The sequence below is a fragment of the Acidovorax sp. Root217 genome (genome assembly GCF_001428645.1).
In the GTDB taxonomy this organism is placed as follows: Bacteria; Pseudomonadota; Gammaproteobacteria; order Burkholderiales; family Burkholderiaceae_C; genus Acidovorax.
The window spans coordinates 259,760-312,346 of the sequence record NZ_LMIH01000041.1 but is presented as its reverse complement, the minus strand read 5'-3'; the positions used below and the strand labels follow the sequence as shown (position 1 = coordinate 312,346).

Genomic DNA, 52,587 nt, shown 5'->3' with positions numbered 1-52,587 from the left:
AGGGCCGCCCCGCCGCGCTGGGGGCGTCCCCCTCCCGCATTGCGCAGCAATGCGAGAGAGGGGGAAGGCGCGAAGCGACTCAGGGGGTGCTTCATTTCAGATGAGTTTGACCAGTTGCTTGCCGAAGTTCTTGCCTTTGAGCAATCCCAGGAAGGCTTCGGGGGCGGCAGCAATGCCCTCCGCCACAGTCTCGCGCGGGCGCAGCTTGCCGGTGCCCACCAGCGTGCCCAACTCCTTCAGGGCCTCGGGCCAGACTTCCATGTGCTCGCTGACGATGAAGCCTTCGATCTTCATGCGGTTGATCAGCATCAGTGCCGGGTTGGCCATGGGCAGGGGCTGGCCATCGTAGCCGGCGATCATGCCGCACAGGGCCACGCGGCTGAAGGCGTTCATGCGCAGCATCACGGCGTCCATGATCCAGCCGCCCACGTTCTCAAAGTAGCCGTCGATGCCCTTGGGGCAGGCTTCCTTGAGCGCCTTGGACATCGCCTTCACGTCGCTGTGTTCCTTGTAGTCGATGCAGGCATCGAAGCCCAGCTCTTCGACCGCGTAGCGGCACTTGTCGGCCCCGCCCGCAATGCCCACGGCGCGGCAACCGCGGGCCTTGGCCAGCGCGGCAAAGGCGCTGCCCACGGCGCCGGTGGCGGCGCTCACCACCACGGTGTCACCTTCCTTGGGCGCGATGATCTTCACCAGGCCATACCAAGCCGTCACGCCGGGCATGCCCACGGCGCCCAGGTAGTGCGACAGGGGTACATGCGTGGTGTCCACCTTGCGCAGGGCACCGGGCGTGTTGGCATCGACCACGCTGTATTCCTGCCAGCCGCCCATGCCCACGACCTTGTCACCCACGGCGTACTTGGGGTTCAGGCTCTCGGCCACCTCGCCCACGGTGCCGCCGATCATGACCTCGCCCAGGCCTTGCGAGGCCGCGTAGCTCTTGCTCTCGTTCATGCGGCCGCGCATGTAGGGGTCCAGGCTCAGGAAATGGTGGCGCACCAGCACCTGGCCGTCCTGCAGCGCGGGCGTGTCGGTGGCCACGAGCTTGAAGTTGCCGGCCACGGCTTCGCCCTGCGGGCGGTTGTCGAGAACGATCTGTTGGTTGCGGGCCATGGGGAACTCCTGGGAAAAATGGGGCTTGTGGTGAAAGGCCTGGGCCTTCGGATGCGAAAACTCCGCGCGCTCAGTCGCTGGAGATGTTTTTGAGGGGTTGACCAGTAGCGGGGTCTACCGCCGGCCGGCGCACGTACTTGAAGGTACCCGTCGCATGGCTGCACAGGCGCCCCTCGCCGTCATAGACCGAGGCCTCGGTAAAGGCCATCGAGGCCGTGCGGTGCAGCAGGCGCCCCTTGGCCACCAGCGGGCCGCGGGCAGCCTGCATGAAGCTGGTCTTCATCTCGATGGTGACCACGCCGTGGTCCGGCGTCTCGCTGCGCGCGGCCGTGGCCATGGTCACGTCGAGCAAGGTCATGGTGGCGCCGCCATGCGTGACCTCGAAGGAATTGAGGTGCTCGGGCGCCGCCTCGTAGTGCAGCTCCGACTCGCCCTGCTGCATGCGGTGCAGCGTGAAGCCCAGGTGGCTGACGAAAGGAATGGGAACACCGAAATTCAGCACAGGCAACTCCAGAATACAAAGGGGAAAGCTGCAAGCATAGCCCCGCTGGAGCCGCTCCGCAGCCGGCCCGCGCGCAGCCGGCGCGCAGGCGCGGGCCTCAGCCTCCCGTGACGATGCTCACGCCGCCATCCACCGCCAGCCATTGGCCGGTAATGTGCTTGCCGGCGTCCGAGGCATACAGCGCGCAGAGCCCCTTCAGGTCTTCGTCGTCACCCAGGCGGCCCAGCGGGGCGTGGGCGGCCAGGGCTTCCTCACCCATGGCCTTGAGCGTGCCCACCGTCATCTTGCTCGGAAAGAAGCCCGGGCAGATGGCGTTCACACGGATGTTGTACTGGCCCCATTCGGCCGCCAGCGCACGCGTGAAGTTGATCACCGCGCCCTTGGAGGTGTTGTAAGCAATGGTGTTCATGCCCTTGGGGTTGCCGCCCAGGCCGGCGATGGACGCCACGTTGATGATGCTGCCGCTGCGCCGGCCGATCATGCTGTGCTTGGCGATGTGCTGCGACAGGATGAAGTAGCCGCGCACATTGAGGTTCATGACCTTGTCCCAGGCTTCCACGGGGTGGTCTTCCGCCGGTGCGCCCCAGGCGGCACCAGCGTTGTTGAGCAGAATGTCCACATGGCCCAGCCGCGCCAGGGTCTCGTCGCCCAGGCGGCGGATATCGGCCTCGTTGGAGCAGTCGGCGGCGATCCACTGCGCATCGATGCCAGCGGCCTTCAATTCAGCAGCGGCCTCTTCCAGGTCGGACGCCTTGCGCGAACTCAGCAGCACCTTGGCGCCGGCCTCGCCCAGCGCCTGCGCCAGCTGCAGGCCCAGGCCGCGCGAGCCGCCGGTCACCAGGGCGGTCTTGCCGGTCAGGTCGAACAGTTGTTGGATGGTGCGGGTGGTCATGTTGTCTCCTTGGATGGTCGTTGGTGGGCTGAGCATGGCGTGGTCGCCATGCACATGTGAAATGGCGGTTGCGCAGTCATTGTGCGGCGCAACCAAAGAGGGCCGTGTCGCCTGCGCGATTGGCGCCCTGCAATTCTCAGGCGCCGGGCTGCATGCGCGAGCGCACGCCGATCAGCACCACGCCCACGGCCGCCAGGACACCGCCGGTGAGCCCCAGGGCCCAGCCCAGCGGCTCGTCCGCCGGGGCCGTGGCAATGCCCAGCACCAGCGTGAGCAGGCCGCCGTAGATCAGCGCCCAGATGAGCTGGTGCATGCGCTGCAGGGTGTGCGGTGCGGTCATCAAAATGCGTCCTCAGGGAACACCGCGCAGGTCGCGTCGCGCGTGCTGACGACCTGCAGCCAGGCGCCGATCTTGGGCAGTTCGTAGTGGAAGAAAAAGCGCATGGCGCCCATTCTGCCCACACCCGCGGATTGCTCCAGCGCAGGGTCGGCCTGCAGCGTGGCCAGGGCCACGTCCAGCCACACCCAGGCCAGCACCATGTGGCCAAAGGCCTGCATGTAGGGCACGGCATTGGCAAGCGCATCGGCCGGTTGGCCTGTGGACCAGGCAGCCTTGGTGGCGGCACCCACCTGCTGCAGCGCACTGCCCAGGGCATTGGCGTGCGCAGCCATGGCAGGCACCTGGATGGCGCGCTCGATGGTGCCGTTGATGCGCGCGGCCAGCAACTGCAGGCCCCGGCCGTTTTCCATCAGCACCTTGCGGCCCAGCAGGTCCATGGCCTGGATGCCGTGCGTGCCTTCGTGGATCATGTTCAGGCGGTTGTCGCGCCAGTACTGCTCCACCGGGAAGTCGCGCGTGTAGCCGTAGCCGCCGTGGATCTGGATGGCCAGGCTGTTGGCCTCCAGGCACCACTCGCTGGGCCAGCTCTTGGCGATGGGAGTGAGCACTTCCAGCAGCAGGCGGGCCTCGTCGGCGGCCACTGAATCGCCGGTGGCCTGCTCGTCCACCAGGCGCGCGCAGAACAGGTTGAGCGCGAGCGCGCCCTCGCCGTACGACTTTTGCGCCAGCAGCATGCGCTTGACGTCAGCGTGCTCGATGATGCGCACCTGGGGCTGTGCCACGTCCTTGACCACGGCGGCAGCCGCAGCGTCCTTGTCCTTGGGGCCCTGCACCGGGCGGCCCTGGGGCCGGTTCTTGGCGTAGTCGAGGCTGGCGTAGTAGCCGGCCAGGCCGAGCATGGTGGCCGCCATGCCGATGCCGATGCGCGCCTCGTTCATCATGTGGAACATGCAGTGCAGGCCCTTGCCGGCCTGGCCCACGAGGTAGCCCACGGCGCCCGCCTGGCCATCGACCGGGTACTTGCCCTCGCCGAAGTTGAGCAGCGTGTTGGTGGTGCCGCGCCAGCCGAGCTTGTGGTTCAGGCCCGCCAGCGCCACGTCGTTGCGCACGCCGGTCAGTTGGCCATCGGTGTCCACCATCTTCTTGGGCACGATGAACAGCGAGATGCCCTTGGTGCCGGGCACCAGCTTGCCGTCGGGGCCGGGGATCTTGGCCAGCACCAGGTGGATGATATTCTCGGTGAGCTCATGCTCGCCGGCCGAGATCCACATCTTGTTGCCCTTGAGGCGATAGCGCGGGCCCAGCGGGTCGCTCTCGAAGCCATCGCCATCGGGCACGGCGCGCGTGGCCACATCGCTCAGGCTGGAGCCGGCCTGCGGCTCCGACAGGCACATGGTGCCCGAGAAGCGGCCCGAGAATTCATTGAGCGCGAACACCGTCTTCTGCGCCTCGGTGCCATGCACCATCAAGAGGTTGGCGTTGCCCACCGTGAGCAGGCCCGAGCCCATGCTGATCGATGCCACGGCAAAGAAGCTGTTGGCCGCCGCCTCCACCGTGTAGGGCAGCTGCATGCCGCCGATGTCGTAATCCTGTGCGGCGCTGAGCATGCCCGAAGCCGCATAGGCCCGGTTTGCGTCATGCGTGCACTGGGGCAGCGTGACCTTCTCGCCGTCGAAGTGCGGCTCCTGTGTGTCCACCGTGCGGTTGAAGGGCGCGTACTTCTCGCGCGCGATGCGCTCGCAGGTGTCGAGCACCGCGTCGAAGGTGTCGCGCGAATGGTCGGCAAAGCGCTCGCGCTCGGGCAGGGTCTGCGCGTGCAGCCACTGGTAGAGAAGGAATTCGACGGTGGGGCGAAGGCTCATGTGTGAAAACCCTGGAGAAAACGCGCGCAGGGCGCAGGAATGAACCACCGGGCCGCACCGCCGCCGCACGGGGCGGCGGTCGCATACCTGGCGGCTGCTACTTCTTGTTGGCCAGCACGACTTCGGCAAAGCACCAATAGTCCATGTCGTCGTCGGGTTTGGGCTGGCAGTTGTTCTCGCCCAGTTGCAGGCGCCGTGCAGTGGCAGGCAGGCCGGGGAACTCGATCTTCAAGGTCTTGCGCGCACCCGGCTTGATGGTGTCCATGCCCTGGTCGCAGGCCTTGAGGCCCGTGGAGCCCAACTGCTTGACGACCTTGCCGGTATCGAGGTCCTTGATCGAGAAGGACTCGGGCCGCGCGCTGGCATGGGCACAGGCCTCGATGGTTTCCTTGCTGGTGTTGCGCAGCAGGATGGTCGCGGTGACGCGGTCGGCCGCGATGGTGATTTCCTGCAGGATGGTGTCCCGGTCTTCCGGCAAGGCCTGGTTGAGCTTGTAGCTCTGTGCGTGGGCAGTGCCCGCAACGCCCAGGGTCGAGGCGACCAGGACGGCCAGTGCTGAGCAAACCTTCGTGAACATAGGTGGATCTCTCTTGATGGATGGTGATTGTTGTAGACCCGGGACGGGGCACGGCACTTGCCGCGCCTCGTCTGCAGGCCGGCCGCCGAAGCAGCCGGCCCGCATTGTCCCAAAGCTCCCTGTGAGCAAACGTAAGCACCACAACGCTTACGCCCCCACACACATCACCGGCGCATCAGAGCACTTCGAAGATGCCCGCAGCACCCATGCCGCCGCCGATGCACATGGTCACCGCCACGCGCTTGGCGCCGCGGCGCTTGCCTTCGATCAGGGCGTGGCCCGTCAGGCGCTGGCCCGACACGCCGTAGGGGTGGCCCACGGCGATGGCACCGCCGTTGACGTTGAGCCGGTCGGCTGGAATGCCCAGCTTGTCGCGGCAGTACAGCACCTGCACGGCGAAGGCTTCGTTCAGCTCCCACAGGTCGATGTCGTTGACCGTGAGGCCCAGCTTCTTGAGCACCTTGGGCACGGCGAACACCGGGCCGATGCCCATTTCGTCAGGCTCGCAGCCGGCCACGGCGAAGCCGAGGAAACGGCCCAGGGGTTTGAGGCCCTTCTTGCTCGCGTACTCTTCGCTCACCACCACGCAGGCACCGGCACCGTCGGAGAACTGGCTGGCATTGCCGGCCGTGATCAGGCCGCCGGGCAGTGCCGAGCGCAGGCCGCTGATGGACTCGACCGTCGTGCCTTCGCGCGTGCCTTCGTCCTTGCTCAGGGTGACCTGCTTGGTGATCAGGCCCAGGTTCTTGTCGGCCACGCCGGCCGTCACGGTGATGGGGGCGATCTCGGCATCGAACAGGCCGGCGGCCTGGGCTGCGCAGGCCTTTTGCTGGCTGGCGGCGCCGTACTCGTCCATGGCTTCACGGCTGATGTTGTAGCGCTTGGCCACCTGCTCGGCGGTCTGCAGCATGCTCCAGTAGATCTCGGGCTTGACCTTGTCCAGGGCCAGGTCGCGCAGCATGTGGATGTTCATTTCCTGCTGCACGCAGGAGATGCTTTCCACACCGCCGGCAACATACACGTCGGCTTCGCCGGCGATGATGCGCTGTGCCGCCAGGGCGATGGTCTGCAGGCCCGAAGAGCAGAAACGGTTGACCGTGACGCCCGATGCCGTGACCGGCAGGCCGGCGGCCAGCGCGATCTGGCGTGCGATGTTGGCGCCGGTGGCGCCTTCGGGGTTGGCACAGCCCATGATGACGTCTTCGACGTCGGCGCCGTCGATGCCGGCGCGCTCGATGGCGTGCTTGACGGCATGGCCGCCCAGCGTGGCGCCATGGGTCATGTTGAGGGCACCCTTCCAGCTCTTGGCGAGCGGGGTACGGGCGGTGGAAACGATCACTGCGGAGGTCATGGGAAAAATCCTTTCAGGGGTGGAACGCACCGATGGCCGCCAGGGGCGTATGCATCCGGTGCGGCTTCACTGCATCAATCAGTAGTTCGCTCAGGCGAACGCCTTGCCTTCGGCTGCCAGCTTGGCCAGCAGCGGCGCGGGCTTCCAGAACTCCGCATCGTCGTTGGGGTTCTTGGCAAAGCGGTCCATGGCCTGCACCACGTTGAACAGGCCCACTTCGCTGGCGTAGTGCATGGGGCCGCCGCGGTAGATGGGGAAGCCATAGCCCGTGAGGTAGACCATGTCGATGTCGCCGGACTTGCTGGCGATGCCGTCTTCCAGGATGTGTGCGCCTTCGTTGACCAGTGCGAACACCAGGCGCTGCACGATTTCCTCGTCGGAGATCTTGCGCGGCGTGATGCCCAACTCCTTGCGGTGGTCTTCGATCATCTTGTTGACCAGCTCGCTCGGAATCGCATCGCGCTTGCCGGCCTGGTAGTCGTACCAGCCTGCGCCGGTCTTCTGGCCGAAGCGGCCAAGCTCGCACAGCTTGTCGGCGGTGCGGCTGTACTTCATGTCGGCGCGCTCGACGGAGCGGCGCTTGCGGATCGCCCAGCCGATGTCGTTGCCAGCCAGGTCGCCCATGCGGAAGGGGCCCATGGCAAAGCCGAACTTCTCGACGGCCTTGTCCACCTGCTGGGGCGTGCAGCCCTCGTCCAGCAGGAAGCCGGCCTGGCGGCTGTACTGCTCGATCATGCGGTTGCCGATGAAGCCGTCGCACACGCCCGAGACCACCGAAGTCTTCTTGATCTTCTTGCCGATGGCCATCACGGTGGCCAGCACGTCCTTGCTGGTCTTGGCGCCGCGCACCACTTCCAGGAGCTTCATCACGTTGGCGGGGCTGAAGAAGTGCATGCCCACCACGTCTTCTGGGCGCTTGGTGAAGGCAGCGATCTTGTCCACATCCAGCGTGGAGGTGTTGGAGGCCAGGATGGCGCCGGGCTTCATCACGGCGTCGAGCTGCTTGAACACGGTTTCCTTGACGCCCAGCTCCTCGAACACAGCCTCGATCACGAGGTCGGCATCCTTGAGGTCGGCGTAGTCGAGCGTGGTCGTCAACAGGGCCATGCGCTGCGCGTACTTGTCTTCCTTGAGCTTGCCCTTCTTGACCTGCGCTTCGTAGTTCTTCTTGATCGTGGCCACGCCGCGGTCCAGGGCTTCCTGCTTGGTCTCCAGGATCTTGACGGGGATGCCGGCGTTCAGGAAGTTCATGGAGATGCCGCCGCCCATGGTGCCGGCGCCGATCACGGCCACGGACTTGATCTCGCGCTTCGGGGTGTCGGAGGGCACGTCAGGGATCTTGGAGGCAGCGCGCTCGGCCATGAACAGGTGGCGCAGGGCGCGCGACTCGGGCGTCCACATCAGGTTGATGAAGACCTCGCGCTCGAACAGCATGCCGTCGGCGAACTTGCGCTTGGTGGCGGCTTCGACCGCGTCCACGCACTTGGCGGGCGCGGGGTAGTTCTTGGCCATGCCCTTGACCATGTTGCGCGCGAACTGGAAGTACGCATCGCCTTCGGGGTGCTTGCAGGGCAGGTTGCGCACCAACGGCAGCGGACGCACGTCGGCCACGCTCTGGGCAAAGGCCAGGGCTTCGGCGGCCAGCGCCTCGGCGGATGCGGCCATCTTGTCGAACAGCTTCTGGCCGGGCACGGAGCCGATCATCTCGCTCTTGACGGGTTCGCCGCTGACGATCAGGTTCAGGGCGGCTTCCACGCCCAGCACGCGCGGCAGGCGCTGCGTGCCGCCGGCGCCGGGGATCAGGCCGAGCTTGACTTCGGGCAGCGCCAGACTGCAGCCAGGCGCGGCGATGCGGTAGTGGCAGCCCAGGGCCAGCTCCAGGCCACCGCCCATGGCAACCGTGTGCACGGCGGCCACGACGGGCTTGGACGAATTCTCGATGGCGGCGATCACCGACAGCAGATTGGGTTCCTGCAGGGACTTGTCGGTGCCGAACTCCTTGATGTCTGCGCCGCCGGAAAACGCACCGCCAGCGCCGGTGACGACGATGGACGTGACCGCTGCATCGGCATTGGCGCGGCCGAGGCCGTCCACGATGCCTTGGCGGGTTGCCAGGCCCAGTCCGTTGACGGGGGGGTTGGCCAGGGTGATCACGGCAACGGAGCCGTGGACTTTGTATTCAGCGGTCATGCTGTTGTTCCTTGGAGAGTGAAAAAGAACGATCGTGCGTTTTTATTGTAGAGACTTCGCGCGGCCCTGGCGTGTCAATTTGTCCCGGTGGGGACATGGCTCTGGGCCACCAAACCGTCTCCTTGGGCAAAAAAAGAGGCGCCATGAGCTGTCAGGCGCCTCTTTGTCATGCTTTGGCCGGAAGTCGTCAGACTTCAAGCCACTCCTTGCGGATGTAGTTGTCGGCCCGCAGGCTGTCGGGCGTGCCCTGGAAGACGATGGAGCCATGGCCCATCACCAGTGCCCGGTCCGAAATCTTCATGGCGATGGTGAGCTTCTGCTCGATCAGCAGCACCGAGATGCCGCGCGCCTTGATGGTCTGCAGGTACTGCCCCACCAGCTCGACGATCTTGGGCGCCAGGCCTTCGGTGGGCTCGTCGATGATGATCAGGTCGGGGTCGCCCATCAGCGTGCGGCACAGCGTGAGCATCTGCTGCTCGCCACCGGACATCACGCCCGCCTCGGTGTGCTGGCGCTCCTTGAGGCGCGGGAACATCTCGTACATGTCGTCGAACGACCAGCGGCTGCCCTTGCCGCTGCCCTTCTGGCCCAGCAGCAGGTTCTGGTGCACGGTGAGGTTGGGAAACACGTCGCGGCTCTCGGGCACATAGCCCAGGCCCAGGTGGGCGATCTCGTAGGCCTTCTTGCCCGTGAGGCTCTGGCCCTTGAACTCGAGCGTGCCCTCCCAGTCCACCAGGCCCATGATGGCCTTGGCGGTGGTGGAGCGGCCCGAGCCGTTGCGCCCGAGCAGCGCCACGATCTCACCGGGCTGCACGTCGAAGCTCACGCCATGCAGCACATGGCTCTTGCCGTAGTAGGCGTGGAGGTTGTCAATTTTCAGCATAAATCAGTGTCCCGCGCCCTGCTCGTCGGCCACGGCCGATCCCAGATAGGCCTCCTGCACGCGCGCATTGGCGCGCACCTTGTCGGGGGTGTCGAAGGCGATCACCTCGCCGTACACCACCACGGCGATCTTGTCGGCCAGGCCGAACACCACGCCCATGTCGTGCTCCACGGTCAGCAGGGTGCGGCCCTCGGTCACCTCCTTGATGAGGCCGATGAAGCGGGTGGTCTCGCTCTTGCTCATGCCGGCCGTGGGCTCGTCCAGCAGGATCACGTTGGCGCCACCGGCGATGGTGATGCCGATCTCCAGGGCGCGCTGCTCGGCATAGGTCAGGTTCATGGCCAGCGTGTCGCGCTTCTTGTCGAGCTTGATCATCTCCATGAGCTCCCTGGCGCGCTGGTTGGCATCGTGCAGGTTCGACAGGAAGCGCAGGAAGGTGTACTTGTAGCCCATGCTCCACAGCACGCCGCAGCGCAGGTTCTCGAACACGCTCAGCTTGGGGAAGATGTTCGTGATCTGGAAGCTGCGCGACAGCCCCATGCGGTTGATCTCGTACGGGGCCAGGCCGTTGATGCGCTGGCCGTTCAGGATCACGTCGCCGCTGGTGGGGGCGAAGCGCCCGCTGATGAGGTTGAACAGGGTGGACTTGCCGGCGCCGTTGGGGCCGATGATGGCCACGCGCTCGCCGGGTGCCACCACCAGGTTGGCACCGCGGATGATTTCGGTCTTGCCGAAGCTCTTGCGCAGGTCACGCAGTTCGAGCGCGCAGGACGCTTGAGGGGTCATGGTATTGCTCACTGTGCCTCCCCCCGCTTGATGGCATGTTCGATCTCTTCCTGGATGGTGCTCCACTGGCGCAGGAACTGGCGCCGGCACATCTCGAAGAGCGCCAGGCCGGTGAGGAACACGAAGCCCGCACCGAACCAGGCCGTGAGGCCCTTGGCATCGATCATGGCGCCCATGAACTTGAGCTCGGATCCCAGGGCCGCGTTGAGCTGCAGGTGGTAGGTCATCTCCACCATGCATGCAGCACCCAGCACGGCCACCAGGCCGGTGCCGGCCAGGCCCATGTACGACACCCAGAGCTGGCGCAGCTTGCCGTACTTGGCCAGGCGCAGGTTCATCATGATCAGGCTGGCGATGCCGCCAGGGGCGTACATCACCATGAACAGGAACACCAGGCCCAGGTACAGCAGCCAGGCCTTGGAGATCTCGGACAGCAGCACCGAGGCCAGCACCAGCAGCACGGCGCCGATGATGGGCCCGAAGAAGAACGTGGCCCCGCCCAGGAAGGTGAACAGCAGGTAGCCGCCCGAACGCAGCACGTTCACGCTGTCGGCACCGGTCACGATCTCGAAGTTGATGGTGGCCAGCCCGCCGCCGATGCCGGCGAAGAAGCCCGCGATGATGAACGCGAAATAGCGCACGCGCTGCGTGTTGTAGCCGATGAACTCCACGCGCTCCGGGTTGTCGCGCACGGCATTCAGAATGCGGCCGAGCGGCGTGCCCGTGAAGGCGAACATGGCCGCAGTGCAGACGAAGCAGTAGGCGGCAATCAGGTAGTACACCTGCATGCCAGAACCGAAGTTCAAGCCGAAGAAGGGCTTGCCGTAGACGCGGTCGGTGGTGATGCCGCCCTCGCCGCCGAAGAACTCGGGGAACATCAGCGCCATGGAGGCCACCAGTTCACCAATGCCCAGCGTGATCATGGCAAACGTGGTGCCCGACTTCTTGGTGGTCACGAAGCCCAGCAGGATGGCGAAGAACATGCCTGCCAGCCCGCCGACCAGTGGAATCAGCACCAGCGGGATGGGCAGCCCCCCCTTGGTCGCCATGTTCATGGCGTGGATGGCGATGAACGAGCCCAGGCCCGTGTAAACCGCGTGCCCGAAGCTGAGCATGCCGCCCTGCCCCAGCAGGATGTTGTAGGACAGGCAGATGATGATCAGGTAGCCGATCTGCGAGAGCATGGTCAGCGCCAGGCCGCTGCGGAACACGTGGGGGGCCACGATCAGCATCGCGGCGAACAGCGACCAGACGACGAAGCGGCCCACGTTCCACGGCTTGAACCGGTAGTGGGAGGTGCCCTGTGGGGCGCTGGCCTGTGGCGCAGCGCCGGAAACGGTGGTGGTGGATGAGGTCATGGCATCAGTCCTCGCGGGTGCCCAGCAGGCCCTTGGGACGGAAGATCAGGATGAGCACCAGGAACAGGTACGGAAGAATGGGCGCCACCTGGGAGATGGTGAGCTTGAGCAAGGGGTAGCCGAAGGTCTGGTCGGTCACCGCCACGCCCAGGGGTCGCAGCACGTGGATCATCGAATAGTCGAGCGCCACCGCGAAGGTCTGCACCAGGCCGATCAGCAGCGAAGCCAGGAACGCCCCAGCCAGCGATCCCATGCCGCCGACCACCACCACCACGAAGATGATGGAGCCGACCGAGCCCGCCATGGCCGGCTCGGTGACGTAGGTGTTGCCGCCAATCACGCCGGCCAGGCCGGCCAGGGCCGCGCCGCCGCCAAACACCAGCATGAACACACGCGGCACGTTGTGGCCCAGCGCCTCGACCATCTCGGGGTACTTGAGCGCCGCCTGGATCACCAGGCCGATGCGTGTGCGGGTGAGCAGCAGCCACACCGACACCAGCATCAGCAATGCGATCAGCATCACGAAGGAGCGCGACCTGGGGAACTGCGTGCCGTACAGGCTGAACAGCGGACCCTGCAATTGCGTGGGCAGACCGTAGGGCACCGTGGCACGGCCCCAGACGAGCTGCACCAGCTCGAGGATCAGGTAGGACAGGCCGAAGGTCACGAGCAGCTCAGGCACGTGGCCGAACTTGTGCACGCGGCGCAGGCAGTAACGCTCGAACGCAGCACCGAGCGCGAAAACGAGGAGCGGCGCCAGCACCAGCGCCGGCCAGAAACCGATGACGCCCGAGATGCTGTAGGCAAAGTAGGCACCCAGCATGTAGAAGCTGGTGTGTGCAAAGTTGAGCACACCCATCATGCTGAAAATCAGTGTGAGTCCCGAGCTCAGCATGAACAGCAGCAGCCCGTAGCTCACGCCATTGAGCAGGGAGATCACGAAAAACTCAGGATTCATTGGAATTTTTCAGGTCAAGGGTAAAAAAAGAGGCCCGAGCCAGGTCGGGCCTCGATACGCAGCAAAGGCCTGGTCAGGCCCCTGTGGGCGCTTATGGGCGCTTCATCTGGCACGAGGTGGGCGTGCTGGCCACGAAGGGCTCGTAGTACTTCACGGGCACAAAGGTGTAGCCGGTGCTTTCCGAGTCGAGCGGGAACTTGCCGCCGGCCTTCTCCCACTTGGAGATGAACAGGCCCTGCTGCAGCTGGTGGTCGGTCTTGCGCATTTCGACTTCGCCATTGAAGCTCTTGAACTTCATGCCTTCCAGGGCCGCAGCCACCTTCACAGGGTCGGTGGACTTGGTCTTCACGAAGGCTTCGGTGAGCATGGAGAAGGCGTGGTACACGGCTCCGGTGTACATATCGTCGTTGAACTTCTTCTTGTAGTCCACCACGATCTTGTTGATTTCGCCCGGCAGGTTGATGTGCGCGTAGGCCACCATGTACACGCGGCCAGCGGCGGCCGAGCCCATTGCGGTCGGGCTGCCGGTGACGGAGCCGTAGTAGGTATAGAAGTTGACGTTGTTCAGGCCGGCGTCGTTGGCGGCCTTGATCAGGAGCGCCAGGTCGGAACCCCAGTTGCCGGTGATCACGCTGTCGGCGCCCGACTGCTTGATCTTGGCGATGTAGGGCGAGAAGTCGCGCACCTGGGCCAGGGGGTGCAGGTCGTCGCCGACGAATTGCACGTCAGGGCGCTTGCGGGCCATCATTTCCTTGGCGTACTTCGAGACTTGGTGGCCGTGCGCGTAGTTCTGGTTGATCAGGTAGACCTTCTTGACTTCGGGCATGTCCTTCATGAAGGTGGTCAGCGCTTCCATCTTCATGGAGGTGTCAGCGTCCAGGCGGAAGTGCCAGTAGCTGCACTTGCTGTTGGTCAGGTCCGGGTCCACGGCGGCGTAGTTCAGATACACGACTTCCTTGCCGGGATTGCGTGCGTTGTGCTTTTCCAGCGCATCCATGATCGCCAGGGCCGGGCCCGAGCCGTTGCCCTGCACCACGTAGCGCGCGCCCTGGTCCATGGCCGAGCGCAGTGCGCTGGTGGTCTCTTGCGGGCTGAGCTTGTTGTCGATGCCGATGATCTCGAACTTCACTCCGGCAGCGTTCTTCTTGTTGAACTCTTCGGAGATGAACTGGAAGCTCTTGAGCTGGTTGGTTCCCACGGCCGCCATCAGGCCCGAAAGCGGGTCGAGCCAGGCGATCTTGACGGTCTCACCTTTTTGAGCGAATGCGGCGCCAGCGCTCGCCAACAGGACGGTGGCTGCTACAGCCTTCATAGCGAATTTCATGGTTTTGTCTCCTTGTAAATCGACACGACGCAGCGTACCGCGTTGCAACACGACGCCCCTCAGGGATTGCCCCTACCGGCGTCGCCCACGTGACTGGCGGGCACTCCCCCGAGCGCCGCACCAGCCTGGGGCAGCGCTGACAACAGCCCTCGCGACCTTCGCGAAGACCTGCCCAGCGCAGCCCCGGATCACAGGCCTGGAAGCCTGTAATCCTTGAGTTGCTCACGCAACTTTGTCTTGAGCATCTTGCCCGTGGCACCGATAGGGATGGCCTCCAAGAACACCACGTCATCGGGGATCTGCCACTTGGCGGTCTTGCCCTCGAAGAAGGCCAGCAGTTCCTCGCGCGTGACCTCGGCGCCCGGGCGCTTGACCACGGCCACGATGGGGCGCTCATCCCACTTGGGGTGCGGCATGCCCACGCACGCAGCCATGGCGATGGCCGGATGGGCCATGGCGATGTTCTCGATGTCGATGGAGCTGATCCACTCGCCGCCGGACTTGATCACGTCCTTGCTGCGGTCGGTGATCTGCATGAAGCCGTCGGCGTCGATGGTGGCCACGTCGCCCGTGGGGAACCAGCCGCGGCCCTGCGCGTCCTTGACCAGCGGATGGCCGCCCTCGCCCTTGAAGTAGCTGTCCACGATCCACGGGCCCTTGACCAGCAGGTCGCCATAGGTCTTGCCATCCCAGGGCAGTTCCTCACCGTCGGCGCCGACGATCTTCATGTCCACGCCGTAGATGGCGCGGCCCTGCTTGAGCAGGACCTTCATCTGCTCTTCCTTGGGCAGCGCCAGGTGCTTGTTCTTCAGGGTGCACAGCGTGCCCAGCGGGCTCATCTCGGTCATGCCCCAGGCGTGCAGCACTTCCACGCCGAAGTCTTCCTTGAAGGCGTGGATCATCGCGGGCGGGCAGGCCGAGCCGCCGATGACGGTGCGCTTGAGGGTGGAGAACTTCAGGCCCGCAGGCTTCATGTGGCCGAGCATCATCTGCCACACCGTGGGCACACCGGCGGCGTAGGTGACCTTCTCGGACTCGATGAGTTCGTAGATCGACTTGCCGTCCATGGCCGGGCCGGGGAACACCAGCTTGCAGCCCGTGAGCGCAGCCGAATACGGGATGCCCCAGGCGTTGACGTGGAACATGGGCACCACCGGCAGCACCGAGTCGCGGGCCGACAGGCACATCACGTCGGGCAGTGCTGCCGCATAGGCGTGCAATGTGGTGGAGCGGTGGCTGTAGAGCGCGGCCTTGGGATTGCCCGTGGTGCCGCTGGTGTAGCACATGCTCGATGCGGAGTTCTCGTCGAACTCGGGCCAGGCGTAGTCGGGCGAGTGGGCACCGATCCAGGCCTCGTAGCTCGTGAGGCCGGGGATGCCGGAATCCGCAGGCAGCTTGTCGGCGTCGCACAGCGCCACCCATTTCTTCACCGTGGGGCACTTGGCGTGCACCGCCTGCACCAGGGGCAGGAAGGTCATGTCAAAGCACAGCACCTGGTCTTCGGCATGGTTGGCGATCCACGCGATCTGCTCGGGGTGCAGGCGCGGGTTGATGGTGTGCAGCACGCGGCCCGAGCCGGAGACGCCGAAGTACATCTCCATGTGGCGATAGCCATTCCAGGCCAGCGTGGCCACGCGGTCGCTGAACTGCAGGCCCAACCCGTCGAGCGCATTGGCCAGGCGGCGCGCGCGCTGGCCCAGGTCCTTGTAGGTATAGCGGTGGATGTCGCCCTCCACGCGCCGCGAGACGATTTCGGCGTCGCCATGGTGGCGTTCGGCGAACTCGATCAGCGACGAGATCAACAGGGGTTGGCTCTGCATCAGGCCCAGCATGTGTGCTCCTTGAATGTTGTGGTGAAGTGGGCAATCATCGTAACGCGCGCTGGCCTGCTGCGGGGTCTCCGAAGCGCCCCTTTCGGCTGCGTGCCACGCGGGCTTCCTGGCTGCGCAGTGTGCGGCGTGGGCCGCTTGGCGCCAACACCTGTCGCCCGCCCGACAAAGGCCAAGGGATTACCCTGCATGCCGCTGTGCGCTGCGAGAATTGGCAGCATGCTCTGCCTCGCCCCGCACGCCCAGCGCTTCATCACCGCCCAGCCCTGGTTCGCCGGCCTGCCGGCGGCCATGCAGGAGCGCGTGCGCGCCGAAGTGTTCGAAGAAAGCGGTGACAAGGGCGACGTGATGATGCCCGCTGGCAGCGCCGTGCAGGGCTGGCACGCCGTGCTCTCGGGCCTGGTGATGCTGCAAAGCCCGGCCAGCCGCGGCCGCGCGTCGGCCTTCATCGGCGTGCCCGATGGCGAATGGTTCGGCGAAGGCTCGGCCATGAAGCCCGAGCCCCGCAGGTACCACGTGGTGGCCCTGCGCCCTACCCGCCTCATGTGCCTGCCGCTGCCGGTCTTTGCCGCGCTGCGCGAGAGCAGCCTGGCCTTCAACCAGTTCCTGGTGCTGCACCTGAACATGCGGCTCGGGCAGGCCATGACCATCATCGAGGCCGGGCGCACGCAGTCCACCGAGCACCGCGTGGCGCTGTACCTGAGCCGCCTGTTCTGGCCCAGCACGCGCCGGCTCAACCTGACGCAGGACGAGCTGGGCCAGCTCGTGGGCCTGTCGCGCCAGACAGTCAACCGCGTGCTGCGCTCGCTCGAAGGCATGGGCATCGTGTCGCTGGATTTCGGCAAGGTGGCCATCGTGGACGACGACGCGCTGGGCGCATACCTCGCCGCCACCGCAGCCGCCTGAAAGGACATTAAAAGGGGCATCAGGATCCTGGCTTACTGGAGGCTCAGGCGCGTGGCCTTCTGGTCGGCGTCGAAGATGAACTTGCGCGGCCAGGGCTGCCACTCCTGGCCCAGGCCCGCATGGTTGGGGTTGCCGGTGTGCACAAAGGCACGCACGCTGTCCATCATCACGCCCGAGAGCGCCAGCCGGCCCGGCTGGTTGGCCGTGCTGTTGGCCGCTTTGGCCAGCAGCGAGGGGCCGAAGTTGCCGAACACGAAGGGCAGATCGAAGCCGTGGGCTGCGCCGTACACATCGTTCCAGGGCGCGGGCTGCTGGGCCCAGTTGAACTGGTAGCTCCAGACGTTGGTCTGCTGCGTGCGCAGGGTATTGAGCAGGCTGTCGCGGCTCGGCTCGATGAATACGCTGCCCAGCAGCTTCATGCGCGCGTTGTAGCCCGTGGCAGGGGCTGTGACCGGCAGGTAGGAGGCATCGACGATGTCCGCCACCGTCAGCGTGGTGGGCGCATCGGGGTTGAAGGCCTGCGTCATCGCGAAGCGCTCGGCGTCGCTGATCTTCATGCCCGGCTTGCCGCCCAGGAGGGCGAGGAACGGGGCAAAGAGCTTGGCCTCGTCGGCCGTGTAGCCCGAGAGCACTGGCACCTTGTGGTAGCGTCCGGCCGCCATCTCTGCGATCGGATCCACCGGCAGCACCACGCCATCGGGGATGGGGCCCGAGCCCGTGAGCCCGCTTTTCAGCACCGTCTGCAGCACCACGCGGCCGTCCTTGCCACGCAGGTAGCTGGCGGTCTGTGCAGGTGTCCAGCCAGCCACCAGCGCCGCCGCAGCTGCAGCATCGGGCGCCAGGCCATCGGCCAGCGCCAGGGCCGCCAGCAGCGCAGCCGACTGGCCCGCGTATTTGGAGGCAGGGTTGAGCGTGGGGATGGAGCCTGCAGGCAACTGGCTCGCCAGCGAGGTGCCACCGCTGATCGGCAGGGCCTTGTGGAACAGGCCCGCCGCCTGGGGCGAGGTGAGCAGCGCCAGCACGTTGCCGGCACCGGCCGACTGCCCCATCAGCGTGACGTTGCCCGCATTGCCGCCAAAGTTGCCGATGTTGCGCTGGATGAAGGACAGGGCCTGCACGTTGTCGAGCAGCGCGTAGTTGCCGGTATAGGCCTGCGTACCGGTATGCAGCTGCGGCATCTGGAAGAAGCCCAGCACGTCGAGCCGGTAGTTGGCCGTGACCACCACCGCGTTGGCCGAGCGGGCCAGCGCCGCCCCGTCGTAGACCGGGTCGGCCGTGTAGCCCGAGATGGCGCTGCCGCCGTGCAGGAACAGCAGCACGGGCAGGTTGTCCTGCGTGCTCGCTGGGCGCCAGATGTTCAGCGTCAGGCAGTCCTCGTTGCCCACGGGCGTGCCCAGGGTCTGGCCGATGCTGTCGTCAAAGCGGTTGTTGGCACCGGGGCCATAGAGGCGCCCCATCTGCAGGCAGGCATTGCCAAAGCGCGTGGCATCGCGCTCGCCGCTCCAGGCCACAGGCGCCACGGGGGGCTGCCAGCGCAGCTCGCCCACGGGGGGCCGGGCAAAGGGGATGCCCTTCCACGAATAGGTGCCCGTGGTGGCGCTGGCATCGGCGCCGCGCACCGTGCCGTACGCGGTCTCGCGCACCTCGGGCGCGGTGCCCGAACCACCGCCACAGCCGGCCACCGCCAGCACGGAAAGGACTGCTCCCAGGCATTGCACACGCCAGCGCGAATCGACCATGTCTTGTCTCCTTTGGGGTTTTCTCAAAACGGGTCGGGCCTCTGTGTACAGTAACGTGACGCCAGGGCACAACCTCGACGCCGATTGTGGAAAGGAGCAGGCCTTTCGCTACTATCGCAACCTTGCCAAAACACTGACTTCAGCTCCCACCTCGCGTAAACCCTGAGCCCACCGTGACCTCGATCGCAACCCGATGACTCCCCGCACAAGTTCCGCCGCCTGGGTGCGCGGCACCACCGACATGATGGCCGCCGAAGGCCTGCCCGTGGCCGAGCTGTGCAGCGAGGCCGGCATCGACCTGGCGGCCCTGCAGCAGCCCCATGCACGTGTGGATGTGGACCGGATCAGCCAGCTGTGGGAGCTGGCCGTGGCACGCTCCGGCAAGCTGGATCTGGGGCTGTGCCCCCAGCTCACCGCGCGCTATGGCAACGTGGACGTGGTGGGCTACGCGCTCGCATCGGGCCCGAACCTCATGGTCGGCTTTCAGCACCTCACGCGCCACATGGCGGTGATATCCGACTGCACCGCGTTCGAGCTGGAGCGCGAAGCACGCGGCTACTGGTTCTCCATCGCGCACATCGGCGGTACGCGCCCGGTGCCGCGCCAGCGGGTCGAATACGCGCTGCTCACCCTGTTCACGCTGTGCGGCTGGCTCACGCGCCGCGACCTCAAGCCCATCGCCGTGGAACTGACCACGCCGCAGCCGGCGCCTGGCAGCGAGGCACGCTACGAAAAAGCCTTCGGCCTGCTGCCCCGCTTCGCGCAGCCGGCCAGCCGCATCCTGCTGGCCGAAGCCGACATGCTGGCCGACATCCCCACGCACAACCCCAGCCTGTGGGCCATGCACGAGCGGCTGGTGGAAACCGAGCTTGACCACCTGGGCCACTCGCTGGCGAGCACGCGCGTGCGCGCCGAGGTGGCGCGCATCCTGCACAAGGGCGAGCCGCGCCGCGACGACATCGCCGCGCGCCTGAACATGACCGACCGCACCCTGCAGCGCCGGCTGCAGGCCGAATCGGCCACCTACCAGCAACTGCTGGACGACACGCGCCGCGAACTCGCACGCCAGTACCTGGCCGACCCGCGCCGCAACCTGACCGAAGTGGCCGACCTGCTGGGATTTGCCGACCAGAGCAACATGTTCCGCGCCTGCAAGCGCTGGTTCGGCATGCCGCCCGGTCAGTACCGGGCGCAGCTGCAACAGGGGGACTGACGGCTGCACCCCGGAACGCACCCCAACGCTCAGGCGTCTTCCGGAATCAGCCCCTTGCTGTTGAACGCGATCTGGCCGTACATCAGCTCATAGACCAGTTGCTTGATCTCGATCTGGTTGAACGGATCACCCTCCTTGAAACTGGCCTCCCACTCCCGCGTGCCCTCGTCGTTGAGCACCACCGCATCGGGGCGCAGGCGCACGGCAAAGATGGGCAACCGGGTTCCGGTAAGAGGATTGAGCGTGAGAAACAAGACCCGGCCCCACACCGCCTCGGCACCATCGCTGCAGATCAGCAGGTAAGGCGACGATTCACCCGAGGGCGTGGTGATCACCACGTCCTGCCCCACATCGGCCACGAAGAAGCCCACATCGGGCAAGCCGCTGGCCTGCTTGAGCGAGGCAAGAAACGCGGTATACGCCTGCCGGATTTCATGGCAATCGCGCGCCCTGCGCAAAGCTGTCTGGCTGTTGGAAGGCATCTTCTCTGTGAACATAGGCAATCTCCGGTAGATCACCGACCGTGGCAGGTGGGGAGGCTGCGGTCAAGAAAATTAAGACCATCGCAAAGGCGGCCATGGGCCGGCGCAAGAGAGTCGGGCTTCAGGCTTTGCGCCCCGGCACCATCTGGATGGTGGCCAGCCCCACCTGGCGGCGCGGTACCAGCCAGTGCACCCACAGGCCCCGCAGCCAGGCCAGGGTGAAGACCACCGCCAGCGCCAGCACACCCCAGTGCTGGGCCTGCCAGGCGATGTAGAAGGCAAATGGCTGCGCCATCAGCCCGGCCAGGCAGGCGAGACGGCGCGCCGGCTCATGGGCGGACTGGGACAGCCACACGGCAACGGCGCCGAGCACGGCGATGGCCCATTGATCGAGCGTCATGCCAGCGATCTCTGCGCCCGGCATCAGGCCAGGCGCACTTCGAAGTACGCGCCATCGACCTCGCCCAGGCCCTGGTAGCCGGCCTCGCGGGCGGCATTGGCCGCCTTCGTCCACTGGCCGGCCATGGCCAGGTCCTCGGCGCTGACATCGTTGCCGTCGGACTCTTCCAGTTGCATCACGGCACGCAGCGCATCGGCCACCACGTCGGGGCCGCCCAGCTTGCGCTCCAGCACACGCAGGTAGCGGGCCTCGGCAGCTGTGCGCTCCTTGGCCGGCAGTTCAGGGTAGTCGCGCAGGGCGACGCTGTAGGTGGTTTCGATGGTGTCCATGGGTGGCTCCTTCTAGATACTGTAAAAATATACAGTATTTCAAAGACAAATGCACCCATGGCGGGCCGGTGTGGCGGCAATGCACCACGCGCAGTGCCTCAGGCCACGGCCATGGCAGCGCGGGCCACCTGGTTGCGCCCAGCCCGCTTGGCCTGGTACAGGGCCTCGTCGGCACTGCCGTAGGCCGCGTCGAAGCTGCTGCCACGCTCGTGCCAGCTCACGCCAAAGCTGGCGGTCACACGGCTGCCGTCCGGCAGCTGGAAATCATGGGCCGCAATCGCCCGGCGCATGCCTTCGGCGGCGTGGCCGGCAGACTCGAGCGAGAGACCGGGCAGCAACGCCGTGAACTCCTCCCCGCCCACGCGCCCGATCTGGGCGATGGAGGGTGCCACGCCCTTGAGGCAATCCACCACGCCGCAGATCACCGTGTCGCCCACCGGATGGCCAAACGAATCGTTGACGCGCTTGAAATGGTCGATGTCGAGCACGATCAGCGCCAGGCTGTCGCTGGCGAGGTAGCGGTTGGAGCGCTCGATGATGGCCGCACGGTTGAGCACGCCGGTGAGCGGGTCGTGCGTGGCGCGGTACTCCAGTTGGCCGGTGAGGTCCTGCAGGCGCTGGTTGAGCTGGTTCATCTCCAGCTCGGCCCGGTCGCTGCGCCGCACCATGCGGCGCGTTTCGCGCAGCAGGCGCTCGTAGGAGGTCAGGAGCTCGCCCAGGGCATGGCGGTGCAGCCCCGGGGAGCCGGCCGCATCATCGAAGGCCAGGCGGGCCGCGAGCAAGGCACGGCTTTCGGCGTCGAACAGGTCAGGTGCTTCGGACATCGAAACCCGTCACGCCGATTTCACGGCGTGGTTGACGAACTGGATGGCCGTGAAGTCGTCCTTGAGCTCCTGGCCGAATTCGAAGATCGTGTCGTCCTCTTCATCGTGGAACCAGTTGAGCACCACCTGGTTACCCGCCTCGGCGGCATCGCTGAGCAGGCCGACCAGGTTGAACAGCATCTTGGTGCTGGAGCTGTTGAAATACGCCAAGGCAATGCTGACCTGGATCTTCTGGCCGCTGCGCGCGCCCAGATAGGCCTGCAGCTGGCGCAGGATGTCGCCATAGAACGCGGCGGCATTCTCGGGGTACGACTCGCCGCGCAGGCTGAGCGTGTTCTCGTCGAACTTGAAGTCCACTTCCGGCGAGCTGGGTGTGGGGGGTATGTAAAGGTTGTCCATCCGGGATTTCAGGGTGTGGGGCCGGGGGTGTGAACCTGGGCCCGAAAACAGAAGAAGGTCAGGTCATCGCGGCGCTGGTGGCTGCCTTGCCAATCCTGCAGCGCCTGCTGCATGGCGGCATTCAGTTGCGCGGGGGTCTGCTCGCGCTGGGCGACGATCACCTCCTGGATGCGGCGCTTGCCGAAGGTGATGGCCTTGGGGCCACCCACCTGGTCGATCAGGCCATCGGTGGTCACGAACACCAGGCTGCCAGGCGCCAGGGCCACCGTCTGGTTGGTCCAGGTGTGGTCGAAGTCACTGTCCACGTAGCCCACGCCCTTGCGCTCGCCGGCCACCACCTGCACCGCTTGCGCACCGGGGGCCAGCACGAAGAGCGAAAGGTTCGCGCCGGCAAAACGCAGCTCGCGCGTGGCAGGCTGGTACCAGAAGCAAGCGGCGTCCATGCCGTCGTCGGATCCCGGCGTGTCGTCCTGGCCGTCCATCTGGCCGAGCATCTGCTTGATGCTGCGGTTGACGCTGGAGAGCAGTTGCGCAGGATCGCGCGGCCCGTACTGCTCGATGGCCTTGCCCAGGGTGCTCGATGCGATCAGCGTCATGAAGGCGCCCGGCACGCCGTGGCCGGTGCAGTCGGCCACCATGGCGAACCAGCCGTCGGGCATGGCAGTGAACTGGTAGAAGTCGCCGCCCACCACGTCGCGCGGCTCCCATACCAGGTCGGCATCGGCCTGTGCCTGCACCAGGGCATCGCGCGATGCACGCAGCATGGAACGCTGGATCACGCTGGCGTACTCGATGCTGTGCATCACCTGGCGGTTGCGCGCGGCCTGCAGTTCGGCCACCACGCGCATCAGCTGCAGGCCATGGCCCACGCCGACGAAAGCGCCTTCGCGGGCGACGATGAAGCCGTCCGACAGCGCCTTCTCGCCGTATTCCACGGTCTTGAATGTCAGCTCCTCGATGCCCATCTCGGCGTCGACGATCAGCGGCGCCTTGTCCATGAAGGCGATGCAGTTCTTGCGCCCGTAGATTTCCCAGCGGTAGGGCTTGCTCATCTCGGACATGAAGATGTCGCGGTTGATCAGGCCAATGGGGCGCCCGCCCTCCACGACCGGCAGGCTGATCAGGTCCTTGTGTTCGCTGAAGATCTCCATGACCTTTTCATTGGTCTCTTCCACCGCCATAAAGGGCACCTCGGTGCACATGTCTCCAGCGCTGGGCTGGCGAAAACGCGGGCGGCAGTCGTGCAGATAGGCGGGGAGTTCGGACATGAAGAGGGTGACCCATGCGGCAGGGAATGACACCAGAGCTTACAAGTCGCATATTGCGATTGCGTGACAAAAAGCCCTGGCCTGGGCGCCATGTCATTCACCTGGCGCCATGCGCGGCACCAGGCGGCCATGCCCTGCCTGCCATCGGCCGGCCAGGGCACGGGCCGGCGCCACCGGCGTGGCGGAGCGCGGATCGCGGCGCACCAGTTGCTGCAGGTACTGTGTCAGCGGCATGGGCCTGGCAATGCCAAAGCCCTGCACATAGTCCACGCCGTAGGCCGCCAGCAGCGACCGCTGGGCCGGCGTCTCGACAAACTCGGCAATGGTCGTGAGCCCCATGGTGCGGGCCACGTCGCAGATGGCCAGCACGATGCGCTGATCGACCCGCGAGGAGAGCACGTCGCGCACGAAGCTGCCGTCGATCTTCACGAAATCGAGCGGCAGCGACTTGAGGTAGTCGAAGGTGGCGAGGCCCGTGCCGAAATCATCGAGCGAGGTGCGCGCCCCCATGGCGCGCAGGCTGGCCAGCAGGTCCACCGCGCGGCTGCGCTGCACGATGCCGGCGGTCTCCGTGACCTCGAAGCAGAACATTGCGGGGTCGAGCCCGCTGGTGGCCAGGCACTGGTCGATGTGGGCCAGCAGCCGCGGGTCCGACACCGACGAGCCCGACAGGTTGATGGCCACCTTGCCCAGGTCCCTGTGGGTGATGCCATGGGCCACGAGGGCCGCGAACACCTGCGTGATGACCCACCGGTCCACCTGGGGCATGAGCCCATAGCGTTCGGCCAGAGGCAGGAACTCCCCAGGCAGGTGGTTCGATCCATTGCCCGACGCCCAGCGCAGCAGCACCTCGACCCCCAGGTCGCCATCGTGGTCGCCGTGCGCCGAGCGGATGGGCTGGCAGGCCAGCCACAGGCCACTGGTCTCGGGGTTGCCAGCCGGCAGGCGCAGCGCGTCCTTGAGCGCCTCGACCTGCGAAAGCTGCCCTCGGCGGATGCGCATCAGGTGGCCCGGCGCCAAGTCACCGCCGTGCGCATGGCGCTCGCTCAATGCGGGATCGCCGTCCACCTCGCACAGCAGCATCAGTGCCGCCAGGATGTCGTCGCCCAGGGCCTGCCCCTCGTCCAGCGGCAGCAGCCCGAGCGCGGCCTGGATGCGCACACTGTGCTCGGCAAAGACATAGCGGCGCCCGTCGAGCGCGGCGCGCAGCTGCAGCAGCCGCGCGTCCACATCCCCCCCTGCCAAAGGCACGGCCACCACGAAGAACCCATCGCGTGGCCGCGCGTAGATGCAGCTGCGGCCCCACTGGTTGCGCAGATAGATCGACATGTCCTGCTCGATCTCGCGCGTGCGGCCCAGGCCGATCAGGCCCACCACATGCTCCAGGTTGTGCAGGCTGATGCCAATCAGGTACAGGGGACCCGGCCCCGCCGCCTGGAGGGCCTTGAGCAGGCCGCGCTCGTTGAGAAATCCCGTCAGGCCATCGTTGCTGGCGGCCTCGTGCAGGCTGCGCTCCATCTGCCGGCGATGCTCCATCGTCGCCGAGGCAAAGAAACTGAGCGCTGCCAGGCAGACCATGAGCACGGCCTGGTCCAGCACCGCCAGGTAGGGGCTTTGGCCGGCCACCAAAGGCGGCGCGAAGGCCAGCAGGGTCAGTGCCGAGAGCGCCGTGGTCAGGTGCACGAACAAGGGGCTGCCACGGTAGGCTGCCCAGGCCACCAGCAGAAAGACGATGTAGCGCGCCGACGGGCCCACGCCCATGCCTGCCAGGGAAGGGCCCCAGTGCGCAAGCGACATCACTGCCACCAGCCCAGCCAACCAGAAGGTCTGCCAGCGGGCCCAATGCAGCGGGCCTGCTCTCCAGCCGCCATCCAGGGCATGGGCGGCCAGCTCGGTCAGCCGGCAGAACAGCAGGATGCCGAACACCTCGGACATGCCCATGACCCCCGCCACGCGCAGGACACCGCCCGGCTGCTCGCCCGGCGTGAGCAAAAACTGCCAGCTGCCCAACGCCGTGAGGACCGCCGCCCCTGGCAGCACGGTCAGCGCGTGGAAGCGGATGGCTGTAGCGACCGGGTTGCGCTCGGCCTCGCTGCGCCGGTCACGCTGCACCAGCCACCACACCAGCGACACAGCGGCCACCAGGGCCACCACGCCGATCAGCGATTGCATCACGGGGATGCCATGCAGCGCATGCCACAAGGCCACCGCTGCCCCCAGGTACCACAGCATGCGCAGCCCATACGCCAGCACCAGCCCAATGGCGATGCCATCGGCCGGCCAGATGAGGCTCATGTCCAGGCTGCCAAACGCATAGGCCTGCGAGGCCTCGGCGACCAGCATCCACAGCAGTGCGCCCGCTAGGCCGCGCTTGTCGTCGAACGCCAGGGAATGGGAGGTTGCGGGAAAGGGTTGCGAAGGCATACGGGGCTTGCAGGAAGGAGCAACCTGCAAGTTGCCAGGTCACACGGCGGACCTACCCACCTTCGCAGGCCAATGTGACAGCAATGCGGCAAAGCCCGGTGTTTTCACGCAGTTCTTGCACCCTGGCACGCCCAGTTCGCACGCCCCAGGGCCTGCGCCCGCCACATCACTGCAATCAAACCGTCACAAATCCTCCCTAGCATCGTTGTCACAAACAACACGATCCAAGAGGCATCCACCGGTGGAAATCCGCAAGTTCGTCGCCCCGCTCCTCGCCGCCCTGTTGCTGGCCGGTGTCGCGGGGGGTATCTGGTTCTCCAACACCAGCGTGACCGGCGAACGCAATGCCCAGGAGGCTGCCCGCATCGAGCAGGCCCGGCAGGTCCAGGCGCGCGGCCTTATCGGCTCGGAGAAGGAGGCCTTCTTTGCCGACCCGCGCGTGCAGCAGGCCCTGGCCGCGCGCGGCATCACCGTGGTGATCGAGAAAGCCGGCTCGCGCGCCATTGCCGGACGCTACGACGCCAAGGCCTACGACTTCGGCTTTCCCTCCGGTGCACCCGCCGCCGCCCAGCTCAAGGCACAGGCCAAGGCCAGCGCGGTATTCACGCCCTTCTACACCCCCATGGTGCTGGCCAGTTGGCGCCCCATCGCCGACATCCTGGTGGCCAACGGCATCGCCGAGCGCCAGGGCGACATCTATTACCTGGTGGACCTGCCGGCCCTGATGGACCTGATCGAGAAGGGCAAGCGCTGGCGTGACCTCAAGGGCAGCCAGGCGTTCTCGACCAACAAGTCGCTGCTGATCAGCTCCACCGATGTGCGCACCTCCAACAGCGCTGCCATGTACCTGGCGCTGGCCAGCTACCTGGCCAACAACCAGCAGATCGTGCAGAGCCAGGCCGATGTGGAGCGGGTGCTGCCCACGGTGGCGCCGCTGTTCCTGCGCCAGGGTTTCCAGGAACAGTCCTCGTCCGGACCGTTCGAGGACTACCTGGCGCTGGGCATGGGCAAGGCACCGCTGCTCATGGCCTACGAGTCGCAGATGGTGGAGTTCTGGCTCAAGCACCCGAACAAGATCAAGAGCGACATGATGCTCATGTACCCCAAGCCGACGGTATTTTCCAAACACGTGCTGGTGCCCTACACGCCCGCCGGCGCGCGCGTGGGCGACGCGCTGGAGAACGACCCCGCCCTGCGCACACTGGCCAATGAGTATGGCTTTCGCACCGGTGGCGATACGCGCGGACCCGAAACCTGGGCCCAGCGCGGCATCGCGGTGCCCGAGGTGCTCGTCGACGTGATTGATCCGCCCAGCCATGAGTGGCTGGAGCGAATGATCGAGGCCATCGAAACCCGCTTCAAGTAAGGACTGCCTCATGACCAACACCATCTCCAGGCCCGATCCCCTGCAACCGCCCACCGCAACCGCAGCAGCGCAGGCCTTCGTGCTGGAGCCCCCTGCGCCGGTCGCGGCCGTGCCCATCGAATCGGCCAGCGGGCGCGTGCGCCTGAAACCCGAGGACGTGCAGGCCCTGGACACCCAGGTGCGCCGGTTCATCGACGACATCACGGTGAACGACAGCCAGCACCCCAAGTTCAAGGAAGCCGTGGAGCGCATCCATTCCATGGGCAACAAGGACATCGAGGCCTCGGCCAGCGTGTCCAACCGCATGCTGGAGCGGCCCGTGCAGTCCATGCAGAACGGCCTGTTCGGCAAGGGCACGGAGATCGGCCAGGGCCTGATCGACCTGCGCCACCAGATCGAGGAGCTCGACCCCTCGCGCCAGGGCGACCTTTTCTCGGTGCGCAAGCTGCTCGGCATCATCCCCATGGGCAGCAAGCTGGTGGCGTACTTCGACCGTTACCAGTCCTCGCAGGCGCATCTGAACGCGATCATCGAGACCCTCAAGCGCGGCAAGGACGAGTTGATGCGCGACAACGCCGCCATCGACCAGGAAAAGCAGAACCTGTGGTCGCTGATGGAGCGGCTCGAAAAGTACATCCACATCGGCAAGAAGCTCGACACCGAGCTGCAGGCCAAGGCCTACTCGCTGGACGCCGCAGACCCCGAGAAGGCCCGCGTGGTGCGCGAGGAGATGCTGTTCTACACGCGCCAGAAGGTCACCGACCTGCTCACGCAGATGAGCGTGAACATCCAGGGCTACCTGGCACTGGACATGATCCGCAAGAACAACCTGGAGCTGATGAAGGGCGTGGACCGCGCGACCACGACCACCATCTCGGCGCTGCGCACGGCGGTGATCGTGGCCCAGGCCCTGGCCAACCAGAAGCTGGTGCTCGACCAGATCAGCGCACTCAACACCACCACCGGCAACCTGATCGCATCCACCAGCGAGATGCTGCGCGACCAGAGCGCGGCCATCCACCAGCAGGCGGCCTCGGGCACCATCGACATCGCCAAGCTGCAGCAGGCCTTCCAGAACATCTACCAGACCATGGACACGATCGCCGACTTCAAGCTCAAGGCGCTGGACTCGATGCAGACCACGGTGAACACGCTGACCAGCGAAATCGACAAGTCGCGCGCCTACCTGGAACGTGCACGCGGCACGGCCGAGGCGGCCAGCGCCAGCACCGAGGTCCGGCTGTGAGCAGCCTGCGCCGCGCCTGGCGGCAGTTGGCGAGAGCCACCGGGCTGGCGCTGTGCATGGCCCTGGTCGCCTGTGGCCAGCGCGAAGAGGCCGCACCGGCCAGCCCGGCCACAGGGCAGCAGGCGACGTTCAGTGTGCTCGCTGGCTCGGAGATCAAGGACATCGAACCCGCGCTGCTCAAGGCGGCAGCCGACGCCAACGTGCGCCTGCAGCTGTCCTACGCAGGCACGCTGGACATCGTGGAGCGCATCAACGCCGGAGAGCAGTTCGACGCCATCCTGCCGCCCAACGGCGCCTACCCGGCCCTGGCCCTTGCGGCCAAACCGCTGGCGCGCGAAAAGCTCTTTTACTCGCGCGTGGCTCTGGGCGTCAAGACGGCCAACGCCGCCGCGCTGGGCTGGGACAGGCAGGCCCCAACCTGGACCGACATCGCCAAAGCCGCAGGCGCCGGGAGCCTGCGCTACGCCATGACCAACCCGACGAGCTCCAACACCGGCATGAGCGCGCTGTTCGCGGTGGCCTCGGCCGTGGCCGGCAAGACCGAGGACCTGGACATCGCCGAGGTCAACACCCAGGTGCTGACCGCCTTCCTGTCGGGCCAGAAGCTCACGGCCGGCAGCTCGGGCTGGTTGGCCGAGGCCTTCTTGAAGGACCCCTCGGCGCTGGACGGCATGGTCAACTACGAGGCCGTGATCCTGCGCACCAACGAGAAGCTGGCCGCAGTAGACAGGCTCGCCCTCGTCTACCCCAAGGACGGCGTGATCTCCGCCGACTACCCGCTGATGCTGCTGCGCCCCGAGCAGCGCGGGGCCTATGACCGCCTGGTGGCCGCCCTCAAGGCGCCTGCGCTGCAGCGCCAACTGGCTGCCGATGCCTTCCTGCGCCCCACGGCGCCGGACATCGCCCTGCCCGCCAGCCTGCCCAGCGATGCGGTGGCGGAGCTGAGCTTTCCCAACCGGCTGGAAGTGATCGACGCAGTGCTCTCGGCCTACCAGGGCGAATGGCGCCGGCCCGCCACCTCGATATTCGTGCTGGACACCAGCGGATCGATGCAGGGCCCGCGCATCGACGCCATGCGCGAGGCCCTGAAGGTGCTGGCCGGGGGGCAGGCAAGCACGGCCAGCGCGCGCTATGCGCGCTTTCAAAGCCGCGAGCGGGTGGTGCTGCTGTCGTTCTCCGACACCGTGGGCGATCCGGTGCGGGTCAACTTCGAGCGCGCCTCGCTGGCAGGCAGCCAGGCCCAGGTCACCGCCTATGCCGATGCGTTGAGCGCCTCGGGTGGCACCGGCATCTATGCCGCCCTGCTGCAGGCCCAGGCCCTGGCCGCCAAAGAGCGCGCCAGCGACCCCGAGCGCTACGTGAGCATCGTGCTGCTCACCGACGGCGTGAACACCGATGGCCCGAACCTCGACGCCTTCCGCAACCGCATGGCCGGCAGCGGGAAGGCAACGCGCGTCTTCCCCATCCTGTTCGGCGAAGCCAGCAACGCGGACATGGGGGCCCTGGCACAGCTCACGGGCGGGCGCGTGTTCGACGGGCGCAAGGCGGCGCTGGCGCTCGTCTTCAAGGAGATCCGGGGCTACCAGTGATGCCGGCCGCTTCCTCCACCGGCAAGGCCGCGCAGGGCCGCCGCCCGCTCAAGCTGCGGCTGCTGCTCACTCTGTACAGCAACGGCAACATCGCCGGCTGCGCGCTGGCGCTGCTCGGGCCGGTGCTGCTGTTCGCGGGCGTCATCGGACCTGGCTGGCTGTTCATTACCGCCGGGCTCTATGCGGGGGGCTGGCTGCTGGGCTGGGCCGGCGGCCAAGCGCCACAGATCGAGCGCCGCATCGAGGACACGCTCACAATCGAAGAGACGCTGGCCCGGCTGGACACCCTGGCCGCAGGCGTTGCGCCGCACCTCACGGCCGACATGAACGGCCACTTGCGCAGTGTGCGCACCTCCGTCGCCGAGGTGCTGCCGCGGCTGCTGGGCGAGCGCAGCCACCACGACGCCAACCTGTTCACCGTGCGCGAGACGGTGCTGCGCTACCTGCCCGAGACACTGGCCAACTACGTGGCCCTGCCGCCCGCGTTTCGCACCACCCATGTGCTCACGGACGGCAAGACCGCGCGCCAGATCCTGGCCGACCAGTTGGCGCTGCTCGACGGCAAGATGCGCGAGATCGTGGCCAACGTCGCGGGCGCCGATGCACAGGCGCTGCTGGCCAACGGCAAGTTCCTGGAGATGAAGTTCCAGCAGCCGGACTTCCTGGCGGGCATGGCCTGATAGCTGGATCGGAGCGGTCAAAAGGACATTGGCTGACAGGCCGCGCAGGCATCCTGCGCTACGCTGGCCGCGCCACTCCCTCCATGCCGCCCATGCCCCCTGCCCTCGCCCACCCCCGCCTTCCTGCCAAGCGCCGCGCACAGGCGCTCTCCACGGCATTCGCGGCGCTGGCCAGCCTGGCTCCTTGCGCAGCCGTGGCGCAGGCCAGCGAAGGCGGCACCCTGGCGCCCGTCGAAGTGCAGGGCAGCGCCCAGGCCCAGCGGCGCTTTGACAGCGCGGCCAGCCATACCAGCGTGCAGGTCGATGGCTTCACTGCGGCCACGCCACTGGTCAACCTGTCGGAGCTGCTGGCAGGCCAGGCCGGCGTGGTGGCACTGGACCGGCAGAACTACGCACAGGACCTGCAGATCGCCGTGCGCGGCTTCGGCGCCCGCTCCACCTTCGGCGTGCGCGGCGTGCGCATCCTGGTGGACGGCATCCCCGCCACCATGCCCGACGGCCAGGGCCAGGCGGCCACGGCGCAATTGCAGTCCGCCGCGCAGGTGGATGTGCTGCGCGGCCCGCTGGCCCAGCTCTATGGCAATGCGGCTGGCGGCGTGCTGCAGGTGACCACGCGCGAGCCGCGCGAGGGCGGCGCAGCGCAGGCCTCCATCGCGGCAGGCTCGTTCGGCCACCGCCTGGCGGATGTGTCGTTCGACTTCGGCGACCGCACGCTGGGGGGCTTGCTGGACGTATCGCGTTTCGAGACCGACGGCTGGCGCGCGCACAGCGCCGCGCGGCGCACCCACCTCAACGGCAAGCTGGTGGCGCGCCCCGATGCGGACACGAAGATCACCGCCCTGATCAACCTCTACGACCAGCCCGGTGCGCAGGACCCACTGGGCCTGACCCGCGCGCAGTTCAACGCCAATCCGCGCCAGGCACCCGAGGTGGCCGGCACCTTCGGCACGCGCAAATCAGTGGCGCAGAACCAGTGGGGCCTGGTGCTGGAGCGGCAACTGGGCGCGGCCGACAGCGTGCGCGCACGCGCCTATGGGGGCAAGCGCTCGCTCACCCAGTACCTCGCGTTCAGCGGCGCAGCCGAGAACAGCGCCGGCGGCGTGGTGGACCTGGACCGCGACTACCACGGCCTGAGCCTGGCCTGGACGCACAGCGCCAGAATGCCCTCGGGCCTGCCGCTGACCTGGACCGTGGGCATCGATGCCGACCGGCTATCGGAGCAACGCCAGGGCCTGGTCAACCAGAACGGTACACCGGGCGCCCTGCGGCGCAACGAGCGCGACCGGGCTGGCAACACCGACCTGTTCGCGCAGGTGGACGCATGGATCACGCCCACCTGGCGCGCCGTGGCCGGCCTGCGCAGCAGTCGCGTGGACATGCGCGTGAGCGACCACTTCATCACCCCGACCAACCCCGACGACAGCGGTGCCCGCACCTGGCGCCAGACCAGCCCGGTGCTGGGCGTGGTGTGGAGCGCCAGCGACCAGCTCAACCTGTATGCCAACCTGGGCCGGGGCTTCGAGACCCCGACCCTGGCCGAGATGGCTTACAGCCGGGACAACACCGGGCCCAACTTCGGCCTGGCCGCCTCGCGCAGCCGGCAGATGGAGATCGGCGCCAAGTGGCAGGGAGCAGTGCACCAGGTGCAGGCCGCCTGGTTCGACGCGCGCAGCCGCAGCGAGATCGTGCCCGCCGCCACGGTGAACGGCCGCACCATCTTTCAGAACGCCGACAACGTGCGTCGGCGCGGGCTGGAGCTGGCCTGGAGCGCGCAGGCCGGCGCCTGGAAGCCGCGTGCCGCCTACAGCTATCTGGATGCGTTCTTTGGCGATGCCTACACCGGCGCAGGGGGCGCCCGCGTGGCCGCCGGCAACCGCCTGCCCGGCACCGCGCGCCATGTGGCGCAATTGGCGCTGGACTACACGCCCAGCGCCGCCTGGCAACTGGGCGCCACGCTGGACGTGTCCGGCAAGGTGTTTGCGAACGATGTGAACAGCGAAGCCGCACCCGGCTTTGCGGTAGTGGGCCTGCGCGCCGGGTACACCTTCGGCAAGGCCACCGCGAGCCCGCGCTGGCAGGCCTGGGCGCGCCTGGACAACCTGCTGGACCGGCGCTACGCCGGCTCGCTCATCGTGAACGACGGCAATGGCCGCTTTTTCGAGCCCGCAGCCGGCCGGCGAATCATGGTCGGACTCCGGGCCCAGTTCCTGTAACTGCCAGCGCGAAGACCCTGCCCCCTACCCTGCAGGAGAAAAGGCCGCAGGCGTATCCTGCCGCCCCTGGCGCCATGTCTTCACATCGGGAAACTCGCGCGTACAGCCCGTGCAGAGCAGGCGCTCGGTGGCGCGCAGAACCCCAAGGGTGTCACGTGCCACGACGCGGCGGTAGCTGGTCGCACCGCAAAAGCCGCAGGAATTCGCAGGAGAGTATTTGGGGGATTGCATTACTGATTGCTTATACAGCAGTGGCCCACCGCATCCCCGCGCCGGAATATTACCCCTCCTGAGCACATTCATGGTTTCGCAAATTTTGACGACAAATGGCAGAAAAAGAAATCGCCTTGCCAGCGATTTGTCAAAAATGCACCGCCAGCGCCTGTTTTCCGGCCAGCAGGGCATGTAACACCTGCAACGCCCGGGCACCGCTTTTCGGGATCCTGGCCCATATGAACGATAATACGCGGTTTTGCCCACCGGGGACTGCCCCCGATGCCAGCGCTCCCAAGGAGGCTTGGCGCAGTGGATTGGCTTTTTCCGGATGTCCCTACCCCACCGACTCGATAGTTCGCGCCTCGTCGTCCTGCTTGCGCAATGGACGCAGGCGCAGCGCGCGCCGTTGGACAGCGATGTGGCCGGGCAACTCGGCCAATGGCTGAGCGTGGTGGATGCGGTCGAGCTCAACGGCTCGCTGCGCTCCATCGAGACCCACGCCGCGCAGGCACCAGTGCCGCAGGACCTGGCCCTGGATGTCCTGGCACTGGAGGAGCTCTTCCAGAAAGCCAAGGCGGACCTCACGCGCCTGGTCACGGCACCCGCCAAACCGGCCAGGCCCGTGCGCGAGCGGGCAGACAACACGCCCGTCGAGCAGCCCGACCCGCAGGCCCAGGCCGATTTCGCGGCCCACGGACCACGCTACCAGGAGCTGCAAAAGCAGATGGACATGCGCCTGGTGGCACTGCGCACCCAGGTGCGGGCCGGCCTGCTCAAGGGCTCGGCCACGCTCAGGCAGCTGGCGGCGCTGGACGGGGTGATGGAGCAGATGCTGGGCGCACGCGAGCAGCGGCTGTGGGCGTCGCTGCCCGGGCACCTGGAGCGGCGCTTCGTGCAACTGCGCAAGGCCCACCAGGCGCGGCTACAGGATTCAGGCCAGGCCGATGACCCGCTGCGCTGGCGCCGGGCGGGCGGCTGGCTGGCCAGCTTCGAGCAGGACCTGCAGGCCCTGCTGCTGGCAGAGATGCAGGTGCGCCTGCAACCGATCACGGGGCTGCTGGAAGCAGCCCGCAACGAGAACAAAAGAACGGGTATTCAGGAATGAACAAGAGTGTGATGGCCGGCGTGTTTGCAGCCGGCCTGGCGGTGGTGGGCTGGGTGGCCTGGGGCTTCGTGGGAACCAGCCCGCTGGCGCTGGCGATGACGGCGGTGATCGCCGGGGTGTACCTGCTGGGCGCCTATGAGTTGGTGCAGTTCCGCTCGGCAAGCACCTCGCTGGCTGCGGCGCTGGCCGACGACCCGGCACCGCCGCAGACGGACCTGGGTGCCTGGCTGGAACGCCTGCACCCCGCCTTGCGCACGCCCGTGCGCCAGCGCATCGAAGGCGAGCGCGTGGCCCCGCCCGGCCCGGCCCTCACCCCCTACCTGGTGGGCCTCTTGGTCATGCTGGGCATGCTGGGCACCTTTCTGGGCATGGTGGTCACCTTCAATGGCGCCGTGTTCGCGCTGGAGGCATCGTCCAACCTCGAAGCCATCCGCGCGGCGCTGGCCGCGCCCATCAAGGGCCTGGGGCTGGCGTTCGGCACCTCGGTGGCCGGCGTCGCCACCTCGGCCATGCTGGGCCTGATGTCCGCCATCGCCCGCCGCGAGCGCCTGCAGGTGCTGCGCCTGCTCGACACCCGCATCGCCACCGTGCTGCGGCCTTTCTCGGCGGCCCACCGGCGCGAAGCGTTGTTTGCCGCCCTGCAGGCCCAGGCCCAGGCCATGCCACTGATTGCCGAGCGGCTGCAGGGCCTGATGGAGGGCCTGGAACGCCGCCACGGGCAACTCAACGAGCAACTGGTCACCCAGCAGCAGGGCTTTCACCGCGAGGCAGCCAGTGCATACACCACGCTGGCCGGCACCGTGGGCGCGTCGCTGCAAGAGAGCCTGACCACCAGCGCCCGCCAGGCGGGCGAGACCATCCGTCCCGTGGTCGAACAGGCCATGGCCGCCCTGGCGCAAGAGGCTGAGCGCTCGCACCAGCGCCTGCGCGAGGCCACCGATGCGCAGATGCAGGCCCTGTCCGCCCAATGGGAGGGCACAGCCCGCCAGGTGGCCGCCACCTGGACCGATGCACTGCACAGCCACAAAGATACCCAGGGCCATCTGGTCGCGCAGCTCGATGGCGCGCTGCAATCCGTGACGCAGGGCTTCGAGCAGCGCACGGGTGCGCTGCTGGGTTCGCTCAAGGAAACCGTGGACCAATCCCACGCCGCCCAGGCCGCCGCCGACCAGTTGCGGCTGGAGGGGTGGGACCGCTCCATGGAGAGCACGGCCAGCGCGCTCACCGCCGAATGGCAGCGCGCAGGCGCCCAGGCTGCGGCACAGCAACGCGAAGTGGGCCAGGCAATGGCCAGCGCCGCCACGCAACTCGACCAGGCCCTGCAGAGCGCCAGCCAGGCCTTTGACCAACGGGCCGGCACCCTGCTCGTTTCGCTGCAGGACACCGTGGCGCAATCGCACACCGCCCAAGCACAGGCCGACCAGCAGCGCCTGGAGGGCTGGAACCGCTCCATGGAAGGCATGGCCGGCACCCTCGCTGCCGAATGGCAACGCGCCGGCGCCCAGACAGTGGAGCAGCAGCGCGCCGCAGGCCAGGCCCTGGTGGGTGCTACCGATCAGCTCGACCGGGCACTGCAGGCGGCCACACAGTCCTTCGAGCAACGCGCCAACGCCCTGCTGGCATCGCTGCAGGACACTGTGGCCCAGTCGCACACGGCCCAGGTGCAGGCGGATCAGCAGCGCCTGGAGACCTGGAGCCGCTCCATGGAAGGCATGGCGGGTGCCGTCACGGCACAGTTGGAACGCGTGGGCATCCAGGCTGCAGAACAGCAACAGGGGCTGTACAGCACCCTGGAGGAAACGGCCGCCGAGCTGACCGAGCGCATGTCCGGTCAGGTGCAGCAGACGCTGGGCAGCACCGCCCGGCTGATGGAGCAGTCCGACGCGCTGCTGCGCACGCGCGTGGACGCCGAGGCCCGCTGGGAGCAGGCCCAGGGCGAGCGCATGGACGCACTCACCGGCGTGTGGCGCACCGAGCTGGCGGCCCTGCGCGACGACGAGGCCGCGCGCGGCCAGGCTGCGGTGGACCGCCTGGACACCCTGCAGGCCGCCGTGGCCGGGCACCTGGCCACGCTGGGCTCGGCCCTCGAAGCGCCGCTCACGCGGCTGCTGCAGACGGCGTCCGACGTGCCGCAAGCTGCAGCCGAGGTGATCACCCAGCTGCGCCAGGAGATGACGCGCCTGGGCGAGCGCGACAACATCGCATTGGAAGAGCGCAAGGCCATGATGGAGCAGCTCTCAGCCCTGCTGCATTCCGTGAACGAGGCCGCAGGGCAGCAGCGTGCGGCCATCGAATCGATGGTGGGCTCGGCCACGCAGGTGCTGGAACAGGCCGGCCAGCAGTTCAGCGAAGCGCTGGGCACGCAGGCCGGCAAGGTCGACGAGGTGGCCGTGCACGTGGCCGCCAGCGCGGTGGAGCTGGCCAGCCTGGGCGAGTCGTTCAGCCATGGCGTGGGCCTGTTCACCGCCAGCAACGACAAGCTGGTGCAGGGACTGCAGGGCATCGAAAGCGCCATCGGCCAGTCCCTGGGCCGCAGCGATGAGCAACTGGCCTACTACGTGGCCCAGGCGCGCGAGGTGATCGACCTGAGCATCTCCTCGCAGCAAGGCATCGTCGAAGACCTGCGCCGCCTGCATGGCCAGGCGGCCGCAGCTGCATCGGCGCAGGGAGTGGCCGCGTGACCGGCTATGACGACACCCTGGACGACGCCACCGAACAGACCGCCCCGGTCTGGGCCGTCTTCGGCGACCTGATGGCCGGCCTGCTGGGCGCCTTCGTGCTGATCCTGGTGGGCGTGCTGGTGGTGCAGATCGATCTGGTGGCCAGCCTCAAGCAGGAAGTGGAAAAGCGCCAGATGGAAGAGCAGCGCCGCATGGCCCTGGAGAAGGCCCTGGCCATCCCCCTGGCCAGCGGCCGCGTGACCGTGAGCAACGGCCGCATCGGCATCAGCGGCAGCGTGCTGTTCGGGGCGGGTTCGGCCGAGTTGCGGCCCGAAGGCCGCCAGTTGCTGACAAGCCTGGTGCAACCCCTGCTGGTGTACCTGCGCGAGCGTGACGAAATGCTGATGGTGAGCGGCTTCACCGACAACACCCTGCTGCGCAGCGGCGGCAACCAGCGCTTTGCCGACAACCTGGAGCTTTCGGCCCAGCGCGCATTGACCGTGACGCGCGCCCTGGCCGAAGAGGGCATGCCTTCGTCCCAGGTGTTCGCCGCCGCCTTCGGCGCCGAGCAGCCCGTGGCCGACAACGCCGACGAAAAGGGCCGCGCGCAGAACCGGCGTGTAGAGATGGCACCCGTGCCCCGGGCCACCAAACCCAAGCCGCCATGAGCGAGCAGCCTACGCTGGAGTCATTGAAGGCGGATGGCAGCGAAGGCCATGACCCCGCGCGATTCCACTACCTGGAGGCTTTGGCGCGGCGCATGCAGGCGCAGCCGCCCGCCGTACAGGCATTGCTGCAGCAGCGGCTGCAGGCCGCCGTGGCCGACTACGCCGCGCGGGCCGGCACTGCGCCCGCCACACCACCAGCACCACACGTGGCCACCTGCACAACAGACTCGCCCCTGGCCCTGCTCAACCGCGACCTGGCTGCACGCGCGCAGGCCGAGGCCGACCACGTGCGCACCAGCGAAAGCACCAGCACATCGGAGATGAAGAGCGTGCGCCAGTTCAGCGAGGTCTGGTCCAAGATCTCCGCCGAGCAGCAGGTCACGCAGGCGCTGCACAAGGCGCCCGAGAACGCCGGCCCCCTCAACTCGCACAAGCTCATGCTGCGCTCGCTGGGCCTGATGCGCACCCTTTCGCCGGACTACCTGCGCCGGTTCATGGCACAGATGGATGCGCTGCTCTGGCTGGAGCAGACGAATGCCGATCTGGCGCGCCCGGCGCCCAGGGCCCCACGCACCAGCAAGCCCAGGCGATAGATACAGAGAGAGAGCGCGCGCGCATCGCCCGCAGCTACGATGGCAGGCATGCACCGACGACCCACCCCATCGAATCAGCCGCCTGCACGCCGCGATGGCGCCCCGCCCCATCGCCAGGCACTGCGCGCCATCGCCGCATTCGAGGCGCTCAAGGGCTTTGCAGCGCTGGCGGCCAGCCTGGGATTCGTGGGCCTGCTGCACCACGACCTGCACCACGTCGTGGCATCGCTCATCGGCCATATTGGCCTCAAGCCCGGTGACCGCTACCCCGCCATGGTCCTCACCGACATCGACCAGTTGCTCAGCGCCGACCTCCGCCCCTTGTTGCTGGCCGCGACGGCCTATGTGCTGGTGCGCTTTACCGAAGCCTATGGCCTGTGGAAGGACCGGTGGTGGGGCGAGTGGCTGGGCGCTCTCTCGGGCGCGCTGTACATCCCGTTCGAGCTGTGGCACTTCGCGCACCACCCGAGCGTGGCATCGGCCGCCGTGGCGCTGGCCAACATGGCGGTCGTGGGATTCCTGGGGCAACAGCTGTGGCGGCGCCGGCAGGGGTGATCGTGCACCAATCCGCGCCAAATGGCACGAACTTGCAGGCAATGGCCAAGAAAAAAGGCGCTCATCCGATCAGGATGAGCGCCTTTGGTCGATAGGTGGTGGAGCTGGCGGGAATTGAACCCGCGTCCGCAAGCCTTCACCGGGCAGATCTACATGTTTAGCGGTCTGATTTGAGTCTCGCCACCTGTGTCGCGCAGTCGCACGCTACACAGGCCGCCAGTACCCTTAAGTCTCGCCCCAATCCAAGGTACCCGGATCGGAGCCAGCCCATGTAATTATCCTTGCAGCCGGGAGGCTCTGATTGCTCAGAACCCCCTTGCCCAGCCCATCGGCCAACTGTTGCAAGGCTCACTGGCAATTAAGCAGCGAGTGCGAAACGTTCGTCGTTTGCAGTTAGTTTGTTAAATCGAGATTTACGAGCGTGAATCAAGCTCGACATGCACCACACCGGCTCCGAACCCACGTCGAAACCAGGACAGCCCCAGACTTCCTATTTTAGGCCTGTCCCAGCAGTTGCAAGAGCTCGGAGGGAGATTTAATTGCAGCGTGTGCGCCCCAGGCATGCGGGGCCTGCGCGGAGCCCAGGTAGCCGTAGGTAGCTGCGACCGTGCCCATGCCGGCGGCCAGGCCCGCCACGATGTCGCGCTCGTCATCGCCTACGTAGATGCATTGGCTGGCATCGATTTTCAAGCGGGCGGCCGCCTCCAGCAGTGGGGCCGGGTGCGGCTTGGCGTGCGGTGTGGTGTCGCCGCTGACCACGGCACCCGCGCTGGAAAACAGCGGCATGGCGCGCGTGAGCGGGTCGGTGAAGCGCATGGCCTTGTTGGTCACCACACCCCAGGCCAGGCCCCGGGCCTGCAGCGCCTGGATCAATGCCGGCACGCCGTCAAACACCTCGGTGAGCACCGTCATGCGCGCTTCGTAGTTGGCAAAGAACTCCTCGCGCAGGGCGGCAAACCCCGCATCCTCGGGCTTGAGCCCGAAGGCCTCGCCCAGCATGCCGCGCGCACCGGCACCGGCCATGGAGCGGTAGCGCGCCAAAGGCAAGGATTCCTGACCCCGGTCGGTGCGCATCTTGTCGGCGGCAGCAGCCAGGTCGGGGGCGCTGTCGATCAGGGTACCGTCCAGATCGAACAGCACGGCTCGGATGTTGTGGAAGATGGGTGTCACAGGGGGAGTCGTCACAGGCAAGGGTTGTCAGGTCGAATCAAGCGGGGCGCTGTGTAGCGAACATGTAGTTCACACTGGTGTCTGCACTGAGCCAGTAACGCTTGGTGATCGGGTTGTACTCCAGCCCGCGGGTCTGCTGCACGTCCAGGCCCGCAGCACGGCAATGCGAGGCCAGTTCGCTCGGGCGGATCATCTTGGCGTACTCGTGCGTGCCGCGCGGCAGCATGTTGAGCACGTACTCGGCCCCGACGATGGCCAGCATGAAGGCCTTGGCATTGCGGTGGATGGTGGAGAAGAACACCCAGCCGCCGGGCTTGACGAGTTCGGAACAGGCCTTGACGACGGATGCCGGGTCGGGTACATGCTCCAGCATCTCCATGCAGGTCACCACGTCGAAGCTGGCGGGCTGCTCCGCAGCGAGCGCCTCCACGCTGATTTCGCGGTACTGCACCCCTTTGGTGCCGGCTTCGAGTGCATGCAATTGGGCCACGCGCAGGGCCTTGTTGGCCAGGTCGATGCCCGTCACGTCGGCCCCCTTGCGTGCCATGGAGTCGGCCAGGATGCCGCCGCCGCAGCCCACATCGAGCACGCGCTTGCCGCCCAGCCCGCACAGGGCGTGGATCCAGTCCAGGCGCAAGGGGTTGATCTGGTGCAGCGGGCGGAATTCGCTCTCCGGGTCCCACCAGCGGTGGGCCAGTGCGGAAAACTTGGCCAACTCGGCCGGGTCGGCGTTGAGGGGAATGGTGGTCTTTTCTTCGCTCATGGTGTGCATTGTCAACGATGATGGCCGCCGCCATGACTTCGCGCCTAAAGCCGGGCCCCAGAGAGTTTTCGAACCGCGTCTATATATATGTGCAACGTGCCATGGATTCACCTCAGGGCACTTTGTACTAGTACAAAATTCGAAAAGGTCCAGACGAAAAAAAGCCCCGTTGCCGGGGCTTCTTTGTGCAGAGCAATCGAAAGATTACTGAGCGCGGGTGCCAACCACTTCGATTTCCACGCGGCGGTTCTTGGCGCGGCCTTCAGCGGTCTTGTTGTCAGCCACTGGTTGCTTTTCGCCCTTGCCTTCGGTGTACACGCGGTTCTTTTCGATGCCCTTGGACACCAGGTAAGCCTTGACGGCTTCGGAACGGCGGACCGACAGCTTCTGGTTGTAAGCATCGGAGCCCACGGAGTCGGTGTGACCCACGGCGATGATGACTTCCAGGTTGATGCCCTTGACCTTGGAGACCAGGTCGTCCAGCTTGGCCTTGCCTTCTGCCTTCAGCACCGACTTGTCGAAGTCGAAGAATGCGTCGGCAGCGTAGGTCACCTTGCTTGCCATGACTGCGGGAGCAGCAGGCGTAGGTGCAGCGGCGGCAGGTGCTGGAGCAGCGCCAGGTGCTGGAGCAGCGGCAGGTGCGGGAGCTGGAGCCACGATGGCGCCATCGCAGCCTGGAGCAGCGGTGGCTGGCGTCCAGTTGGCATTGCGCCAGCAGTATTCGTTGGTGCCGTTCTTCCAGACCAGTTGGCCAGAAGCATCTCTCCAGTTGTCAACGGTTTGGGCGCCAGCGGCGGTTGCGAGCGCTGCAGAGGCAAACAACATCGCCACTTTGTTCAGTTTCTTCATGGTTCTCCTCTTGGGGAAAAAGCCGCAGCCTCGCTGCGAATCAGGACGCTTGAGGTGACCATCACCCAAAGCGTTCAAACGATTGTGCCATACGTAACTAGGCAAAAGCGCCCGCACCGCATTGGGGCCCGTAGGACAAAACCGTAATTGCGACGATATGTTGCGGGAGCGCGACACGCTTTCCCCTCTAAAATGATTCTCCTTCGCCGCCACCGCCGTCCTATGACCCAGTTTGCCAAAGAAACCCTGCCCATCAGCCTCGAAGAGGAGATGCGGCGCAGTTACCTCGACTACGCGATGAGCGTGATCGTGGGCCGGGCGCTGCCCGATGCGCGCGATGGACTGAAGCCCGTACACCGGCGCGTGCTGTATGCCATGCACGAGATGGGCAACAACTACAACAGCAAGTACCGCAAGAGTGCCCAGGCGGTCGGCGAGACGATGGGTAAGTACCACCCGCACGGTGACTCGGCCATCTACGACACCATCGTGCGCATGGCCCAGCCGTTCAGCCTGCGCCACCCGCTGATCGATGGCCAGGGCAATTTCGGTTCGGTCGATGGCGACAACGCCGCAGCCATGCGGTACACCGAAATTCGCCTGGACAAGATTGCCCACGAAATGCTGGCCGACATCGACAAGGAGACTGTCGATTTTGGCCCGAACTACGACGGCAGCCTGACAGAGCCGATCGTGCTTCCCAGCAAGCTGCCCAACCTGCTGGTCAATGGTTCGTCGGGCATCGCGGTGGGCATGGCCACCAACATCCCGCCGCACAACCTGAACGAAGTGGTCGATGGCTGCCTGCACATGCTGCGCAACCCCGATGCCACGGTCGATGATCTGATGGAGATCATCCCGGCACCCGACTTCCCCACGGCCGGCATCATCTACGGCATCAACGGCGTGAAGGATGGCTACCGCACCGGCCGCGGCAAGGTGGTGATGCGCGCCAAGTGCCACTTCGAGGACATCGACCGTGGCCAGCGCCAGGCGATCATCGTCGACGAGCTGCCCTACCAGGTCAACAAGAAGACGCTGCAGGAGCGCATGGCCGAGCTGGTGCACGAGAAGAAGATCGAGGGCATCAGCCACATCCAGGACGAGTCCGACAAGTCGGGCATGCGCCTGGTGATCGAACTCAAGCGTGGCGAAGTGCCCGAGGTGGTGCTCAACAACCTGTACAAGCAGACGCAGCTGCAGGACACCTTTGGCATGAACATGGTGGCGCTGATCGACGGCCAGCCCCGCCTGTGCAACCTGCGCGACCTGATCAGCGTCTTTTTGCAGCACCGCCGCGAGGTGGTCACCCGCCGCACGGTGTTCGAGCTGCGCAAGGCGCGCGACCGCGGCCACGTGCTCGAAGGCCTGGCCGTGGCGCTGGCCAACATCGACGACTTCATCGCCATCATCCGCAACGCCCCCACCCCGCCGGTGGCCAAGGCCGAGCTGATGGCCCGCCCCTGGGACAGCAAGCTGGTGCGCGAGATGCTCACCCGCACGCGTGCCGACGGCGGCGTGATCAGTGCCGACGACTACCGCCCCGACTCGCTGGAGAAGGAATTCGGCATGGGCCAGGACGGCCTGTACCGCCTGTCGGAAACGCAGGCCCAGGAAATCCTGCAGATGCGCCTGCAGCGCCTCACCGGCCTGGAGCAGGACAAGATCGTTGCCGAATACAAGGAAGTCATGTCGGTCATCGAAGACCTGCTGGACATCCTGGCCAAGCCCGAGCGCGTCTCGACCATCATTGGCGAAGAGCTCACCTCGATCAAGACGGAGTTCGGCCAGAACAAGCTGGGCGCACGCCGCAGCATCGTCGAGTACAGCGCGCAGGATCTCTCCACCGAGGACCTGATCACCCCCACCGACATGGTGGTGACGCTCAGCCACACGGGCTACATCAAGAGCCAGCCGCTGTCCGAGTACCGCTCGCAAAAGCGCGGCGGGCGCGGCAAGCAGGCCACGGCGACGAAGGAAGACGACTGGATCGACCAGCTCTTCATCGCCAACACGCACGACTACATCCTGTGCTTCTCCAACCGCGGCCGGCTGTACTGGCTCAAGGTTTGGGAAGTGCCTGCGGGCTCGCGCGGCTCGCGCGGCCGCCCCATCGTGAACATGTTCCCGCTGCAAGAGGGCGAGAAGATCAACGTGGTGCTGGCGCTCACGGGTGACATGCGCACCTTCCCGGCCGACCGCTACGTGTTCATGTCGACCAGCATGGGCACCGTGAAGAAGACCGCGCTCGACGAATTCAGCAACCCGCGCAAGGGCGGCATCATTGCCGTCAACCTCGATGACGGCGACTACCTGATCGGCGCCGCACTCACCGATGGCCAGCACGACGTGATGCTGTTCAGCGACGGCGGCAAGGCCGTGCGCTTCGACGAGAACGACGTGCGACCCCTGGGCCGCCAGGCCCGCGGCGTGCGCGGCATGACGCTGGAAGACGGCCAGAGCGTGATCGCCATGCTGGTGGCCGAGGACGAAACGCAAAGCGTGCTCACCGCCACCGAAAACGGCTACGGCAAGCGCACCAGCATCGTCGAATACACACGCCATGGCCGGGGCACCAAGGGGATGATCGCCATCCAGCAGAGCGAGCGCAACGGCAAGGTCGTGGCCGCCACCCTGGTGCATGCCGACGACGAGATCATGCTGATCACCGACAAGGGCGTGCTGGTGCGCACCCGTGTCTCCGAGATCCGGGAACTGGGCCGGGCCACGCAGGGCGTGACGCTGATCGCCATGGACGAAGGCTCCCAGCTCAGCGGCCTGCAGCGCATCGTGGAGAACGACGCCAACGTGATCGATCCCGAGGGTTCGGATGAGAGCGGCGCAGGCACCGAAGGCGATGCGGCGCCAGGCGCCGACGGCACTCCCGAGTCCTGACGACGAACCGCTTGCAGGCTGCGGCACACCGGGGCGCCGGGTGCCGCAGGCCCTACCCATCGGGCAGCAGGCAACAGCAGTGCGGGCCACAGCGGGCAGCAAGCCGCCAGGCCCATCGAACGACAGTCTTATTTTTCGTTTTCAGATGAACCGCCCCTACAACTTCTCCGCCGGCCCCGCCGCCATCCCCGCCGAAGTGCTGCAGCAAGCCGCCTCCGAAATGCTGGACTGGCATGGCAGCGGCATGGGCGTGATGGAGATGAGCCACCGCGGCAAGGAGTTTCTGTCCATCTACCAGCAGGCCGAGGCCGACCTGCGCACGCTGCTGGCCGTGCCGGCGAACTTCAAGATCCTGTTCATGCAGGGCGGCGGCCTGGCCGAGAACGCCATCGTGCCGCTGAACCTCTCGCGCGCCGCCGCAGTGGACTTCGTGGTCACCGGCAGCTGGAGCCAGAAGTCGCAGAAAGAGGCGCGCAAGTACGCCTCCGAGGTCAACATCGCCGCCAGCAGCCAGGACAGCGACTTCACGACCCTGCCCGACCCGGCCACCTGGAACCTGAGCCGCGGCGCCAGCTACCTGCACATCTGCAGCAACGAGACCATCAACGGCATCGAGTTCCACGAGCTGCCCGACCTCAAGGCCCTGGGCTCGGATGCCCCTCTGGTCATCGACTTCTCGTCGCACGTGGCTTCGCGCGGCGTCGACTGGTCGCGCGTGGGCCTGGCCTTCGGCGGCGCGCAGAAGAACCTGGGCCCTGCCGGCCTGACCCTGGTGGTGGTACGCGAAGACCTGCTGGGACACGCCTTGCCCGCCTGCCCGAGCGCCTTCGACTACAAGACCGTGGCGGACAACGAGTCCATGTACAACACCCCGCCCACCTGGGGCATCTACGTGGCGGGCCTGACCTTCCAGTGGCTGCTGCGCCAGCGCGAAGGCGAGCTGACCGGCGTGGCCGCCATGGAGCAGCGCAACATCGCCAAGGCCGAGCTGCTCTACAACGCCATCGACGCCTCGCAGCTTTATGTGAACAAGGTGGCCGCCAACTGCCGCTCGCGCATGAACATCCCCTTCTTCCTGCGTGACGAGTCGCGCAACGATGCCTTCCTGGCCGGCGCGCGCGAGCGCGGCCTGCTGCAACTCAAGGGCCACAAGTCCGTGGGCGGCATGCGCGCCAGCGTCTACAACGCCATGCCATTGGCCGGTGTACAGGCGTTGGTGGACTACATGCGAGAATTTGAACAAAAGCGCGCCTGAGCCCCTACCCCTCCCTCTCATCCGGACGCCAGCCCGAAAAGTTGCCTCTTACATGACCCAACCGCAAGCCTCCCCTGATCTCGCCAGCCTGCGCGTGCAGATCGACTCCATCGACCAGCAATTGCTCACGCTGCTCAACCAGAGGGCCCTGGTGGCCGAACAGGTCGGCGAGGTCAAGAAGCGCGAGGGCACGCCGTTCTTTCGCCCCGACCGCGTGGCCCAGGTCATCGACAAGATCCAGACCGCCAACCCGGGCCCGCTCAAGGGCCCGCACGTGGCCGCCATCTGGCGCGAGATCATGTCGGCCTGCCTGGCGCTCGAATCGCCCCAGCGCGTGGCCGTGCTCGGCCCCGAGGGCACCTTCTGCGAGCAGGCGGCCATCGAGTTCTTCGGTGGTGCGGCCGACCTGATGTACTGCGCCAACTTCGACGAAGTGTTCCACGCCACGGCCGCAGGCAGCGCCCAGTACGGCGTGGTGGGCGTGGAGAACTCCACCGAAGGCGTGGTCACGCGCTCGCTCGACCTGTTCCTGCACACCCCCACCCATGTGGTGGGCGAGGTCAGCCTGCTGGTGCGCCACAACCTGCTGCGCACCAGCAATTCGCTGGACGGCATCGAGGCGGTGCTGGCCCACCCTCAGGCCCTGGCCCAGTGCCAGGCCTGGCTGTCCAAGCACCTGCCGCATGCCGAGCGCCGCCCGGTGTCGAGCAATGCCGAAGGCGCCCGGCTGGCCACGACCAACCCTGCCTGGGCCGCGCTGTCGAGCGAACGCGCTGCCACCCAGTTCGGCCTGCACATCGTCTCGCATGCCATCCAGGACGATGCCTACAACCGCACGCGATTTGCCATCATCTGCCTGCCGCACACGCTGCAGACGCCCCCTCCCTCGGGCAAGGACTGCACCAGCCTGGTGGTCTCGGTGCCCAACCGGCCCGGCGCCGTGCACGACCTGCTGGTGCCGCTCAAGACCCACGGCGTGTCCATGACGCGCTTCGAATCGCGCCCCGCGCGCACCGGCCAGTGGGAGTATTACTTCTATATCGACCTGGACGGCCACCCCGCCCAGCCCCACCTGGCGCGCGCGCTCGAAGAGCTGCGCAGCCTGTGCGCCTTCTACAAGGTGCTGGGCACCTACCCGGTCGCGCCATGACGCCAGCGCGCACCGCCCGATGCCTGGCCACCGCCCCCCTGGGGACGGCTGCGCTCTCGCGGGGAACAGCCCCGCACCGATACATGCCGGAATCGCACCATGTTTGAACAATTGGGACTCATCGGCTGCGGCCTCATGGGCGGCTCCTTCGCCCTGGCGATGAAAAAGGCCGGCCTAGTCAAGCGCGTGGTCGGCTACAGCAAGTCGCCCTCCACCACCGACCGTGCGCGCCAGATGGGCGTGATCGACGTGGAGGCCCCCTCGGCCCTGCTGGCCGTGGCCGGCGCCGACATCGTGCTGGTGGCCGTGCCCGTCTCTGCCACCGAAGCCACGCTCAAGGCCATCAAGCACCTGGTCACACCCAACATGCTGATCATGGACGTAGGCTCCACCAAGGCCGACGTGGTGCAGGCCGCGCGCCGCGCGCTGCGCGACCAGGTGGGCTCGTTCGTGCCCGCCCACCCCATCACGGGCCGCGAGGTCGCGGGCGTGGAGCATGCCGATGCCGAGTTGTACACCGGCCGCCAGGTCATCCTGACCCCTACCGAGAAAACGCTGACCACCCAGCTCAGCCAGGCCGAGACCGTGTGGACTGCGCTGGGCTGCCGCGTGAGCAGCATGTCGCCCGAATCGCACGACGCGGCCTTTGCCGCCGTGAGCCACCTGCCCCACCTGCTGGCCTTTGCCATGATGAACAGCATCACGGGCCAGAACGATGGTGACGACTTCCTGTCGCTGGCCGGCCCCGGTTTTCGCGATTTCACGCGCATTGCCGCCAGCGACCCCAAGGTCTGGCGCGACATCCTGCTGTCCAACCGCGAGGAATTGCTGGCCCAGTCGCGGCTGTTCCAGCAGACCCTGCAGAACATCGAGCAGGCCATGCAGAAGGGCGACGCACAGGCTCTGGAAGACATGATCACCCTGGCCAGCGAGACCCGCGCGCACTGGCGCATGGGCGCGCAGCGCACGAGCAAGGGGCGCTGATGTTCAGCACGCCCTATCTCGACCTGCCGGCCCTGGACGCGGCAGGCGGCGAAGTCCACCTGCCCGGCTCCAAGAGCATCTCCAACCGCGTGCTGCTGCTGGCCGCACTGAGCGCAGGCACCACCACCGTGCACGACCTGCTGGCCTCGGACGACACGCGCGTCATGCTCGATGCCCTGCGCCAGATCGGCTGCACGGTGGACGAGGACGGCAGCAACACCGTGCGCATCACCGGCCTGGGCGGCGCCACACCCCGCTCACCCGCCCAACTCTTCATGGGCAATGCCGGCACGGCCATGCGCCCGCTCACCGCTGCGCTGTCGCTGCTGGGCGGCGAGTTCGAGCTGTCGGGCGTACCGCGCATGCACGAGCGCCCCATCGGCGACCTGGTCGATGCGCTGCGCCAGCTCGGTTGCCAGATCGACTACCTGGGTAATGATGGCTACCCGCCGCTGCGCATTGCGCACGGCCAGGGTGTGCCAGCCCTGGCGCTGGCCGCGCCCATCCGCGTGCGCGGCGACGTGTCCAGCCAGTTCCTCACCGCCCTGCTGATGGCGCTGCCGCTGGCGGCGCGCACACAGGATATCGTGATCGACGTGGTGGGCGAACTGATCTCCAAGCCCTACATCGCCATCACGCTGCAACTGCTGACCCGCTTCGGCATCGAGGTCACGCACCAGGACTGGCAGCGCTTCACCATTGCCGCTGGCAGCCAATACCGTTCGCCCGGCGACATCCATGTGGAGGCCGACGCCTCCTCGGCCAGCTACTTCATCGCGCTGGGCGCCATTGCCGCGGGACACGAAGGCCTGCCCGAAGGCATCCGCATCCATGGCGTGGGACTCGACTCCATTCAGGGCGACATCCGCTTTGTGGAGGCCGCGCGCGCCATGGGCGCGCACGTCACCGGCGGCGCCAACTGGCTGCACATCCGCCGGGGTGAGCCCGGCGAGGGCTGGCCCCTGAAGGCCATCGACCTCGATTGCAACCACATTCCCGACGCGGCCATGACATTGGCGGTGATGGCACTGTACGCAGAGGGCACCACCACGCTGACCAACATCGCCAGCTGGCGCGTGAAGGAAACCGACCGCATCGCCGCCATGGCCACCGAGCTGCGCAAGCTCGGCGCCTCGGTGGAAGAAGGCGCCGATTTCATCCGCGTGACCCCGCCCGCGCAGTTGGCCGACTGGAAGGCCGCCAGCATCCACACCTACGACGACCACCGCGTGGCCATGTGCTTCTCGCTCGCGGCGTTCAATCCGGCCAGGTTGCCGGTGCGCATCGAAGACCCCAGGTGCGTGGCCAAGACCTTCCCGGACTATTTCGAGGCACTGTTTTCGGTGGCGCATGCCGCCACCGAGCGCACCCCGGTGATCTGCATCGACGGCCCCACTGCGTCGGGCAAGGGCACCGTGGCGGCGGCCGTGGCCCAGCGCCTGGGCTACCGCTTCCTAGACTCGGGTGCCATGTACCGCATCACGGCGCTGGCGGCCATCCGCCAGGGCCTGGCCATCGACGCGGCGCACGAAACCCGCATTGCCGACATGGCCAAGACCCTGCCCGTGCACTTCGAGGGCGGGCGCGTGCTGCTCGGCCAGGACGACGTCACCGACGATATCCGCACCGAAGAGGCGGGCATGAACGCCTCGCGCGTATCGTCCCTGCCCGCCGTGCGCGAGGCCCTGGTGGACCTGCAGCACAGCTTTCGGCGCCTGCCGGGCCTGGTGGCGGACGGCCGCGACATGGGCACGGTGATCTTCCCCGAAGCCCCGCTCAAGGTGTATTTGACGGCCAGCGCCGCGTGCCGCGCGGAGCGCCGGTATAAGCAGTTGATTTCAAAGGGATTTTCAGCTAACATAGCCGACCTTCGTGCAGACCTAGAGGCGCGCGATGCGCGGGACAGTTCCCGCAGCGTCGCCCCCTTGAAGCCCGCGCAGGACGCCCTGGTGCTGGACAACTCCGAATTGACGATTGATGAAGCCGTCGATCAGGTACTTGTCTGGTGGCAGGAGCGGCAGCCTTTCGCAGCCCCGGCCGCGCAGGGCTGACTGGCAGGGCCGCAAGGCGCTGCAAGCCAGGGCGCAAGCCCTGCACGGCCCCAATGGCACCGCTCGCTCACCAGCGCACGGGCCCTGTGGATCAACCACCACCTAACCGCGGCTTTGCCGCAAAAAACCACCGCAAGCAGCTATAAAAACGGAAGCAATGGTGCTCCCGGAATCCTGTTTGTGGCAAGGAAACACATGTCAGAATCTTTTGCCGCCCTTTTTGAAGAATCCCTGCAGCGTACCGAAATGCGCCCAGGCGAAGTGATCACCGCCGAAGTCGTGCGCGTGGAACACAACTTCGTCGTGGTCAACGCCGGCCTCAAGTCTGAAGCCTACGTGCCGCTGGAAGAATTCAAGAACGACAAGGGCGAAGTCGAAGTCCAAGTGGGTGACTTCGTGTCGGTGGCCATCGGCTCCATCGAAAACGGCTACGGCGACACCATCCTGTCGCGCGACACCGCCAAGCGCCTGGCTTCGTGGATGAGCCTGGAAAAGGCCCTGGAATCCGGCGAATTCGTCACCGGCACCACCAGCGGCAAGGTCAAGGGCGGCCTGACCGTTCTGGTCAACGGCATCCGCGCGTTCCTGCCCGGTTCGCTGATCGACACGCGTCCTATCAAGGACCTGACGCCTTACGAGAACAAGACCCTGGAATTCAAGGTCATCAAGCTCGACCGCAAGCGCAACAACGTGGTGCTGAGCCGCCGCGCCGTGGTGGAAGCCTCCATGGGCGAAGAGCGCGCCAAGCTGATGGAAACCCTGAAGGAAGGCTCCATCGTTCAAGGCGTGGTCAAGAACATCACCGAATACGGTGCGTTCGTGGACCTGGGCGGCATCGACGGCCTGCTGCACATCACCGACATGGCATGGCGCCGCGTGCGTCACCCATCGGAAGTGGTGACGGCGGGTCAGGAAATCACCGCCAAGATCCTCAAGTTCGACACCGAAAAGAACCGTGTCTCGCTGGGTCTGAAGCAAATGGGCGACGACCCATGGATGGGCGTGAACCGCCGCTACCCCCAGAGCACGCGCCTGTTCGGCAAGATCACGAACATTGCTGACTACGGCGCGTTCGTCGAACTCGAGCCGGGCATCGAAGGCCTGGTGCACGTCTCCGAAATGGACTGGACCAACAAGAACATCGCTCCCGCCAAGCTGGTTTCGCTGGGCGACGAAGTCGAAGTCATGGTTCTGGAAATCGACGAAGACAAGCGCCGCATCAGCCTGGGCATGAAGCAGTGCAAGGCCAACCCATGGCAAGAATTCGCACAGGACACGAAGCGCGGTGACCGCGTCAAGGGTCCTATCAAGTCGATCACCGACTTCGGCGTGTTCGTGGGTCTGGCTGCCGGCATCGACGGCCTGGTTCACCTGTCCGACCTCTCGTGGAACGAACCCGGCGAAGCCGCCGTTCGCAACTACAAGAAGGGCCAGGAAGTGGAAGCCATCGTGCTGGCCGTGGACGTGGACCGCGAACGCATCTCGCTGGGCATCAAGCAGCTCGACGGCGACCCGTTCACCACGTTCGTGACCGTGAACGACAAGGGCCAGACGGTGACCGGCAAGGTCAAGACCGTGGACGCCCGTGGCGCTGAAATCGACCTCGGCGAAGACATCGTGGGCTACCTGCGCGCGTCGGAAATCTCCCGCGACCGCGTGGAAGATGCCCGCAACGTGCTCAAGGAAGGCGACGAAGTCACCGCTGTGGTGGTCAATGTGGATCGCAAGACCCGCAACATCCAGCTGTCGATCAAGCAAAAGGACATGGCCGACGAGCAAGGCGCCATGGCCAACCTGAGCCAGCAATCGAGCCGCGAAAGCGCCGGTACGACCAGCCTGGGCGCCCTGCTGCGCGCCAAGCTGGACAACTCCGACAAGTGATAATCTGACCCCTTGAAGGTCAGTCAGCGGGCGCCTAGTGCGCCCGCTGCTCATTCACCCCTACATTGACGCCATGACCCGCTCTGACCTTGTTGAAGAACTGGCCGCCCGCTTTGGCCAGCTCACCCACCGCGATGCCGAATACGCCGTCAAGACCATTCTTGACGCGGTGGGCGACGCGCTGGTGCGTGGCCATCGCATCGAGATCCGGGGTTTTGGCAGCTTCTCGGTGAACCACCGTCCACCGCGCATGGGCCGCAACCCACGCAGCGGCGAAGCCGTGGCGATCCCGGAAAAGCGCGTGCCCCATTTCAAGCCAGGCAAGGCCCTGCGCGAAGCCGTGGACAAGCGCACAGCGGAGATGGAAGACGACGGTGCGCCCGCCCCGGCAGCCGCGGCCAAGGCCACGGGCACCTCGGGTTGACACGCCGGGCGAACGGATCGCCCACAGGGACGCGCATTCCCCACACGGGTGCGCACCATCCCAGGGACGGCTTCACCGCCGCCTTAGAATCTCCCCACCACCGGGGAGCCCCATGAAATACCTCCTGTGGCTGCTCAAGGCAGCCATTTTTTTTACCCTCTTCGCTTTCGCGCTGAACAACCAGCAGGACGCCACCGTGCACTTCTTCTTCGGCACGCAGTGGCGCGCGCCGCTGGTGCTGGTCGTGCTCACGGCCTTCTCTGCCGGCCTCATCGTGGGCGTGCTGGGCATGGTGCCGCGCTGGTGGAAGCACCGCAGCGTAGCC

The 52,587-nt window shown here is 66.5% G+C and carries 45 protein-coding genes and 1 other RNA gene; 20 read left to right on the top strand and 26 right to left on the bottom strand.

Features of this window, described 5'->3' with window-relative positions; all coding sequences use genetic code 11:
* Window positions 1-96: 96 nt before the first annotated feature.
* The 14 genes from ASE31_RS27940 to ASE31_RS27875 form a co-directional block, all read right to left on the bottom strand.
* Window positions 97-1,113, bottom strand: coding sequence for an NADP-dependent oxidoreductase (locus tag ASE31_RS27940; RefSeq protein WP_057205973.1), 1,017 nt, complete (start codon window positions 1,111-1,113; stop codon window positions 97-99).
* Between the two features lie 70 nt (window positions 1,114-1,183).
* Complete coding sequence (locus ASE31_RS27935; protein WP_057206238.1) at window positions 1,184-1,615, bottom strand: PaaI family thioesterase; 432 nt, start codon at window positions 1,613-1,615, stop codon at window positions 1,184-1,186.
* Between the two features lie 97 nt (window positions 1,616-1,712).
* Window positions 1,713-2,507, bottom strand: a complete 795-nt coding sequence (locus tag ASE31_RS27930) for an SDR family oxidoreductase (protein ID WP_057205971.1) — start codon at window positions 2,505-2,507, stop codon at window positions 1,713-1,715.
* Window positions 2,508-2,643: 136 nt separating this feature from the next.
* A complete protein-coding gene (locus tag ASE31_RS27925) occupies window positions 2,644-2,847 on the bottom strand; it encodes a hypothetical protein (protein WP_057205969.1) in 204 nt (67 codons plus the stop codon).
* Window positions 2,847-4,709, bottom strand: a complete 1,863-nt coding sequence (locus ASE31_RS27920; protein ID WP_057205967.1) for an acyl-CoA dehydrogenase — start codon at window positions 4,707-4,709, stop codon at window positions 2,847-2,849. The genes ASE31_RS27925 and ASE31_RS27920 overlap by 1 nt, the downstream gene beginning before the upstream one ends.
* Window positions 4,710-4,806: 97 nt before the next feature.
* Entirely contained in the window at window positions 4,807-5,286 is a 480-nt protein-coding gene (locus ASE31_RS27915) for a hypothetical protein (protein WP_057205965.1), read from the bottom strand.
* A 175-nt stretch (window positions 5,287-5,461) separates the two neighbouring features.
* The gene (locus ASE31_RS27910; protein WP_057205963.1) at window positions 5,462-6,637 is read right to left on the bottom strand and encodes an acetyl-CoA C-acyltransferase; all 1,176 of its coding nucleotides are present in this window, start codon (window positions 6,635-6,637) and stop codon (window positions 5,462-5,464) included.
* A 90-nt stretch (window positions 6,638-6,727) separates the two neighbouring features.
* Complete coding sequence (locus ASE31_RS27905) at window positions 6,728-8,827, bottom strand: 3-hydroxyacyl-CoA dehydrogenase NAD-binding domain-containing protein (protein WP_057205961.1); 2,100 nt, start codon at window positions 8,825-8,827, stop codon at window positions 6,728-6,730.
* 187 nt (window positions 8,828-9,014) lie between these two features.
* Entirely contained in the window at window positions 9,015-9,710 is a 696-nt protein-coding gene (locus tag ASE31_RS27900; RefSeq protein WP_057205959.1) for an ABC transporter ATP-binding protein, read from the bottom strand.
* A 3-nt stretch (window positions 9,711-9,713) separates the two neighbouring features.
* Complete coding sequence (locus ASE31_RS27895; RefSeq protein WP_057205957.1) at window positions 9,714-10,496, bottom strand: ABC transporter ATP-binding protein; 783 nt, start codon at window positions 10,494-10,496, stop codon at window positions 9,714-9,716.
* Window positions 10,497-10,504: 8 nt separating this feature from the next.
* Entirely contained in the window at window positions 10,505-11,854 is a 1,350-nt protein-coding gene (locus tag ASE31_RS27890; RefSeq protein WP_057205954.1) for a branched-chain amino acid ABC transporter permease, read from the bottom strand.
* Between the two features lie 4 nt (window positions 11,855-11,858).
* Complete coding sequence (locus ASE31_RS27885) at window positions 11,859-12,812, bottom strand: branched-chain amino acid ABC transporter permease (protein WP_057205953.1); 954 nt, start codon at window positions 12,810-12,812, stop codon at window positions 11,859-11,861.
* 91 nt (window positions 12,813-12,903) lie between these two features.
* Window positions 12,904-14,136, bottom strand: coding sequence for a branched-chain amino acid ABC transporter substrate-binding protein (locus ASE31_RS27880; protein ID WP_057205952.1), 1,233 nt, complete (start codon window positions 14,134-14,136; stop codon window positions 12,904-12,906).
* Between the two features lie 188 nt (window positions 14,137-14,324).
* A complete protein-coding gene (locus ASE31_RS27875) occupies window positions 14,325-15,968 on the bottom strand; it encodes a 3-(methylthio)propionyl-CoA ligase (protein ID WP_057205950.1) in 1,644 nt (547 codons plus the stop codon).
* 216 nt (window positions 15,969-16,184) lie between these two features.
* On the opposite strand from ASE31_RS27875, the gene ASE31_RS27870 reads away from it, so the two are divergent.
* Window positions 16,185-16,871 carry a Crp/Fnr family transcriptional regulator gene (locus ASE31_RS27870; RefSeq protein ID WP_057205949.1) on the top strand — a complete coding sequence of 229 codons (687 nt, stop codon included), beginning with the start codon at window positions 16,185-16,187 and terminating at the stop codon, window positions 16,869-16,871.
* A 32-nt stretch (window positions 16,872-16,903) separates the two neighbouring features.
* On the opposite strand, the gene ASE31_RS27865 is transcribed toward ASE31_RS27870, so the two are convergent.
* Complete coding sequence (locus tag ASE31_RS27865) at window positions 16,904-18,610, bottom strand: carboxylesterase/lipase family protein (RefSeq protein ID WP_057205947.1); 1,707 nt, start codon at window positions 18,608-18,610, stop codon at window positions 16,904-16,906.
* Between the two features lie 193 nt (window positions 18,611-18,803).
* On the opposite strand from ASE31_RS27865, the gene ASE31_RS27860 reads away from it, so the two are divergent.
* On the top strand, window positions 18,804-19,823 hold the full coding sequence (locus ASE31_RS27860) for an AraC family transcriptional regulator (RefSeq protein ID WP_057205945.1): 1,020 nt from the start codon (window positions 18,804-18,806) through the stop codon (window positions 19,821-19,823).
* Window positions 19,824-19,852: 29 nt separating this feature from the next.
* On the opposite strand, the gene ASE31_RS27855 is transcribed toward ASE31_RS27860, so the two are convergent.
* The 7 genes from ASE31_RS27855 to ASE31_RS27825 form a co-directional block, all read right to left on the bottom strand.
* On the bottom strand, window positions 19,853-20,320 hold the full coding sequence (locus ASE31_RS27855) for a hypothetical protein (RefSeq protein ID WP_057205943.1): 468 nt from the start codon (window positions 20,318-20,320) through the stop codon (window positions 19,853-19,855).
* A gap of 106 nt (window positions 20,321-20,426) precedes the next feature.
* On the bottom strand, window positions 20,427-20,705 hold the full coding sequence (locus ASE31_RS27850; protein WP_057206232.1) for a hypothetical protein: 279 nt from the start codon (window positions 20,703-20,705) through the stop codon (window positions 20,427-20,429).
* Between the two features lie 23 nt (window positions 20,706-20,728).
* Window positions 20,729-21,034, bottom strand: a complete 306-nt coding sequence (locus ASE31_RS27845; protein ID WP_057205941.1) for a hypothetical protein — start codon at window positions 21,032-21,034, stop codon at window positions 20,729-20,731.
* Window positions 21,035-21,132: 98 nt separating this feature from the next.
* A complete protein-coding gene (locus ASE31_RS27840) occupies window positions 21,133-21,858 on the bottom strand; it encodes a GGDEF domain-containing protein (protein WP_057205940.1) in 726 nt (241 codons plus the stop codon).
* A gap of 9 nt (window positions 21,859-21,867) precedes the next feature.
* The gene (locus tag ASE31_RS27835; protein WP_057205938.1) at window positions 21,868-22,257 is read right to left on the bottom strand and encodes a DUF1987 domain-containing protein; all 390 of its coding nucleotides are present in this window, start codon (window positions 22,255-22,257) and stop codon (window positions 21,868-21,870) included.
* An 8-nt stretch (window positions 22,258-22,265) separates the two neighbouring features.
* Complete coding sequence (locus ASE31_RS27830; protein ID WP_057205937.1) at window positions 22,266-23,525, bottom strand: SpoIIE family protein phosphatase; 1,260 nt, start codon at window positions 23,523-23,525, stop codon at window positions 22,266-22,268.
* Window positions 23,526-23,618: 93 nt separating this feature from the next.
* Window positions 23,619-25,949 (bottom strand): EAL domain-containing protein, encoded by a 2,331-nt coding sequence (locus ASE31_RS27825; protein ID WP_057205935.1) that lies wholly within the window; start codon window positions 25,947-25,949, stop codon window positions 23,619-23,621.
* A gap of 241 nt (window positions 25,950-26,190) precedes the next feature.
* On the opposite strand from ASE31_RS27825, the gene ASE31_RS27820 reads away from it, so the two are divergent.
* The 10 genes from ASE31_RS27820 (at window position 26,191) to ASE31_RS27775 (ending at window position 38,840) form a co-directional block, all read left to right on the top strand.
* Window positions 26,191-27,315, top strand: a complete 1,125-nt coding sequence (locus tag ASE31_RS27820; protein WP_057205933.1) for a hypothetical protein — start codon at window positions 26,191-26,193, stop codon at window positions 27,313-27,315.
* 10 nt (window positions 27,316-27,325) lie between these two features.
* Window positions 27,326-28,561 carry a toxic anion resistance protein gene (locus ASE31_RS27815; protein ID WP_057205931.1) on the top strand — a complete coding sequence of 412 codons (1,236 nt, stop codon included), beginning with the start codon at window positions 27,326-27,328 and terminating at the stop codon, window positions 28,559-28,561.
* Window positions 28,558-30,150 (top strand): substrate-binding domain-containing protein, encoded by a 1,593-nt coding sequence (locus tag ASE31_RS27810; protein WP_235514790.1) that lies wholly within the window; start codon window positions 28,558-28,560, stop codon window positions 30,148-30,150. Before ASE31_RS27815 ends, ASE31_RS27810 begins: the two co-directional genes overlap by 4 nt.
* Complete coding sequence (locus ASE31_RS27805) at window positions 30,150-30,830, top strand: hypothetical protein (protein WP_057205930.1); 681 nt, start codon at window positions 30,150-30,152, stop codon at window positions 30,828-30,830. The genes ASE31_RS27810 and ASE31_RS27805 overlap by 1 nt, the downstream gene beginning before the upstream one ends.
* Window positions 30,831-30,922: 92 nt before the next feature.
* The gene (locus ASE31_RS27800) at window positions 30,923-33,043 is read left to right on the top strand and encodes a TonB-dependent receptor (protein WP_057206229.1); all 2,121 of its coding nucleotides are present in this window, start codon (window positions 30,923-30,925) and stop codon (window positions 33,041-33,043) included.
* A 544-nt stretch (window positions 33,044-33,587) separates the two neighbouring features.
* Window positions 33,588-34,364 carry a DUF3348 family protein gene (locus tag ASE31_RS27795; RefSeq protein ID WP_057205928.1) on the top strand — a complete coding sequence of 259 codons (777 nt, stop codon included), beginning with the start codon at window positions 33,588-33,590 and terminating at the stop codon, window positions 34,362-34,364.
* Window positions 34,361-37,045, top strand: a complete 2,685-nt coding sequence (locus ASE31_RS27790) for a DUF802 domain-containing protein (protein WP_057205927.1) — start codon at window positions 34,361-34,363, stop codon at window positions 37,043-37,045. Before ASE31_RS27795 ends, ASE31_RS27790 begins: the two co-directional genes overlap by 4 nt.
* Window positions 37,042-37,692 carry an OmpA family protein gene (locus tag ASE31_RS27785; RefSeq protein WP_057205925.1) on the top strand — a complete coding sequence of 217 codons (651 nt, stop codon included), beginning with the start codon at window positions 37,042-37,044 and terminating at the stop codon, window positions 37,690-37,692. Before ASE31_RS27790 ends, ASE31_RS27785 begins: the two co-directional genes overlap by 4 nt.
* Window positions 37,689-38,285, top strand: a complete 597-nt coding sequence (locus ASE31_RS27780; RefSeq protein WP_057205923.1) for a DUF2894 domain-containing protein — start codon at window positions 37,689-37,691, stop codon at window positions 38,283-38,285. The genes ASE31_RS27785 and ASE31_RS27780 overlap by 4 nt, the downstream gene beginning before the upstream one ends.
* Before the next feature lie 48 nt (window positions 38,286-38,333).
* Window positions 38,334-38,840, top strand: coding sequence for a DUF2127 domain-containing protein (locus ASE31_RS27775; RefSeq protein WP_235514789.1), 507 nt, complete (start codon window positions 38,334-38,336; stop codon window positions 38,838-38,840).
* Window positions 38,841-38,936: 96 nt separating this feature from the next.
* On the opposite strand, the gene ssrA is transcribed toward ASE31_RS27775, so the two are convergent.
* From ssrA to ompA, 4 genes are all read right to left on the bottom strand, one after another.
* Window positions 38,937-39,323: a transfer-messenger RNA gene (gene ssrA, locus ASE31_RS31310) on the bottom strand.
* 12 nt (window positions 39,324-39,335) lie between these two features.
* Window positions 39,336-40,001, bottom strand: a complete 666-nt coding sequence (gph, locus tag ASE31_RS27770) for a phosphoglycolate phosphatase (protein ID WP_057206227.1) — start codon at window positions 39,999-40,001, stop codon at window positions 39,336-39,338.
* Window positions 40,002-40,047: 46 nt separating this feature from the next.
* A complete protein-coding gene (gene ubiG / locus ASE31_RS27765) occupies window positions 40,048-40,773 on the bottom strand; it encodes a bifunctional 2-polyprenyl-6-hydroxyphenol methylase/3-demethylubiquinol 3-O-methyltransferase UbiG (RefSeq protein WP_057205919.1) in 726 nt (241 codons plus the stop codon).
* A gap of 204 nt (window positions 40,774-40,977) precedes the next feature.
* Window positions 40,978-41,622, bottom strand: coding sequence for an outer membrane protein OmpA (gene ompA / locus ASE31_RS33040; RefSeq protein WP_057205917.1), 645 nt, complete (start codon window positions 41,620-41,622; stop codon window positions 40,978-40,980).
* A 222-nt stretch (window positions 41,623-41,844) separates the two neighbouring features.
* Here ompA and gyrA point away from each other — a divergent pair, with 222 nt between their 5' ends.
* From gyrA to ASE31_RS27720, 8 genes are all read left to right on the top strand, one after another.
* Entirely contained in the window at window positions 41,845-44,517 is a 2,673-nt protein-coding gene (gene gyrA, locus ASE31_RS27755; RefSeq protein WP_057205915.1) for a DNA gyrase subunit A, read from the top strand.
* A gap of 145 nt (window positions 44,518-44,662) precedes the next feature.
* A complete protein-coding gene (gene serC / locus ASE31_RS27750) occupies window positions 44,663-45,772 on the top strand; it encodes a 3-phosphoserine/phosphohydroxythreonine transaminase (RefSeq protein WP_057205913.1) in 1,110 nt (369 codons plus the stop codon).
* A gap of 52 nt (window positions 45,773-45,824) precedes the next feature.
* Complete coding sequence (pheA, locus tag ASE31_RS27745; RefSeq protein ID WP_057205911.1) at window positions 45,825-46,922, top strand: prephenate dehydratase; 1,098 nt, start codon at window positions 45,825-45,827, stop codon at window positions 46,920-46,922.
* A 99-nt stretch (window positions 46,923-47,021) separates the two neighbouring features.
* Window positions 47,022-47,906 carry a prephenate dehydrogenase gene (locus ASE31_RS27740; RefSeq protein ID WP_057205909.1) on the top strand — a complete coding sequence of 295 codons (885 nt, stop codon included), beginning with the start codon at window positions 47,022-47,024 and terminating at the stop codon, window positions 47,904-47,906.
* Window positions 47,906-49,957 (top strand): bifunctional 3-phosphoshikimate 1-carboxyvinyltransferase/cytidylate kinase, encoded by a 2,052-nt coding sequence (locus ASE31_RS27735; protein ID WP_057205907.1) that lies wholly within the window; start codon window positions 47,906-47,908, stop codon window positions 49,955-49,957. The genes ASE31_RS27740 and ASE31_RS27735 overlap by 1 nt, the downstream gene beginning before the upstream one ends.
* Before the next feature lie 195 nt (window positions 49,958-50,152).
* Window positions 50,153-51,838 carry a 30S ribosomal protein S1 gene (gene rpsA / locus ASE31_RS27730; RefSeq protein WP_057205905.1) on the top strand — a complete coding sequence of 562 codons (1,686 nt, stop codon included), beginning with the start codon at window positions 50,153-50,155 and terminating at the stop codon, window positions 51,836-51,838.
* A gap of 73 nt (window positions 51,839-51,911) precedes the next feature.
* Window positions 51,912-52,262, top strand: coding sequence for an integration host factor subunit beta (locus ASE31_RS27725; protein ID WP_057206225.1), 351 nt, complete (start codon window positions 51,912-51,914; stop codon window positions 52,260-52,262).
* 112 nt (window positions 52,263-52,374) lie between these two features.
* On the top strand, window positions 52,375-52,587 hold a 213-nt coding region (locus tag ASE31_RS27720; RefSeq protein WP_235514788.1), incomplete at its 3' end, for a lipopolysaccharide assembly LapA domain-containing protein.

What these genes read in the sequence shown, in the direction of transcription:
- ASE31_RS27940 (WP_057205973.1), bottom strand. Translation starts at nt 1,113, where the DNA reads ATGGCCCGCAACCAACAGATCGTTCTCGACAACCGCCCGCAGGGCGAA.
- ASE31_RS27930 (WP_057205971.1), bottom strand. Translation starts at nt 2,507, where the DNA reads ATGACCACCCGCACCATCCAACAACTGTTCGACCTGACCGGCAAGACC.
- ASE31_RS27925 (WP_057205969.1), bottom strand. Translation starts at nt 2,847, where the DNA reads ATGACCGCACCGCACACCCTGCAGCGCATGCACCAGCTCATCTGGGCG.
- ASE31_RS27920 (WP_057205967.1), bottom strand. Translation starts at nt 4,709, where the DNA reads ATGAGCCTTCGCCCCACCGTCGAATTCCTTCTCTACCAGTGGCTGCAC.
- ASE31_RS27915 (WP_057205965.1), bottom strand. Translation starts at nt 5,286, where the DNA reads ATGTTCACGAAGGTTTGCTCAGCACTGGCCGTCCTGGTCGCCTCGACC.
- ASE31_RS27910 (WP_057205963.1), bottom strand. Translation starts at nt 6,637, where the DNA reads ATGACCTCCGCAGTGATCGTTTCCACCGCCCGTACCCCGCTCGCCAAG.
- ASE31_RS27905 (WP_057205961.1), bottom strand. Translation starts at nt 8,827, where the DNA reads ATGACCGCTGAATACAAAGTCCACGGCTCCGTTGCCGTGATCACCCTG.
- ASE31_RS27900 (WP_057205959.1), bottom strand. Translation starts at nt 9,710, where the DNA reads ATGCTGAAAATTGACAACCTCCACGCCTACTACGGCAAGAGCCATGTG.
- ASE31_RS27895 (WP_057205957.1), bottom strand. Translation starts at nt 10,496, where the DNA reads ATGACCCCTCAAGCGTCCTGCGCGCTCGAACTGCGTGACCTGCGCAAG.
- ASE31_RS27890 (WP_057205954.1), bottom strand. Translation starts at nt 11,854, where the DNA reads ATGACCTCATCCACCACCACCGTTTCCGGCGCTGCGCCACAGGCCAGC.
- ASE31_RS27885 (WP_057205953.1), bottom strand. Translation starts at nt 12,812, where the DNA reads ATGAATCCTGAGTTTTTCGTGATCTCCCTGCTCAATGGCGTGAGCTAC.
- ASE31_RS27880 (WP_057205952.1), bottom strand. Translation starts at nt 14,136, where the DNA reads ATGAAATTCGCTATGAAGGCTGTAGCAGCCACCGTCCTGTTGGCGAGC.
- ASE31_RS27875 (WP_057205950.1), bottom strand. Translation starts at nt 15,968, where the DNA reads ATGCTGGGCCTGATGCAGAGCCAACCCCTGTTGATCTCGTCGCTGATC.
- ASE31_RS27870 (WP_057205949.1), top strand. Translation starts at nt 16,185, where the DNA reads ATGCTCTGCCTCGCCCCGCACGCCCAGCGCTTCATCACCGCCCAGCCC.
- ASE31_RS27865 (WP_057205947.1), bottom strand. Translation starts at nt 18,610, where the DNA reads ATGGTCGATTCGCGCTGGCGTGTGCAATGCCTGGGAGCAGTCCTTTCC.
- ASE31_RS27860 (WP_057205945.1), top strand. Translation starts at nt 18,804, where the DNA reads ATGACTCCCCGCACAAGTTCCGCCGCCTGGGTGCGCGGCACCACCGAC.
- ASE31_RS27855 (WP_057205943.1), bottom strand. Translation starts at nt 20,320, where the DNA reads ATGTTCACAGAGAAGATGCCTTCCAACAGCCAGACAGCTTTGCGCAGG.
- ASE31_RS27850 (WP_057206232.1), bottom strand. Translation starts at nt 20,705, where the DNA reads ATGACGCTCGATCAATGGGCCATCGCCGTGCTCGGCGCCGTTGCCGTG.
- ASE31_RS27845 (WP_057205941.1), bottom strand. Translation starts at nt 21,034, where the DNA reads ATGGACACCATCGAAACCACCTACAGCGTCGCCCTGCGCGACTACCCT.
- ASE31_RS27840 (WP_057205940.1), bottom strand. Translation starts at nt 21,858, where the DNA reads ATGTCCGAAGCACCTGACCTGTTCGACGCCGAAAGCCGTGCCTTGCTC.
- ASE31_RS27835 (WP_057205938.1), bottom strand. Translation starts at nt 22,257, where the DNA reads ATGGACAACCTTTACATACCCCCCACACCCAGCTCGCCGGAAGTGGAC.
- ASE31_RS27830 (WP_057205937.1), bottom strand. Translation starts at nt 23,525, where the DNA reads ATGTCCGAACTCCCCGCCTATCTGCACGACTGCCGCCCGCGTTTTCGC.
- ASE31_RS27825 (WP_057205935.1), bottom strand. Translation starts at nt 25,949, where the DNA reads ATGCCTTCGCAACCCTTTCCCGCAACCTCCCATTCCCTGGCGTTCGAC.
- ASE31_RS27815 (WP_057205931.1), top strand. Translation starts at nt 27,326, where the DNA reads ATGACCAACACCATCTCCAGGCCCGATCCCCTGCAACCGCCCACCGCA.
- ASE31_RS27805 (WP_057205930.1), top strand. Translation starts at nt 30,150, where the DNA reads ATGCCGGCCGCTTCCTCCACCGGCAAGGCCGCGCAGGGCCGCCGCCCG.
- ASE31_RS27800 (WP_057206229.1), top strand. Translation starts at nt 30,923, where the DNA reads ATGCCCCCTGCCCTCGCCCACCCCCGCCTTCCTGCCAAGCGCCGCGCA.
- ASE31_RS27795 (WP_057205928.1), top strand. Translation starts at nt 33,588, where the DNA reads ATGTCCCTACCCCACCGACTCGATAGTTCGCGCCTCGTCGTCCTGCTT.
- ASE31_RS27790 (WP_057205927.1), top strand. Translation starts at nt 34,361, where the DNA reads ATGAACAAGAGTGTGATGGCCGGCGTGTTTGCAGCCGGCCTGGCGGTG.
- ASE31_RS27780 (WP_057205923.1), top strand. Translation starts at nt 37,689, where the DNA reads ATGAGCGAGCAGCCTACGCTGGAGTCATTGAAGGCGGATGGCAGCGAA.
- ASE31_RS27775 (WP_235514789.1), top strand. Translation starts at nt 38,334, where the DNA reads ATGCACCGACGACCCACCCCATCGAATCAGCCGCCTGCACGCCGCGAT.
- ubiG (WP_057205919.1), bottom strand. Translation starts at nt 40,773, where the DNA reads ATGAGCGAAGAAAAGACCACCATTCCCCTCAACGCCGACCCGGCCGAG.
- ompA (WP_057205917.1), bottom strand. Translation starts at nt 41,622, where the DNA reads ATGAAGAAACTGAACAAAGTGGCGATGTTGTTTGCCTCTGCAGCGCTC.
- gyrA (WP_057205915.1), top strand. Translation starts at nt 41,845, where the DNA reads ATGACCCAGTTTGCCAAAGAAACCCTGCCCATCAGCCTCGAAGAGGAG.
- serC (WP_057205913.1), top strand. Translation starts at nt 44,663, where the DNA reads ATGAACCGCCCCTACAACTTCTCCGCCGGCCCCGCCGCCATCCCCGCC.
- pheA (WP_057205911.1), top strand. Translation starts at nt 45,825, where the DNA reads ATGACCCAACCGCAAGCCTCCCCTGATCTCGCCAGCCTGCGCGTGCAG.
- ASE31_RS27740 (WP_057205909.1), top strand. Translation starts at nt 47,022, where the DNA reads ATGTTTGAACAATTGGGACTCATCGGCTGCGGCCTCATGGGCGGCTCC.
- ASE31_RS27735 (WP_057205907.1), top strand. Translation starts at nt 47,906, where the DNA reads ATGTTCAGCACGCCCTATCTCGACCTGCCGGCCCTGGACGCGGCAGGC.
- rpsA (WP_057205905.1), top strand. Translation starts at nt 50,153, where the DNA reads ATGTCAGAATCTTTTGCCGCCCTTTTTGAAGAATCCCTGCAGCGTACC.
- ASE31_RS27725 (WP_057206225.1), top strand. Translation starts at nt 51,912, where the DNA reads ATGACCCGCTCTGACCTTGTTGAAGAACTGGCCGCCCGCTTTGGCCAG.